This window comes from Streptomyces sp. NPDC005141, from assembly GCF_053599975.1.
This window is the reverse complement of record NZ_JBSFYW010000021.1, coordinates 76,263-133,534: the sequence shown is the minus strand read 5'-3', so window position 1 is coordinate 133,534 and position 57,272 is coordinate 76,263. Positions and strand designations below refer to the sequence as shown.

Below are 57,272 nucleotides of genomic sequence, written 5' to 3'. Positions count from 1 at the left end.
TCGGGGTACTCACGCAGCGCGGGCGGCAGGAAGGTGAGCAGGCCGGGGCCGCCGGAGCGCCACAGCGTGCCCTCCCAGTCGACTCCTCCGTCGAACAGTTCGGGATGGTTCTCCAGCTGCCAGCGGACGAGGTAGCCGCCGTTGGAGATGCCGGTGGCGATGGTGCGGGCCGGGAGCCGGTGGTAGCGCTGCCGGACGACGGAGCGGGCGGCGCGGGTGAGCTGGGTGACGCGCGTGTTCCACTCGGCGATGGCGTCGCCGGGCCGGCGGCCGTCGCGGTAGAAGGAGAGGCCGGTGTTGCCCTTGTCGGTGGCGGCGTAGGCGTATCCGCGGGAGAGCACCCAGTCGGAGATCGCGCGGTCGTTGGCGTACTGCTCGCGATTGCCCGGTGTTCCGGCGACGACCAGTCCGCCGTTCCAGTGGTCGGGAAGGCGTATGACGAACTGCGCGTCGTGGTTCCAGCCGTGATTGGTGTCGGTGGTGGACGTGTCGGGGAAGTAGCCGTCGATCTGGATCCCGGGCACTCCGCTGGGCGTGGGCAGGTCCTTGGGGGTGAGGCCCGCGTAGTCGGCCGGGTCGGTGTGGCCCGAGGCCACGGTCCCGGCGGTGGTCAGCTCGTCCAGGCAGTCGGCCTGCTGGAAGTCCGCGCCCGGCACGCGCAGCGGCAGATCATGTGCGGCGCAGTGCCCGCGGGGTGTCCCGACGCCGACGGGCGCCGCCGCGGCCGGCGCGGGGACGGTCGAACAGGCGGCGGCGAGGGACAGCGCTCCGAGAGCGACGCGCCATCTGGGCCGTCGTCCGCGGGGCGGGGCGACGGCCGTACGGGGTGAGGGCATCCGGTGCCTCCGGGTCGGCTGGTGAGTGGTGGACGCACCGGAGGCTAGGGCGGGGTGACTGCTCAGGACATGTGCTGGCCCACCATGGTGGCGGCCCCGATAGGGTCGTCGGCCACCATGGCGGGCTTGGTCATCTCGCCGGAACTCGGATCCCCCGCGCCCGGTCACCTCGCCGGATCCGGGTTCCCCGCGCCCGGTCAGGGGCAGCCGTGGTCTGCGACGGTGTAGTAGCCGGTGGGCGACTCCTTCAGGGTGTGCGTGACGAAGGTGTTGTACAGACCCATGTTCTGGCCGGAGCCCTTGGCGTAGGTGTAGCCACCGCTCGTGGTGGCCCGTCCCGCCTGTACGTGGCTGTAGTTGCTGCCCGTCCAGCAGGCGGTGGTGCCGCCGGTGGTGGTCACGGTGATCGTCCCCGAGCCGGATCCGGCCGTGCCGCCGGCGTCCCGGGCGGCGACCACGTACGTGTGCGAGGTGCCCGCCCGCAGCCCGGTGTCCGTGTACGACGTGCCGCTCGGTGTTCCGACCGGGACGCCGTCGCGCTGGACGACGTAGTCCGTGGCGCCGCTGACGGCGTTCCAGCTCAGACTGATGCTCGTGTCGGTGGCTCCGGTCGCCGCCAGTCCGGTGGGTGCGGGCAACGAGCCCGTTCCTGTCCCGGAGCCGCCGAGGCCGAAGAACTCGGCGATCCAGTGGCTGGAGCAGATCGAACCCAGGAAGTACGGGGCGCCCGTGCTGCCGCACTGCTGAGCGCCGGTGCCGGGGTCGACCGGGGTGCCGTGACCGATGCCGGGAACCCTGTCGACCTCGACGGCGACCGTGCCGTCCGCGGCCAGGTACTCGTCGTGCCGGGTGGAGTCGGGCCCGATGGTGGTGGTGCGGGTGGGGGTCTGGGACAGCCCGTGCAACGCCGTCCACTGGTCGCGCAGTTCACCGGCATTGAGCGGTGCGACCGTCGTGTCCTGGTCGCCGTACCAGATGGCCGTGCGCGGCCATGGGCCGGTGTACGACGGGTATGCGTCGCGCACCCGCTGGGCCCAGTCGCCCGGGCTGAGGTCGACCCCGGGGTTCATGCACACGTAAGGGCTTTTGTCCTTCGTGCAGTTGTAGGGCAGCCCCGCGACGACGGCGCCGGCGGAGAAGACGTCGGGATAGGCGGCGAGCATGACCGCGGTCATGGCGCCGCCCGCGGACAGGCCGGTGACGTAGACGCGCCGGGAGTCCGCTCCGTACGTGGAGACGGCGTTGCTCACCATCTGTCTGATGGAGAGGGCTTCCCCCTGATCGCGCTGGTTGTCGCTCGGCTGGAACCAGTTGAAGCACTTGTTGAGGTTGTTCGAGGAGGTGGTCTCCGCGAGCACGAGCAGGAACTTGTCCCGGTCGGCGAGCTGGGACAGCCCGGAGTTGTCCGCGTAGACCTGGGCGCTCTGGGTGCACCCGTGCAGCGCGACGACCACGGGCGGGTTCGCGGGCAGGGACGCCGGCCGGTACACGTACATGGTCAACGCGCCGGGATTGGAGCCGAAGTTGCCGACGCGGGTGAGGGCGACGGCGGCGTGGGCGGGCGCGGGACCGGTCAGCGCGGCGCCCAGGACGAGGGCCACGACAGTGAGGAAACGGGGCACGGCGCGGCCCCACCAACTCCGGTGGCGTCCTTGGGCTGAGGGGAGTGACATCGGCGGCTCCTTCGTCGAATGCCCGGTGCTCTTGCGGCCGTCGGCGCATCACTGAACGCCGGGCACACCGAAGCGTTGCGGAACCTTAGAAGCGGGCGTGCGACCCCGACATGGCACCGGACACCACATCCGGCCTCGCGTCAGTCCGCATCACACGGATTGCGCGCGTGCCGGCGGATCTGTTACGGAGCTCGCGATCGGCCGCGCGATGGCTGGCCGAACTCCCCTGCCCCGTAGGCGCTTTGCCCCGGTGTGCGACCGGGAACCATCACAACCGCGCTTGACTGCTCCGACTGTATCGAGCGGGCGCAGACATGCCAGGAACCAGACATTCCGAGATCAGGAGACCGCCACAGAGGAACCCGTCGCCCGACAGAGGTCTCTTCGCACTCGGGCTGCCGCCCCGTTGGAGCCGGGGAACCCGCCGAGGAACGAGGAGCACGCTGTGCGAGGTCGACCCGTCTTGACCGCGCTTGCCGCGTCGGCCGTCCTGGCCTTCGGCACCGGCTGCTCGACCCAGGACGCCCAGGCCGAACCCTCCCGCTCGGCGTCCCCCGGCGGAGCACGTCACGCCGTTGAGGCATATGTGGACGCTCTCAACTCTCGCAGCGCCACCGGTCTGATCGAGGTCGGCGGCGTCAAGGACGAGGGTTGGTCGCGGAAGGAGGCCGCGCGGATCCTCGCGGACCGGGGCGGGAAGGATTGGAAGATCAAGGATGTCCGGATCGACTACGACATGGGCCCAGACACCGGTTCCGCCAACTTCTGGCCGAGGGCAAGGCTGGCGGGTCCCTGCGCGACACCTTCACCGTGACACGGGAGAAGGGCGTGTGGCACCTGGCCTTCCTCACTCACCAGGCGCCCGGCACGAAGGGCAAGCAGTCCTCCTCGACCAATGAACCCAGCTCCTGACCCATGAAAGCAGCCTCCCCGCGCCGTGTTCAGGCCGCGTCCACCGGCGCGGGGAGGGCCACCTGCGCCCACACGGTCTTGCCCGGGGCGGCCGGGCGCGGAGCGACACCCCAGTCGTCGGCGAGTGCGGCTACGAGCAGGAGGCCGCGCCCGGATTCCCCGTCCGGGTACGGCACTTCCGGAGCGGGGAGCCTCTCGGCCCGCGTGTCGGTGACTTCGACCCGTAAGACACCGTCGGTCTCGGCGAGGCGGAGGTGGAAGTCCCGACCGGGGACATGGCCGTGCCGGACGGCGTTCGCCGTGAGCTCCGCCGTGATCAGGGTGACGGTCTCATTGACCGGTGACGTGTACGGGTGGCCCCACTCGTTCAGGCGGTGCGAGATGAGACGACGGGCGAGTCGTGCGCCGCGTGGGGTCGATGTGAACCGCATCGCGAACTCACGTGCGACCACTGTGCGTTGCGGCATATGCCTGTGTGGGGGAATTACCGGCTTCATGCGGAGAACGGTCGCGGCCCGTGCGTAGCTTTGAACAGGCGTGACGCGCCGACCGCTGCCGGTTGTACGTGCCGGGTGCGTGGTTGTACGCGGGGTGAGGCGTGACCGGCCTCCCGCGCGGCGCGTTGGTCGCGGGAGCGGTTGTGGTGGCGGTTGCGAGGTGTTCCGGTGGCGGTACGTACGGGAGGTGACGGGCGTGGAGGAGCGGCGGGCGGAGGGGGAGTACGAGTCCGGGGCGGGCATCCTGCACGTGTTCGGGCGGCAATTGAAGCTGTGCCGTGAGCGGGCGGGGCTCGACCGGGCCGAACTGGGGGCGCGCACCGGGTATTCGGCGTCGACGATCGCGTCCTTCGAGCAGGGCAGGCGGATCCCACCGCCCAAGTTCATCGACCGGGCCGACGAAGTGCTGGACACGGGCGGGGTGTTGGGGGCGGGGAAGGAAGAGGTGGCTCGGGCGCAGTATCCGGCGTTCTTCCGAGATGCGGCGGCATTGGAGGCACATGCGGTTGAGCTGCATGTGTACGCAACCCAGGCTGCACCAGGGTTGCTGCAGACGGAGGAGTACGCGCGGGCGGTTTTTGCCATGTGGCGGCCGCTACTGGACGAAGGGGTCATCGAACAGCGAGTGGCCGCACGGCTGGCGAGGCAGGAGATCTTCGTCAGGCGTCCGGCACCCCACTTGAGCTTCGTGATCGAGGAGGCTGTTCTTCATCGCCCCCTGGGCGGGGAGGGAGTCTGGCGTGGCCAGTTGGAGCACTTCCTCCTGGCAGGGGAGCGACGGAACGTCGAGATTCAGGTGATGCCGCTGTCTCGCGTGGAACACGCAGGACTGGCCGGCCCGTTCACCTTGATGGAGACGGTGGATGGGCGGAGGATCGCCTACACGGAAGTCCAAGGTGACAGCCGCGTCCATACAGAGCGTGGGAAGGTCCGGGAGGTTGAGGCCGCGTACGGGAGTCTCCGCGCGCAGGCCCTCACACCGGCCGAATCGCTCTCTTTGACCGAGAAGCTGTTGGGAGAAAAATGAGCGGGGCAGCGACCAAGCCGGACAGCGACGGCCCGGCTTGGTTCAAGAGCAGCTACAGCGCGGGCAACGGCGGCGAGTGCGTCGAGGTCGCAACCGGGCCGGGCACCACGCACGTACGGGACTCGAAGCACCCGGTGGGCCCCATGGTCAGCCTCGGCCGGAACGCCTGGACCGAGTTCCTCGGCTTCGCGGCCCGGCACGCCACCTGAGGCGCAGCGTGACCTACGCGAGCGCCCCGCGGCCGGCCACAATCGGTTCCGGGGCGCGAAAGCGTGAGGCACGGAAGGGTAGGGCGCGAAGCGTGATGGGACCCCCTGTGGAGAACCAGACACCGGCCGAGCAGGCCTTGAGTCGCTCGTACGTCACTCCTGACGGACTCCGTTTCGACGTCGCCGAGTTGTCGGTCCAGCACCGTCAGAGCCACGGCGTGACGTTGACGTACCGGCTGACAGTGAGCCGCCAAGGCCACCCGGATGAGCGCTGGGTGGTCGCCCTGCCCTGGGACGACAGGTCCTGGGTGGATGTACTCACCTCGCCCGCGCCTCCTCCCGACCGGCTGCGGCAACTCGTGCGTCTCGTCCGAGCCCATCTGGACGAGTGGTGGGACACGAAGGGGCACAACCGGCGGTCGGCGAAGCTGGGACAGCGGCTCGTCCGACCCGAAACCACCTCACCGGACGATTGAAACCGTTCAATCACCGGAGGGCGCGAACCAGCCAGATCCTCCTGGTGACACGGATCAGCAGCCCGAAATCGCGGAAAATCCTGCACACACATTGACCCTCACCCCGCACACCCCTACGTTCGCCGCTGTGAAGTTGATTTGAATCGATTCACAACGCCATCGATTCACAACTCCTAGGTGAGGGGCCGCAATTGATCAGCAGGAGGAACATCCTGGCGGGCGCGGCGGGCGCCGTCGCCGCGACGGCCACGGGAGCGGGAGCAGGAGCGGCCGAGGCCGCACCGGCGTCCGCGAAGGTGTCCGAGACGGCCGGGCCGCGCGCACCGCGCGGAGCTCCGCGCGTCACCACTCCGACCGTCGAGTACGTCCAGCACCCCTTGGGTCTCGACGCGCAGCACCCCCGGCTGAGCTGGCCGATGGCCTCCGACAAGCCGGGGATGCGCCAGGCCGCCTACCGGATCCGCGTCGCCACCAGCGCGTCGGGCCTGTCCCACCCGGACGTCTGGGACAGCGGAAAGGTGACGTCCGACCAGTCCGTCCTGGTCCCGTACGCGGGCCCTCGACTCGCCCCGCGGAAGCGCTACTTCTGGTCCGTGCGGGTCTGGGACACCGACGGCACGGCCTCCGGCTGGAGCGCGCCGTCCTGGTGGGAGACCGGACTCATGGACTCCGCGCGATGGTCGGCGAACTGGATCTCCGCTCCCCCGGTCCTCACGGACGCGCCCACCCTCGAAGGCAGCTCCTGGATCTGGTTCCCCGAGGGAGATCCGGCGAGCAGCGCTCCGGCGGGCACGCGCTGGTTCCGGCGTGTCCTCGATCTCCCCGCCGACGTGACGGCGGCGAGGGTGGCCATCAGCGCTGACAACGTTTTCTCGCTCTCCGTGAACGGCGCCGAGGTGGCACGCACCGACCTGGCGACCGACAACGAGGACTGGCGCCGTCCCGCCGTCGTCGACGTCCTCGCCCGGCTGCGCCCGGGACGCAATGTCCTCGCGGTCGCGGCGACCAACGCGACGGTCGGGCCTGCCGGTCTGGTCGCCGTCCTCACGCTGCGCACGGCGTCCGGCGAACAGCGGATCGTCACCGACGCCTCCTGGAAGGCGGCGGACGCGGAACCCTCGGCCGACTGGCGCGGGGACGGCTTCGACGACGGCGGCTGGCCCGCGGCGAAGCCGGCCGCCGCGTGGGGGGCGGGTCCCTGGGGAAGGGTCGTCCCGGCGTCGTTCGCCGCCAACCAGCTGCGGCACGAGTTCACGCTGCCCCGCAAGAAGGTGGCCCGCGCACGCCTGTACGCCACGGCTCTCGGCCTGTACGAGGCCCACCTCAACGGCCGCCGGGTGGGCCGCGATCAGCTCGCCCCCGGCTGGACCGACTACCGCGAACGCGTCCAGTACCAGACGTACGACGTCACCTCTCTCCTGCGGCCCGGCGCCAACGCCATCGGCGCCTATGTGGCGCCGGGCTGGTACGCGGGCAACGTCGGCATGTTCGGGCCCCACCAGTACGGTGAACGCCCGGCGCTGCTGGCGCAGTTGGAGGTCGAGTACACCGACGGGACGAGTGAACGCGTCACCTCGGGCACGGACTGGCGGGCCGCGGCCGGGCCGATCGTCGCCGCGGACCTGCTGGGCGGCGAGACGTACGACGCGCGGATGGAGACACCCGGCTGGACCTCACCGGGCTTCGACGACCGGACGTGGCTCGCGGTCCGCGCCGCGGGTGATGCCGCGCCCGCACGGATCGTCGCCCAGGTGGACGGCCCGGTTCGGGTGGCCGGCGAACGGGCGGCCGAGAAGGTGACCGAACCCGCGCCGGGTGTCCACGTGTTCGACCTGGGCCAGAACCTGGTCGGCTCGGTGCGCCTGCGCGTCTCGGGCGACGCCGGGACGACCGTGCGGATGAGACACGCCGAGGTCCTCAACCCGGACGGCACCCTCTACACCGCGAATCTGCGCTCGGCCGCGGCGACCGACACGTACACCTTGAAGGGCGGCGGCGAGGAGACGTACGAGCCGCGCTTCACCTTCCACGGATTCCGCTACGTCGAGGTCACCGGGTTCCCCGGCACTCCCTCCGCGCAGGCCGTGACCGGCCGCGTCATGCATACGTCGGCGCCCTTCACGCTGGAGTTCGAGACCGACGTCCCGATGCTCAACCAGTTGCACAGCAACATCACCTGGGGGCAGCGCGGCAACTTCCTCTCCGTCCCGACGGACACACCCGCGCGCGACGAGCGGCTGGGCTGGACCGGCGACATCAACGTCTTCGCGCCCACCGCCGCGTACACGATGGAGTCGGCCCGTTTCCTTGCCAAGTGGCTCGTGGACCTGCGCGACGGCCAGACCGCGGAGGGCGCGTTCACCGACGTGGCGCCCATGGTCGGGACGGTCGGCAACGGTGTCGCGGGCTGGGGCGACGCGGGGGTCACGGTCCCCTGGTCGCTGTACCAGGCCTACGGGGACCGGCAGGTCCTCGCCGATGCCTGGTCGTCCGTCCAGGCCTGGCTGGCGTACCTGGAGCGCCACAGTGACGGCCTGCTGCGGCCGGCGGGCGGATACGGGGATTGGCTGAACGTCTCGGACGAGACGCCCAAGGACGTCATCGCCACCGCCTACTTCGCGCACAGCGCCGATCTCGCGGCCCGGATGGCCGAGGAGCTCGGCGAGGACCCCGCGCCCTACGCCGGGCTGTTCGAGCGCGTCCGCGAGGCGTTCCGCGACGCCTATGTCGGCGCCGACGGGAAGGTGCAGGGCGACACACAGACGGCGTACGTCCTCGCCCTGTCGATGAACCTGCTGCCCGACGCCCTGCGCACGGCGGCGGCCGGCCGTCTCGTCGATCTGATCCGCGCCAAGGACTGGCATCTGTCGACGGGCTTCCTCGGCACGCCCCGGCTGCTGCCCGTCCTTACGGAGACCGGGCACACCGACGTCGCCTACCGGCTGCTCAGGCAGCGGTCCTTCCCGAGCTGGGGCTACCAGATCGACAAGGGCTCCACCACGATGTGGGAACGCTGGGACTCCGTCCGGCCCGACGGCAGCTTCCAGACCCCGGACATGAACTCGTTCAACCACTACGCCTACGGCTCGGTGGGCGAGTGGATGTACGCCAACATCGCCGGTATCTCGCCGGGCCGGCCCGGCTACCGGGAGATCGTCGTCCGCCCCCGGCCCGGCGGCGACGTCACCTCCGCCCGTGCCACGTTCACCTCGGTGTACGGCCCGATCTCCACGCGATGGCAGCAGCGTTCCGGCGCATTCGTCCTCACCTGCGCCGTGCCCGCCAACACCACGGCCGAGGTGTGGATCCCCGCGACCGGGCCGGACGAGGTGTCCCACACCCACGCGACGTATCTGCGCACCGAGGACGGCTGCGCGGTGTACCGGGTCGGCTCCGGCAGCCACCGCTTCACCGCGTAGCCGAGGAGCGGTTCCGAGGGGGTAGCGAGGAGCGCATCCCGAGGAGCGTGTCCTGGAGCGGACAGGGTGGACGCCCGCCGAGGAACGGCGGGCGTCCACCCGGTGACTGCCCGGTCGCCTCCATCCGGTGGCGTGGGGCGGCCTCCCGGCGCCTACGGCCGCGCGTCCACGGCGACCGCGAGCTCCGCATTGCCCTCCCGTGCGGTCTTGAACTGCGTCCGGTGCAACTCGGCGTAGCGTCCCTCGGCCGCCAGCAGCTCCTCGTGGGTGCCCCGCTCGACGATCCGGCCGGCCTCGACGACGAGGATCAGGTCGGCGGCCCGCACCGTCGACAGCCGGTGCGCGATCACGACGGCGGTGCGGCCCTCCAGTGCCTCGGCGAGCGCCTCCTGGACGGCCGCCTCCGAGGTGTTGTCTAGATGGGCGGTGGCCTCGTCCAGGATGACGACGCGCTGGCGGGCGAGCAGCAGGCGGGCGATGGTCATGCGCTGGCGCTCGCCGCCGGAGAGCCGGTAGCCGCGTTCGCCGACGACGGTGTCAAGGCCGTCGGGCAGGGACCGTACGAGATCGTCCAGACGCGCGCGGCGCAGTACGTCCCACAGGTCGTCCTCGGTCGCGCCCGGGCGGGCGAGGAGCAGGTTCTCACGGACCGAGTCGTGGAAGAGGTGCCCGTCCTGCGTGACCATGCCGAGGGTCGCCCGCATCGACTCGGCGCTGAGCTCGCGGACGTCGATCCCGCCGATCCGTACGGCGCCCGCGTCGGTGTCGTACAACCGCGGAAGCAGTTGCGCGATGGTCGACTTGCCGGCGCCGGAGGAGCCGACGAGCGCGACGGTCTGGCCGGGTTCGGCGCGGAAGGAGATGCCGTGCAGGACCTCGGCACCGCCCCGGGTGTCGAGGGCGGCGACCTCCTCCAGGGAGGCGAGGGAGACCTTGTCGGCGGAGGGGTAGGCGAAGCGGACGTCGTCGAATTCGACGGCGGCGGGCCCGTCCGGGACCGTGCGGGCGTCGGGCTTCTCCTCGATGAGCGGCTTCAGGTCGAGCACCTCGAAGACGCGCTCGAAGCTGACCAGGGCGCTCATCACCTCGACGCGCGCCCCGGCGAGCGAGGTGAGCGGCGCGTACAGGCGGGTGAGCAGCAGCGCCAGCGAGACGACGGCACCCGGCTCCAGCGTGCCCCGCAGGGCGTACCAGCCGCCGAGCCCGTAGACGAGGGCCAGCGCCAGGGCCGACACCAGCGTCAGCGCGGTGATGAAGGCGGACTGCGCCATCGCCGTACGCACCCCGATGTCCCGCACCTGCCGGGCGCGCGCCGCGAACTCTGCGGACTCCTCCCCGGGCCGCCCGAACAGCTTGACGAGGGTGGCGCCGGGCGCGGAGAACCGCTCGGTCATCCTGGTGCCCATGGCGGCGTTGTGGTCCGCGGCCTCCCGCTGGAGCTTGGCCATCCTGCTGCCCATCCGCCGGGCGGGGAGCACGAACACCGGCAGCAGCACCAGTGCGAGCAGGGTGATCTGCCAGGACAGGGTGAGCATCACGACCAGGGTGAGCAGCAGGGTCACGACATTGCTCACGACTCCGGACAGGGTGTTGCTGAAGGCGCGCTGGGCGCCGATGACGTCGTTGTTGAGACGACTGACGAGCGCGCCCGTACGTGTACGTGTGAAGAACGCGACCGGCATGCGCTGCACATGATCGAAGACAGCTGTCCGCAGATCGAGAATCAGGCCCTCGCCGAGCGTGGACGAGAGCCAGCGCCCCAGTATCCCGAGCGCCGCCTCGGCGAACGCGATGACGGCGATGAGCACGGCAAGACGGATGACGGTGCTTTCGTCGCCGTGGGTCACGATGGCGTCCACGACGCGCCCCGCGAGCACCGGCGTCGCGACGGCCAGCAGCGCGGTCACCACACTGAGGAGGACGAACTGCGCGATACGGCGGCGGTGCGGGCGGGCGAAGGCGGCGATGCGGCGCAGCGTCGCGCGGTCGAAGGGCCGGCGCTCCTGTTGGGCGTTCATGACACTGTGCAGCTGTGTCCAGGCTGTGGTCTCCATGCTCATAGGAGAGACAGTAGGACCTCAAGCTTTGTTGAGGTCAACGGTTCGGGGCGGCGGCATCCGCACGGGCGGCACCTCGTCGGCACCGCGCGCCCGGCGACCGTCCCTCCCGCACCTTGCCCGGCGTGTCAGCCGCCGTCTCCGCGCCCGCAACCCCACGTTGGTGCGGTGTGGAAACCCTCTCCCGATGTGACAGCCGTACGACTTCCCCGGGCCCAGCTCAGGCTCCCCCGGCGCCTCGCCCTTCGGCCTGCCGTCCGGCCGGTCCTGTGTCTCCTGCCGCTCGCCCTGGTCATGGTGGTGGCCGTGCGCCACCGGTCGGTGCTCATCGAGGGCTTCGGGCATCTGGAGTCCGCCGAGTGGCCCTGGCTGGTGGCCGCGGCCGTCACGACCTGTCTGACCTGGGTCGCCGCGGCCGTGACCCGCCAGGGCGCGGTCATGGAACGGCTGCCGGCGCGCCGGCTGCTCGCCACGCAGTTCGCCGCGGGCGCGGCCAACCATCTGCTGCCGACCGGTCTGGGCGCCGGTGCGGTCAATCTGCGGTTCATGACGGTGTGCGGGGTGCCGCTCGCCCGCTCGTCGGCCGCGCTCGCGCTGTATCTGCTCGCCGAGTCGATCGCCCGGGTGAGCCTGCTTCTCGGTCTGCTGATCGCTTTCCCGGGAGCGCTGCGGCTCGGCGGTCTGCTTCCGGACGGGGCGATCGGCCCGCTGCTGGTCGGCATCGGGGTGGTCCTGTGCGCCGCGGTGGCGGTACTGGCTCTCGTACGACGGCTGCGCGCGGTCGTCTTCTCCTTCCTGCGTACCGCGATCGGCGAGGCCCGCTCGGTGCACACCCGTCCGTCCCGGGCGCTCGCCCTGTGGGGCGGCTCGCTGGCCTTCCCGCTGCTCCAGGCGGCCGGACTGGCCTCGGTGGGACGGGCGCTGGGCCTCTCGGTGTCGCCCACGCACATGGTGATCGCCTATCTGGCGGCGACGGTGGCGGTCGCGATGGTGCCGACGCCCGGCGGACTCGGTTCGGTGGAAGCGGCGCTGATCGTGGCACTGGTCGCGGCGGGCGGCCCGGTCGCCGTGGCGACGGCGGTGGTGCTGGCTTACCGGATCATCACGGTGTGGCTGCCCCTCCTCCCGGGAGCACTGACGCTGGGCGCGCTGGTGCGCTGGAAGGTGATCTGAGCCGAGTCCACCCGCTCCGGGCCGTGCGTTTCGGGCTGTGCGTTGCAGGCTGTGCGTTGCGGGCCGTGCCTCCGGGCCCGGCGTTCCCGGCCGTGCCTCCGCCCTGTTCGTTACGGGCCGGGAATCCGGGGTCGGTGTTCCGAGTCGTCCGCTCCGGGCTGCGTTCCGGCGCGTGCTGTGATACCGAGGAGTAACCACGGCGTGCGGTAAGGCGCGTCGGCCGGAGAAGGGGACAGCGCGATGCCGGTCCGGATCGAACGTCAGGGTCACGTCACCACCGTCGTCCTCTCCCGGCCCGCGGCCCGGAACGCGGTGGACGGGCCGACCGCCGCCGAACTCGCGGACGCCTTCCGGAAGTTCGAGGCGGACGAGACGGCGCGCGTCGCCGTGCTCTGGGGCGAGGGCGGCACCTTCTGCGCGGGCGCGGACCTCAAGGCCATCGGCGCCGAGCACGGCAACCAGGTCACCGAGGACGGCGACGGCCCGATGGGCCCCACCCGGCTGCGGCTGACCAAGCCGGTGATCGCGGCTGTCGCGGGTCACGCCGTGGCCGGTGGTCTGGAGCTGGCGCTCTGGTGCGATCTGCGCGTCGCCGAGGAGGACGCCGTCTTCGGGGTGTTCTGCCGCCGCTGGGGTGTCCCGCTCATCGACGGGGGCACGGTACGGCTCCCCCGGCTCATCGGCACGAGCCGCGCGATGGACATGATCCTCACCGGCCGCCCGGTCGCCGCCGCGGAGGCCTACGAGATGGGGCTCGCCAACCGTCTCGTGCCGGTCGGCGGAGCCCGTGCCGAGGCCGAGCGGCTCGCCGCCGAGATCGCCGACTTCCCGCAGTCCTGTCTGCGCAGCGACCGCGCCTCGGTCCTCGACCAGGAGGGCCTGATCGAGAAGGAGGCCATGCGCACCGAGCTCCGGTACGGCATGGACGTACTGGACGAGGGACTGGAGGGCGCGGCCCGCTTCGCCTCCGGTGCCGGGCGGCACGGTTCGTTCGACGGGCTGTGACACCGGCGAACCCCGCGCGGCGAGGGCCGTCGGCCGGTCCGTCCGTCAAGGGCGGCTGCCCGCAGGCGTGGTGACGGAAGGGCAGGCGGATACGGCAGGATGAGCGGTCTCCCCGGACGGCGACGAACACGCGTCCGGGCGTGATCGCGCGTTCCCGGATTCGAGCAGGTGGCAAGTGACGACACAGCACATTCGGCCCGCGGGCCCACACCCCGGCCCTGGTCTCCGAGGAGGTCATCGATGAAGCGCTCCGTCACCGTGGACGACCTGATGATCGCCGGCATAGCCCTGATAGCCGGGCTGCTGGCGGCGTTCCTGCTGCGGATGCTGCTGCGCTGGCTGCGCAAGCACGCCGAGCGCACCCGCTGGAGCGGGGACGACGTGATCGTGGACGCGCTGCGCACCCTGGTGCCGTGGGCGGCGATCACGGCGGGCATGGCGTCGGCGGCCGCGGTGCTGCCGCTGACCGCGCCGGTCGGGCGCACCGTCAACCGGTCGCTGACCGTCCTGCTGATCCTCGTCACCACGATCACCGCGGCCCGGCTGATCACCGGCCTGGTCCAGTCGGTGACCCAGTCCCGTTCGGGCGTCGCCGGTTCGGCCACCATCTTCGTCAACATCACCCGGGTCGTGGTGATGGCGATCGGCTTCCTGATCGTCCTGCAGACCCTGGGGATCTCGATAGCGCCCCTGCTGACGGCCCTGGGTGTGGGTGGTCTGGCCGTCGCCCTCGCCCTCCAGGACACCCTCGCCAACCTCTTCGCGGGTGTGCACATCCTCGCGTCGAAGACGATCCAGCCGGGCGACTACATCCGTCTGAGCAGCGGCGAGGAGGGGTATGTCGTCGACATCAACTGGCGCAACACCACGGTCCGTCAGCTCTCCAACAACCTGGTCATCATCCCCAACGCCCAGCTCTCGGGCACCAACATGACCAACTTCACCCGGCCCGAGCAGCAGATGACGCTCCTGGTGCAGGTCGGCGTCGGCTACGACAGCGACCTGGACCACGTCGAGCGGGTGACCAACGAGGTCGTCGCCGAAGTGATGACCGGGATCACCGGCGCCGTCCCGGACCACGAACCCGCCGTCCGTTTCCACACGTTCGGCGACTCCCGCATCGGCCTCACCGTGATCCTCGGCGTGGGCGAGTTCAGCGACCAGTACCGGATCAAGCACGAGTTCATCAAGCGCCTGCACAAGCGCTACCGGGACGAGGGCATCCGGATTCCGTCGCCCGCCCGGACGGTCGCGCTGCAACCCGGTGGTGTTGGGCTCCTGGAGACCGCCATCCCCCATCAGCGCGAGGCCACGAAGCAGACGTGAGAACGGGCCGGGGGCCGGACGGAACTTCCGCCCGGCCCCCGCCGGTTGAGCGGGATGATCAGAGCGTGGCGGTCGAATCCGGGTAGTGGCCGGGCTCGCGGTGACGCGGCGCGACCAGGCTCGACACCACCGGGGTGACCGTCCAGTCGGGGTGGTTCGGCATGCGCGGTGTCTTCGTCCCGTACAGCCAGTCGTTCAGGAAGCCGGACTGGTCCGCCCCGGAGATCTCGGAGGCGACCGCGATGTAATTCGCGGTGGTCGCCGCGGAGTTGCGGTAGCGCTCCAGGAAGGTGCGCTCGATGCGGTTGAAGACGTCCTCGCCGACGGCCTCGCGCAGCGCGTAGAGGACGAGGACTCCGCCCAGGTAGCGCTGGTTGTCGAAGAGGTTGACGGCGTTCGGGGCGGCGACCGGCCCGGAGGACTGCCGCCACTGGTCGCCCTTGGCGTACGTGTCCTTCATCCGGGCTTCCATGGTGGTCAGCCCGAGCGAGTCGGCCCAGCCGCGCTCGTAGCGGTAGAGCAGCCCGTAGAAGTCCGCGTGGCCCTCGTTGATCCACAGATCGGCCCAGTTGGCCGGGCTGACGCTGTTGCCGAAGTAGGAGTGCACCAGCTCGTGCATCATGTGCGAGCCGATCTTCTTCTCCTCCTGGAGCAGGAAGTTCGGCTTGTAGAGCGTCAGGGTCTGCGTCTCCAGGCCCGTGAAGTCGAAGGCGTTCGCGGCGTCGGAGTTGCAGGGCAGCAGCCCGTACGTCTCGAACGGGTAGGCGCCGAGCCGCTGCTCCAGCCACTCCACGAGGCCCGGGGTGAGCGCGAGCGCCGGTTCCAGCGCGGTGGCGCGCGCCGTCGGGACGACATCCCGCAGCCCCAGCCCGTGCGGCCCCTGCCGCTCCTTGACGACGTAGTCGCCGACCGTGATCTGGACCAGCTCGGTCGCTATCGGCGAAGCCGAACGGTAGGTGTACGCCGTCCGGTCACCGCCGAGGCTCTCCGTGCGGACCAGCGTGCCGCTCGCGACACCGCGCAGGGTGTTCGGCACGGTGATACGGAAACTGAAGTCCGCCTTGTCCAGCGGGTGGTCGTTGCACGGGAAGACGGTGTGCGCCGCGTTCGGCTGGGGGCAGACGGCGAATCCGTCGGGGGTGGGGACCCAGGCGGTGTACGCGAGCGTCCTGGCCGGGTCGGCGACGTACTCGACGCGGACCGCGACGGCGCAGGACTCCGGCAGGGTCCGGGCCGGGGTGATGCGCAGTTTCTCGCCCACCTGCTCGAAGGTCGCCGTCGCATTACCGACCCGCACCGAACGCACGTCCAGGCCGAGCGCGTCGAGCGAGAAGCGGGAGAGGTTCTGGGTCGCCTTGATCATCAAGGTCGCCTTGGCCTCGACCAGACGGGTCGTGGCGTCGTACGCGAAGTCGAGGTGGTACGCCCCGACGCGGTAGCCGTCGTTGCCGAGGGCGGGGAAGACGGAGTCGCCGAGGGTCTCCGCACCCGGGGTGCCCTCAGGCCTTGCCGTCAAGGGGCGCGCCGAGGCCGTGGGTCCGGCGGCGAGCGCGGCGGCCGTGCCGATCAGCGCGGTCGCGGGAGCCGTCACTCTGGTGCGATATCTCATGGTTCGCTTTCGTTCGGGCGGCGGGGAGCCTGGAGGTCCGTCGCCGGATCAGGTGGGTGATCACATGGGCGATCACTTCCCTGTACGTGTGAGCGGGGCGTCCGGTTGCCTCCGGCCCGGATTTCCGTTTTCACTCCAGCCCGCGTTTTCACTCCGGCCCGGCTCGTCGCGGCCCGTCACGGACGGCGGTTTTCCGTCGCACTCGCCCGGCCCGGGACGGACCCCTGTCGAACCGGGGTCACTCACGAGATATCTTGATGTCGAGCAATGTTGCAGACGTGGAGCGGAGCACCCGGTGACTGACTCGACCATCATTTACACGCACACTGACGAGGCCCCGGCCCTGGCGACGTATTCGTTCCTGCCGGTGGTCCAGGCGTACGCCTCGCAGGCGGGTGTCACTGTGGAGACCCGTGACATCTCGCTGGCCGGGCGCATCATCGCCCTGTTCCCGGAGTTCCTCCGGGAGGACCAGCGCATCGAGGACGCCCTGTCCGAGCTCGGTGAGCTGGCCAAGACGCCCGAGGCGAACATCATCAAGCTGCCGAACATCTCGGCCTCGATCCCCCAGCTGAAGGCGGCGCTCGCCGAGCTGCAGGCACAGGGCTACGCGCTCCCGGACTACCCGGACGACCCGAAGTCGGACGAGGAGCGCGACATCCGCGCCCGTTACGACAAGGTCAAGGGCAGCGCCGTGAACCCGGTGCTGCGCGAGGGCAACTCCGACCGCCGCGCCCCCGCGTCGGTCAAGAACTACGCCAAGACCCACCCGCACCGCATGGGCGCCTGGTCGTCGGACTCGAAGACGAACGTCGCCACCATGGGCGTCGACGACTTCCGCTCCACCGAGAAGTCGGCCGTGGTCTCCGAGGCCGGTGCGCTGAGGATCGAGCTGGTCGGCGACGACGGCTCCACCACCGTGCTGCGCGAGTCCGTACCCGTCAAGGCCGGCGAGGTCGTGGACGCGTCCGTCATGCACGTCGCGCCGCTGCGCGAGTTCCTCACCGAGCAGATCGCCCGTGCCAAGGCCGAGGACGTGCTGTTCTCGGTGCACCTCAAGGCCACGATGATGAAGGTCTCCGACCCGATCGTCTTCGGTCACGTCGTGCGCGCCTTCTTCCCGAAGACCTTCGCGAAGTACGGCGAGACGCTCGCCGCCGCCGGTCTGTCCCCGAACGACGGTCTCGGCGGCATCTACAAGGGCCTCGAGGCCCTGCCGGAGGGTGCCGAGATCAAGGCGTCCTTCGACGCCGAGCTCGCCGAGGGCCCGGCCCTCGCGATGGTCGACTCCGACAAGGGCATCACCAACCTGCACGTGCCGTCCGACGTCATCGTCGACGCCTCGATGCCGGCCATGATCCGCACTTCCGGCCACATGTGGGGCCCGGACGGCCAGGAGGCCGACACCCTCGCCGTCCTGCCGGACAGCAGCTACTCCGGTGTCTACCAGGTCGTCCTCGACGACTGCCGCGCCAACGGAGCCTTCGACCCGTCGACCATGGGCACCGTCCCGAACGTCGGTCTGATGGCGCAGAAGGCCGAGGAGTACGGCAGCCACGACAAGACCTTCGAGATCCCGGTCACCGGCACGGTCCGCCTCGTCGACCAGGCCGGCGACGTCGTCCTGGAGCAGACCGTCTCCGCCGGCGACATCTTCCGCGCCTGCCAGACCAAGGACGCCCCGATCCGCGACTGGGTGAAGCTGGCCGTCACCCGCGCCCGCGCCACCGGCGACCCGGCCGTGTTCTGGCTGGACGAGGACCGCGCGCACGACGCCGTGCTCATCGAGAAGGTCAAGCAGTACCTTCCGGAGCACGACACCGAGGGCCTGGACATCCGCGTCCTGTCCCCGGTCGAGGCGACCAAGCTGTCCGTGGAGCGCATCCGCCGCGGCGAGAACACGATCTCGGTCACCGGCAACGTGCTGCGCGACTACCTCACCGACCTGTTCCCGATCCTGGAGCTGGGCACCAGCGCCAAGATGCTGTCGATCGTCCCGCTGATGGCGGGCGGCGGCCTCTTCGAGACGGGCGCCGGCGGCTCCGCGCCGAAGCACGTGCAGCAGCTCGTCAAGGAGAACTACCTGCGCTGGGACAGCCTCGGTGAGTTCCTCGCGCTGGCCTCCAGCTTCGAGCACCTCGCGACCACCACGGGCAACGCGCGCGCCCAGGTGCTCGCCGACACCCTCGACCGCGCGACGGCGACCTTCCTCAACGAGGACAAGTCGCCGACCCGTCGCGTCGGCGGCATCGACAACCGCGGCAGCCACTTCTTCCTCTCCCTGTACTGGGCGAACGAGCTGGCGCAGCAGACCGACGACGCGGACCTCGCCAAGGCGTTCGCCCAGCTCGCCGAGGTGCTGGCCGCGCAGGAGCAGACGATCGTCGACGAGCTGATCGCGGTCCAGGGCGACGCGGCCGACATCGGCGGCTACTACCAGCCCGACCCGGCCAAGGCCGCCTCGGTGATGCGCCCGTCGGCCACCTGGAACGAGGCGCTGGCGATCCTCGCCTGACGCACGCACCACCCCCGCGGACGCGGTTCCGCGTATGCCGCCCCGGCCGGATCCTCCGGCCGGGGCGGCCGCGTTGTGAGGAGAACCCGCCCGGTCGAGCACCGGGCGGCAGCACCCCGGTGAACGGGACCCGCCCGGACGGGTGCCGGGTGTCGCTGTTGTGACGGGTCCTCCCGGACGGATGGTGGCGGCCTCCCCACAGCCCTCGCGTTGGGCCGTTCTCGTTCCCGTCGGCGCGTCACGGTGACAGCAGCGGCCCACCTGGGGGATCACCGGTGGCGGGCCTGAACGCCCGTTCATAGCTTCGGCCCATGAGCAAACAACAGATGGCCTACCTCGCGTGCACCGCGGTGGTCCTGGCATCAGGGCTGGGCGCAGCCCCTTCGGCCGACCACAGGTCGGTACACGTCGTTCACGCCGGTCAATCCATCCAGAAAGCCGTGGACTCGGCGAAGCGGGGCGACACCGTCCTCGTCCGCCCCGGCACATATCACGAGAGCGTCCGCATCACGGTGTCGGACCTGACCCTGCGGGGCACCGACGCCCGCTCCACCGTCATCGTGCCGGGTACCGCCACCGCCGACACCTGTGCCAAGGCGGGCAACGGCATTTGTGTGACGGGGACGGACAAGCGTCCCGTCCGCGGCGTCACCGTGGCCTCACTGACCCTCAGGGGCTTCACCAAGCAGGGTCTGTGGGCGTCGCGGACCGATGGGCTGACGGTCCGCCGGGTGACCTCCGAGAAGAACGGCCAGTGGGGTCTCGCCCAGGAGCGGTCCGTCCGCGCGAGGTTCGTCCACAACATCGCCAGGAACAACGGCGACGCCGGTCTCTTCCTCTCCAACACGGTCGACACCGAGGAGGGAGCCCGTGACACCAAGGGAACGGTGGCCTCGCACAACCTGCTGAGCGGCAACCGGATCGGCATCACGGTACGGCGGCTGCGGAACCTGTCCGTCGCTGACAACGAGGCCACCGGCAACTGCGCCGCGGTCTTCGTCGTGGGTGACGAGAACAAGCCGCGTATCGGCGGAATCAGCGTGCGCCGCAACTACATCCACGCCAACAACAAGTCCTGCCCCAAGACCCCGCGGCTGCCCGCACTCCAGGGTTCGGGGATCGTCCTCACCGGCGCCGAGGACACCCACGTGACCCGGAACCGGGTCGAGGACAACGTGGGCACGTCCCCGCTGTCGGGCGGCATCGTGCTGTTCAAGAGCTTCGTGGGCGCGCTCAGCGAGAACAACGAGGTGCGCGACAACGTGGTCCTGCGCAACGGCCCGTCCGATCTGGCCAACCGCGACACCGGCAAGAACAACTCGTTCCGGGGCAACACCTGCGCGGTCTCCGAGCCCGTCGGAATGTGCTGACGTCCCGGCCCGTCCGCAAAGCCGGGTCCGCACCCCCGTGCGGCCCGGTCCAGCCTCCGTACGGACCGGTCCGCCCCCCCCGTTCGGACCGGTCCGGTCTCCCTGTGCAGCACGAATCAGAAGAGAGGCATTGCATGACGACTGTTGATCAGAGTCCCCCGCCGCCCATGCAGCTGAGGGAACTCGTCTTCGGAGCGGCCCGCGCCGCCGCCGTACGCGCCGCGGCCCGCCTGGGTGTGGCGGACGCCCTGGACGACACGCCCATGAGCGCCGAGGACCTGGCGGCGGCGGTGAAGACCCAGCCGAAGACCCTGCGCCGGCTGCTGCGCGCCCTGTCCTGCCAGGGCGTCTTCGTGGAGCGCCCCGACGGCACGTTCGCGCACACGGAGATGTCCCGGCTCCTGCGCGAGGACGACCCGCACAGCCTGCGCTACATCGCGCTGTGGTGCACCGAGCCGTGGACGTGGAATGTCTGGCCGAAGCTCGACGAGGCGGTGCGCTCCGGCCGCAACGTCTTCGAGGACGTGTACGACAAGGAGTTCTTCGAGTACCTCAACGAAGACGCCCCCGAGTCCGCGCACGTCTTCAACCGGGCCATGACGACGTCCAGTTCGCAGTCGGCCCAGGACGTCGCGAACCTGCTCGATCTGCGGGGTGTGAAGGCGGTCGCCGACATCGGAGGCGGTCAGGGACACGTCGTGGCCAGCCTGCTGGAGAAGCACTCCGGCATGCACGGCACCCTGCTCGACCTGCCGGGCGTGGTGGAGAACGCCGATCCTCGGCTGCGCAGCGGCGGGGCGCTGGCCGACCGGGTACGGATCGTGGCCGGGGACTGCCGTGAGGACATCCCGGTCCAGGCGGACGTGTACATCATCAAGAACATCCTGGAGTGGGACGACGAGAGCACCCGCCGGGCGCTCGCGAATGTCCGCAAGGCCGCGCGGCCCGGTGCCCGCGTCGTCGTCATCGAGAACCTCGTGGACGACACCCCGTCGATGCGCTTCACGACGGCCATGGACCTGCTGCTGCTCCTCAACGTCGGCGGTGCCAAGCACACCCGGCAGAGCATGGTCGACCGGCTCACGGACGCGGGCCTGGTCATCGGCGAGATCCGCCCGGTGAACGCCTATCTGCACGCCTTCGAGTGCACCGTTCCCGGCTGATCCGTCCGGTACACGGAGAAACAACCCGAGGAGAACCCGAGGCCGCCGGTTCCGCTTCTTCGCGGAGCCGGCGGCCTCGGGTTGTGTCACAGCACTCGCTCAGGAGGCGGAGTCCCGCTCCCAGCGGTAGAAGCAGTGCGCCATGGCGTCCTTGGGGCTCCGCCAGGTCTGCGGGTCGTACGCGCTGACGTACGCCGACAGTTCCTCGCTGACGCTCCGGAACTCGGGGTGTCCGACCACCTTCGCGATGGCCGGTGCCGGGTCCCGGTCGGACTCGATGAGGTGCAGATACACATCACCGAACTGGAAGAGGCTGCGCCGGTTGACCCCGATGAGGTGCGGGAGTTCACCCCGGTCGGAGGCGGCGAACACGTCGGAGATCGCGGGCGCCGAGTTGGGTGCCATGCGGGCGACGATCAGGGCGTGGTGCATCGGGTTTCCTTCCTGTGCCGGGATCAGCGGGGCATGGCGGCCGGGCTTCGGCGCTCACGGGCTGCCTGCTCGATCCGGTCGCGGATGAGCGCCATCTGTGTGACGGAGTTGCGGTTGATGTTGTCCGTCATCCACGCGTCGTCGACCGGGGCCTCGGGCTTCATCGCGAAGTCCTGCACCCAGCGCATGTGGGTGCCGGCCGGGGTCTCCTCGTACTCCCACCGGATGTTCATGTGCGCGAACGGTCCCGTCTCGACGCGGCGGGCCCGGACGGTCCGCCTCGCCCGGTCCACGGTTCTCTGCGAGACCCAGCTCCACACCTTCCCGTTGTCGTCCGGGTGCATGGTGAGGCGGAAGGTCGTCGTGTCGCCGTCCCGCGAGAGGACTTCGAGGGAGGCGTACTCGCTGAAGAGCTGTGGCCAGTTCTCGATGTCGTTCGTGATGTCCCAGACGAGGTCGAGAGGGGCGTCGATCGTGATGCTGTTGTCGGTGTGTCCGGACACTTCAGGCTCCAGCCTTGAGGTTGTCGTTGACGAGATCGAGGAACTCGCGGGGGGTCTTGCAGCGCTCCGTGTCGGGGGGCAGGGGCCGGCTGTACCGGTTCTCCAGCTCGCCGACGATGCCGAGCAGACCGAGCGAGTCGAGTCCGAGGGTGCCGAACGGCGCGTCGGACGCCTGCGCGAGCTCCTTGGGGTCGACGGTGATCCCGGCCGCCTTCTTCATGAGGGCGGCCAGTTCGTCGAAGGTCACTTCGGTGGTGATCATGTGTGTGTTCTCCTCACTTGCGCCCGGGCTCCCGGGCGGAGTCGCCGCCGCGGCGCACGACCAGCGCGGCGTTGGAACCCATGAGTCCCCTGCTGAGGATCAGAGCCGTGCGCAGCTCGGCGGGGCGGGCGTTCGACGTGACCAGGTCGAGGTCGTGGCAGATGTCGAACACGTTCGGGGTGGGCGGGATCTGGCCGTGCTCCATCGCGAGCACCGCGGCCGCGGTGTCCAGCAGGGGTGCCCCGCAGTAGGCCCGTCCGATTCCCGTCTTGGGTGCCGTGACGGGTACGCGGGTTCCGTGTGCCCCCAGGGCGTCGGCGATGGCCAGGGCTTCGGCGCGGTCCGCCGCCGGGACGCCCAGGGCGTCGGCGAAGACGACGTCGATCTCCTCCGGGGCGCACTCCGCCTCGGCGAGGGCGCCCCGGATGGCGTGCGCGAGTCCCTCCCGGGACCGCTCCCACTGCGAGGCGCCGGTGAACGTGGCCCCGTGTCCGGCCACGACGGCCCGGACGGCCGCTCCCCGCTCGCGCGCACGCCCCTCGTCCTCCACGACGAGCATGGCGCCGCCTTCCGCGGGCACGAAGCCGCAGGCTCCCTTGGTGAAGGGGCGGTAGGCGCGATCGGGGTCCTCGACGGTGCTGAGCTCGGGGTAGGCGAGCTGGCAGACCATCGAGTACGGGGCCAGGGGTGCCTCGGCGGCTCCGACGACCATCGCGCCGGTGCCGCGCCGTACGCCGCGGGCGGCGTGCGCGATGGCGTCCAGTCCGCCCGCCTCGTCGCTCGCGACCACTCCGCACGGCCCCTTGAAGCCGCCGCGGATGGAGATCTGGCCGGTGCTGGCGGCGTAGAACCAGGCGATGGACTGGTACGGGCCGACGAACCGGGAACCCTGTCCCCACAGCTTCTGCAGTTCCCGCTGGCCGAACTCGCCGCCGCCGGACCCGGCGGCGGTGACCACGCCGACGTCGTACGCCTCCTCGGGGTCGACCGCGCCGAGGCCCGCGTCGTCGAGGGCCAGGACGGTAGCCGCCATCGCGAAGTGGCTGAACCGGTCGGTCTGGACGAGGAACCGTTCCTCGATGAGGTCCGCGGCGTCGAAGGCCCGGACCTCACCCGCGACGCGCAGCGGCAGATGCTCGCAGCCCTCGCGGGTGATCCGGTCCAGAACGCCGAGGCCTTCCCTGACCGACTTCCAGTACGCGTCCGCACGCAATCCGTTGGGCGCGATGACACCGATGCCGGTGACGACCGCGCGCCGGGGGCGCTGAGTACTCATCGTGTCCTCCCACCCGGCCCGGTCAGAAGCACCGCTGACTGGAATCCGCCGAACCCGCTGCCGACGGAGAGCACATTCCTGAGCTTCCGCGGGCGTGCGGTGCGCGGCACGTAGTCCAGGTCGCACTCGGGGTCGGGGGTTTCGTAGTTCGCCGTGGGCGGCACCACCTGGTGCTTCAGGGCGAGGACGCAGGCGACGACCTCGATCGCGCCGATCGCGCCCAGCGAGTGGCCCACCATGGATTTGATGGAGCTCATGGGCGTGTTGTAGGCGTGCTCGCCCAGGGACAGCTTGACCGCGGCGGTCTCGTGCCGGTCGTTCTGCCGGGTGCCCGAGCCGTGCGCGTTGACGTAGTCGATCAGCGTCGGGTCGAGGCGGGCCTGGTCGAGCGTGCTGTCGATCGCCCGGGACATCTCGAGGCCCTCGCTGGTCAGACCTGTCATGTGATAGGCGTTGCCGTAGGTGGCGTAGCCGCCGATCTCGCAGTAGATGTGCGCGCCGCGGGCCCTGGCGTGCTCGTACTCCTCCAGGACCAGCACCGCCGCGCCCTCGCCCATGACGAAACCGTTGCGGTTGGCGTCGAAGGGCCGGGAGGCGTGCTCGGGGTCGTCGTTGTTGGGCGACGTGGCCTTGATGGCGTCGAAGCAGGCCATGGTGATCGGGGATATCGGCGAGTCGGACGCCCCGGTGATGCAGACGTCGGCCCGGCCTTCCTCAATGGTGTGGAAGGCGTATCCGACCGCGTCGAGTCCGGAGGTGCAGCCGGTGGAGACGGTCTGCACGGGCCCCTGGGCCCCGAACTGCTCGGCGACGACCGAGGCGAGTGTGCTGGGCGCGAACGCCAGGTGCAGTCGCGGTTCGGCCGCGCGGTGGTCCACGTCCCACCGCCGGCCGCCTTCGCTGACCTTGACGTAGTCCTGCTCCAGGCGGGTGGTGCCGCCGACGGCGCTGCCCAGGGAGACGGCGACGCGCCAGGGGTCCTGGCCGCCGGCGTCGAGTCCCGAGTCACGGACGGCTTCCCCGGCGGCGACCACCGCGAACTGGATGTAGCGGTCGGCGTCCCGGATCAGCTCCGGGTCGAGTCCGTGGTCGAGCGGGTCGAAGTCGCATTCGGCGGCTATGCGGGAGCGCAGTCCCGCCGGATCGAACAGCGTGATGCCGCGGGTCGCGGTTCGGCCGCCTGCGAGGAGGTCCCAGAACGCCTTCGTTCCGGTGCCGCCCGGAGCGACCACACCGATGCCGGTGACGGCCACCCGCCGGGTCACTGTATGGCCCCACTTCGCTCGGACGGCTGTCCGTGGTCCGGCGCGGACAGGTCCGGGCCGCCGATGACGACCTCGTGGCCGGGCGCGGCGGCGTCGGTCGCCTCCGTGTCGACGTGGCCGAGGCTCGGACGCGGGGCGAGCGGGCCCAGGTGGAAGACCATGCGGGCTTCCTCGTCGCCGACGTTGCGGAAGCGGTGCCGCATGTCGATCGGGATCAACAGGCCCTGGTCGGGCCGGAGCGCGAACGCCTCACCGTCCAGGTCCACTTCGAGGGCGCCGCTGACCACGTACACGAACTCCTCGGAGTACGGGTGGTAGTGCTCACCGATGCGCTCGCCGGGCTGGATGATGGCCAGGCCCATGAAGCCGCTGGTGGACCCCGCCGTGGCGGGCGTGAGCAGGGCCCGGATGTCGCCTCCGCGCCTGCGGTTGGGTTCCGTCTCGCTCAGGTCCACGATGCGTGGATGGTGCTTGATCATGCTTGATACCTCCGGGTGGGGCGAGGACGTCGGATGGGACGTCCGGGGACGCGGGCTGCGGCGGTCCGTCAGGAGTCCGCCGAGCTGCGGTCGGTGATGGGCAGCATGTCGGCGTGCGACAGGAGGCGGTTGATGTTGCGTTCCGTCCCCAGCGAGCCCTCGACACCGATCGCGGCACCGTCGAGGAGGCGCTCCAGCTCGGCGGCCTTCTTGGCGCCCTTGAGGCCGAGGGAGGCGACGGGGTCGAGGTCGAGCTCGCCCACGATGTCGACGAGCCGCACCACGATGTCGTCGCGCTGGAAGACGGTGCTGCTGTAGACCGGGCTGTTCTTGTCGCCGGCCGCGGCCTCGTCCTGGTGGGCCAGCAGCCGGGCGAGTTCCATGCCGCAGCCCGGCCGGGCCGGGTAGTACAGCGCGTGCCGCCGCACCTTCGCGGGCTCCTTGCGGCCGGAGACCACGTGGTGCACGGCCGGGAGCGCCGCCCGGGTGAAGAACACCCGTGCCGAGTCGGGGTCGCTCAGGTCCCGGTCCTGCTCCAGGTAGGGGTTGATGGCCTCCTCGACCGCGCGTACCTCGGGCTGGCGCGAGACGTGGCGCAGTGCCGCGAGGAGGTCGCCCTCCACCTCAACGGCCCGCACGACGCGGTTGCCGTGCATGAACAGCGAGGTGCGGCGCAGCCGGGTGGTGTCGTCGACCTGGGCCTGGGGCGACTGGTACCCGGCGAGGATCTCGGCGACCTTCGACTCGGATCCGGGCTTGACGGTGAAGGTGAGGGCGTGGCGTGCCACACCGTTGCCGACACGGGCCTCGACCTGCTTGGGCGCCTTGGCCGACCCCGGGGTGAGCGGTTCGGCGGGGCTCGTCTCGCGGAGGATGCTGTAGCGCATCGACCGGGTGTCCCGGACGCAGCTGTGCATCGGCCGGACTGTTTCGACGTGCTCCTCGCTGTTCACCCAGGCGAGGAAGGGCGGGGCACTCTCCCACTCGCTGGTGATGAGCCACTGCGAGGGGTTCTCGATCGACTGGCACAGCTGGTCACTGATGTGACCGGGGACCGAGGCGACCTGGTTGCGCATGAGTTCGTACGCGTCGAGGAACTGCTGCTGAGCGCCTTCGTACAGGTCGAGCAGCAGGATCACCCGAAGCTTGGAGCCGTCGAACGCCGACTGCGAGATACGTCCCGAAGGAGTCATTCCGGCACACCTCTCCTTTTTGTCGCGGAAAGTCAGGAACGACCGCGGTATCCGAAACGCCGGGGCCGCCATGAGCTGATCGTTGACGCGAGGTGGGCAGTGCGCGAGTCCCACGGGTCGGACGAGTGAACCGTGCGCCATCCGGGTGCCCCTGGCGCGCGAACCGGTCCACAAGGGGCATGGAACCTGCATCCCCTTCCCTCACTCGCGTCGCAGCCGACGCTGGAGGCAATCAATGAACCGATTCGAAGAGGCCGGCGAGATCGGTCACCACACGCCCGTCCTCATCGCCGGCGGCTCTCTGGTGGGCCTGTCCACCTCGCTGTTCCTGGGGCGGCTCGGCGTGCCGCACATCCTCGTGGAGCGCCACGCGGGCACCTCGATCCATCCGCGGGGTCGCGGGAACAACGTGCGCACCATGGAGGTCTTCCGGGCGGCCGGGGTCCAGCGGCGCATCGAGGAGGCCGCGTCGGTCCTCGCGGACAACCACGGCATCCTGCAGACGCCGACCCTGGTGGGCGATGCCGGCGAGTGGCTGTTCAAGGAGATCGACCCCGGCAACGGACTCGCCCGCTTCAGCCCGGGCGCCTGGTGCCTGTGCAGCCAGAACGACCTGGAACCGGTGCTGCTGGAGACCGCCCGGGAGCTGGGCGGCGACCTGCGGTTCTCCACCGAGCTGATGTCGTTCGAGCAGGACGCCGAGGGAGTGACCGCGAAGGTCAAGAGCCGGGAGACCGGCGAGCACAGCACGATCCGCGCGGAATACCTCGTCGCGGCGGACGGTCCGCGCAGCCCCATCCGCGACGCGCTGCGCATCGGGCAGACCGGGCCGGGCGACCTGTTCCACAACGTGAGCCTCACGTTCACCTCCCACGCCCTCGCGGACGTCGTCGGTGACCGGCGGTTCATCGTCTGCTACCTGACCGACCCGGAGGCCGACGGGGCTCTTCTTCCGGTCGACAACAAGGAGCACTGGGTCTTCCACGCTCCCTGGCATCCCGAACACGGCGAAACCCTGGAGGAGTTCACCGACGAGCGCTGTGTGGAACACATCCGGCGGGCCATCGGCGTACCCGATCTGGATGTGGAGATCACCGGCAGGGCCGCCTGGCACGCCGCCGAGCGGGTCGCCGAACGGTACGCGCGGGAACGGGTGTTCCTGGCCGGAGACTCGGCCCACGAGATGTCCCCCACCGGGGCGTTCGGGTCCAACACCGGTATCCAGGACGCGCACAACCTCGCCTGGAAACTGTCCGCCGTGCTGGACGGCTGGGCCGGTCCGGGACTGCTGGAGTCCTACGACGCCGAGCGCCGGCCGGTGGCCGAGGCGACGAGCGCCCGGGCCTCGTCGCGTTCGGTCGAGCACAGCCACCCCGGGTACACCCCGGGTCCCGAAGCCGGCGGTCAGGGCGGTCAGGGCGGCCCCGGTGGTCAGGGCCCCGGTGGTCAGGGCGGCCCCGGCGGTCAGAGCAGCGGCCCCGGCGGTCAAAGTGGCCCCGGCGGCAGGAAGGGCGGGATCCTCAATGTGGCGCTCGCCTACCGCTACCCGCGGGGCGCGGTCCTGGGTGCCGATCCGGCCGGTCCGGTCGTGCCCGAGGGGGTACGGCTGACGGGTGAGCCCGGAAGCCGGGCGCCGCACATGTGGCTGACCCGCGCCGGTGCCCGGATCTCCACCCTCGACCTGTACGAGCGGTCCATGGTGCTGCTGAGCGCGGCGGACGGCGCCGGTGGGTGGGACGCCGCGGCGAGGGACCTGGCCCGGCAGTTGTCCATCCCGCTCGAATCCCACCGGATCGGCACGGGGCCCGAGGCGGACCTCGTCCCCGCGGCTGACGCGGACTGGGCGCAGAACCACGGCGTCACCGCGGACGGTGCGGTGCTGGTACGCCCCGACGGATTCGTCGCCTGGCGGTCCGAGGGGCCGGTCAAGGATCCCCGGACGACCCTGCGGGAGGCCCTCGTCTCCCTACTGGACCTGGCCTGACCTGCCCGTTCCGGGCCGGGTGAGGACATCACCCGGCCGCCGTCCCCCGAGGAGCACGGAAAACAGCCGGAGGCCGTATCGGAATTCCGATACGGCCTCCGGCCACGACTTCATCAGTCGGGACGACAGGATTTGAACCTGCGACCCCTTGACCCCCAGTCAAGTGCGCTACCAAGCTGCGCCACGTCCCGATGCGTCTCCTCGCGGTTCCCCGCGTGATCGCGCATCCAAACCCTACCGCACGTCGGTGGAGGGGCGCGCACGCATTGTCATCGTCCCAGCGCAGAAGGGTCGCCGTCCTGGCGTGGGAGGGGCACCGTCCGGGCATGGGAGGAGACGTCGTCCGAGCGCGGCCGGGGATGCCGTCCGAGCCCGAGGTGTCGCCGTCAGTCCGGCTCGCTCAGGTCGGCCGCCGCCGCCCGGAGGGCGTCGGACAGCCGGGCGGCCGGTTCCGGCAAGGGGCGCGGAAGGCGGGCGAGGACGATGCGGCGCCGCTCCTCGGGGCCGCCGCGCACGGACAGGATCCGTACGCCGGCCGGCGCGGCGGGAGCCAGCGAGGCGGGAACCGTGGTCAGGCCGCAGCCCTCGGCCACCAGGTGCAGTTTGGCCAGCCAGTCACGGGCGGTGTGGGCGATCACAGGACGCCCGTCCAGTCCCGGCCAGACGCCCATCAGCCTCTCGTCGCCGACGGAGGAACCGGCGATCCAGCGCTGTCCCCGAAGGTCGGCGACGTCGACCGAGTCACCGGCGGCGAGCGGGTGGGTCGCGGGCACCGCGAGCCGCAGACTGCGTTCGCCGAGCGTCCGCACCGTCAGTGGGGGCGACTCGCTGTCGAAGGGCCGGAACGGCGGCGCCGAGGCGAGCAGGGCCAGGTCCAGGGTTCCGGCCCGCAGCGCGCGCACCAGCGCGGGGGTGCTGCCCTCACGGGTGCTGACGGTGATCGCCGGGTGGCTGCGGCGCAGTGCGGCGACGGCACGGGGCAGCAGGACGGCGCCCGCGCTGGCGAACCAGCCGAGGCGGACGGTCCCGGCCTCGGCGGGCAGCCCGGCGAGTTCCCGTGCGGTCGCGTCGATCTGGTCGAGCACCGTCACCGCCCGGCGCAGCACGACGTGCCCGGCCGCGGTCAACCGCACGCCGTCCCTGCGCCGCTCCAACAGCTGGGCCCGCGCGGCCCGTTCGAGCGAGGCGATCTGCCGGGACACCGCGGACTGCGTATAGCCGAGCGCTCCCGCCGCCGCGGTGAGCGTGCCGCGTTCGGCCACCTCACGGAAGACGCGCAGAGCGACCAGCGAGACGTCGGAGAAGTCCATGAGGATGACGCATACCAGATGTGAGCAGGTTTCGTTGGACGCATGCCCGAGGCGTTCCTAGCGTGGTGGGCATGACCGTCGCACGCATCGCTCTCGTCACCGGCGCCAATCAGGGGCTCGGCTTCGCGCTCGTCCAAGGGCTCGCCGCCCGGCTGGACCGCGACGACCTGGTCCTGCTCACGGGGCGCGACACCCACCGGGTCGCCGACGCCGTCGTCCGGGTCACCGGGTCCGCCGACACCACCAGCAGGGTCGAGGGCCGCGTCCTCGACGTCACCGACGCGGGGGCCGTGGCGGAGCTGGCGGCCGAACTCGGCGCGCGGCACGGCGGGGTGGACGTCGCGGTGTCCAACGCGAGTGCCATGCTGACGCCGGACCGGTCGCAGGCCGAGCAGGCCGACGCGTTCATCGATGTCGCGAACGGGGGCGCGCACGCGATGCTGCGCTCGTTCGGCCCGGTGCTGCGTCCCGGTGGGCGGCTGATCGTGGTGGCCAGTTCGCTGGGCACGCTGGGCCATCTCGACGCCCGGCTCCACCCGCTCTTCGACGGCGCCTCGTTCGACGAGGTGGCGGCCGCGGTCGCGTCCTGGCGGGCCGCCGTGCGCGCGGGCACCGAGCAGGAACTCGGCTGGCCCCAGTGGATCAACGTGCCGTCCAAGGTCGCCCAGGTCGCCGCCGTACGGGCGGTCGCGGCCGAGCGCCGGGACGCCGACCTGGCCCGCGGCACCCTGGTCGCGGCGGTCTGCCCGGGGCTCGTGGACACACCGCTGTCACGGCCGTGGTTCGCTGACTTCAGCCAGGCCCGGACCCCGGCGGCGGCCGCGGTCGATGTGCTCGATCTGGTGCTGCGGGAGAAAGTCGATCCGGCGCTGTACGGCGAACTCGTGCGGTTCGGGGAGGTGGTGCCGTGGCACGCGGGCCGGCCGCCGCGACACCAGGAACGGCTTCTCGGCGCCTAGCGGCTCCCAGCGGCGCCCAGCCACTCCCAGGGCGTGACCGCGAAGTCCCGTCCGTCCCGCGACGCCCGGCACGGCACCGATCGCGTCTGTCACGGCGCCGGCCGGTGGTGGGTGACGCCGGGCACGTCACCCACCACCGGGCCCTGGGTCAGGCGTTGGGGTCGAAGGCGATGCCGGCCGGCTTGGCCTTCACCAGGTGGGCATTGAAGTTGCCGTCCTTGAGCCCGAAGTGGGCGCTGCCGAAGTCGTACGCGCTCAGCTTGTCGCGCAGCCCGGCGGGGTAGCCGTTCCAGCCGACCAGGGTGGGGAACTGCCAGGTGTGGTGGTGGTTCTCCGGCGGCTCGTCATTCGTGTTCGCGGGCCGGAAGCAGTGCGTGCGGATGCCGTCCTTGTGGTAGACGACCTTGGGGTGCGTACCGTCCCAGCGGATCTGGTCCCGGCCGTAGATGTTGAAGTTGCCGTGGGCCGAAGTGGACACGTACTTGGCCTCGTTGTCCTGGACCCACACCACGACGTGCTCCCAGTCGTTGCGGTGCCCGCCGAGGCCGCTGCCGGCGACGGCCTGGTCCTTCTCCATGTAGAGGCCGTACATGATGGCGCACCAGCCGTTGTTGCACTTCTCGCGGGAGTACCCGTTGGTGTTGTCGAGGTCCCAGGAGTCGCGGCACTGGCCGTTCAGGGCCCCGGAGGGCTTGAGGCCGCCGTTGACGGTGCCGTCGGGGCCGATGGCGGGCGTCGGATAACAGCCGTCGGTGTCGTAGTCGAAGGCCGGCTGGAACGTCTGCTCCAGTCCGTCCGCGTTCGCGGGCAGGGCCTTCGGCGGGTCGGCGAGGGCGCTGCCCGGGAAGGCGACGACCAGCGCGACGGCGCTGCCGAGGATCACCGAGACCCTGCGGATCCGCGAGCTTCTTTTCACTGCTTCCTCCAGATCGACCGCGACGTGGGGGCGGGGCAGACCAGGCGGTCGTCTTGGCATGCCCAGATCAGCCTTCCGGGCGGGCGGGAAAAACACCAGAGGTCGCGGGTGTCCGAGCGATGAAAGATCCGCCAATAGGGAGGACAGAAGGGCCAGTTGGGAGACAACGACCCCTTTCGGGGCCCGACTCCTGTGCCCGGCGGTCCGGTTGCCGTCGGACACAGGTGCGCCGGACCGGCACGAGACCGTCGGGCACAGGTTGCGCCGGAGCTACACGCGGCCGTCGGCCAGCTTCCACTCTCGGTGCAACGTGCCCAAGGGGATGGCTCGTTGGAAGACGGGCGTCCCGAAGATGGACAGCTGCATCCGCAGGGTGCCGGTCAGGTCGACACCGCCGTAGAGGGCCCAGGCGCCTGTCGCGGCGCCGTCCGCCTTCGCCGTGGACCCGGTCGTGGTCGTGGCATCGGCCGAGCCCGCGGCCTCGCCACGCAGATACGGCGCCAGGTCGGCGGTGACACCGACGGCGCCGTAGAGGCCGACAGTGGCTTCCGCGCCGAGGGCCGCCTTCAGCCGCCCCGCCGCGCTGACGGAGGTGTGCACCGGACTGCTCGTCATGTGCGACTCGTCGACCGGCGTCCACCCTTGGGCGGCGCCGAACGTGCCACCGGCCTTGAAGTCGCCCTTCAGACGCTGTTCGACGTCGACGCTGACGGTTCCGTCGGCGGCGATCTGGAAGTAGCAGGTCAGATCGAGGTTCACCACGACGGGAATCGGGCCGACCTGGAGCACGGGGTCGGCGTGCAGTTTCGCGAACGCCACCCGCTGGGGCTGCGCGGAGGCGGCGGCGCGCCCCTTCACCGTCCACTGCGCGTCCCAGTCGCCGGAGACGCCCAGGTACGCGGCACCGGGCCCCGAGCCGGCCGCGTCACCGCCGTAGGAGAAGTCGACGTCGGGCGCGACCTGTACGTACCCGGACACGGACGCGGATGCCGACGCCGGTGCCCCGGCGGCCGTGGCCACCTTCGCGCCGACATCGATCCGCAGGCTGCCGAGCGGGACCTTCGCGCCCTCGGGGCCGACGTGGACGTCTCCGGCCTTCGCCCAGGAGACCTTCACGTCCGGCAGCAGTTTCTCGATGTCGAAGGACGCCGGGTCCACGGGGACGGAGCCCTTGGCGTCGTCGTCGCCGAGCAGCGCGTCCAGGGTCGTCGGCGCGGTCTGCACCTCGGTGCCTTCGCCGCGCTCGCCGATCACCGAGGTCACCTTGGCGAGGAGGCCGTCGGGGGCGCCGGGCGCGGGAGCGCTGGCGATGACGTCTCCCACGGCGGTGCCGCGCGGCTTCGCCGTGCCCCCGGCGGACGGGGACGGCGACTGCGTCACCCTCCCACCCGAACCACCCTTGTCGATGGGCGATATGACGGCACGTCGGGTCTTGCTGTCGTACGACGCGACCTTGAGCGCGGCCCGGTGGGCCCGGCCGTCCGACGAGCCCGGACGGGCCACGGCGGTCGAGGTGGCCTCGGGGGCGGCGGCGACGGCGAGCGGTTGCCCGGCGTCCGTGGTGGCGGAGGCGGAGGCCGCGGCGGGCCGGGCACGGTCGGCCCGGGAGGACGGCTCCGCGGGACTCGCGGAGCAGCCGGCGGCGAGGAAGAGGGCGGATGCGGCGAGCGCGGGCACGACGGCCCGCGAGGGCCGCTTGCGGATACGCAAGTTCAGTCCTGAGGGGGGTGGGGGATGGCTTGGATTACCGATGGGTAACCAGAGGTGAGCGTGTCATGAACCCGTGAAGTCCCGCGTCACGTTTCGACGCCCGCCGGGGTGATGTGCGCCACGCCCACCCGGACCGGCCCGAAGAGTCGTCAACCGTTCAACTGACCTGTACCGCAAGGCACATGATGCTCCGTCAGCGAAGACCACTTCGGGCCGACCGACGAGCCCGGGCGGCCGTCTCGTGGCTGCGACGGGACCGGCCCCCGCCGCCCTCGGTGCAGCGCCGCGCTGATCCTGCGGGGGTCACGCGGCTTTGAGTGGGGTGCCGTCGTAGGTCCATCGGTACGGGCTTGGCGTTGTGCTCGTCGTAGGCCGTGACGAATTCGTGTGGAACCAGGCGGTATCCGTGCCCGGCGGGACCGCGGTCGCCGCCGCGATCACCTTCAACCGGTCCTCCGGGGTGAACCGGGGACGCCCTAGTGGCCGCGGCCGGTCACTCGGCGCGGCCAGGCCCTCGGCGTCGAACCGATTGCGCCGGTGGCGCACGGTGTTCACGTGCTGGCCCAGACGTCGGGCGATCACCGCGTTCGGGCGCCCTCTCGCGGCCGCCGGCATCGCCTGGGCCCGTTGGACCCAACCGAAGGCGGCGGTCCGGGAGTTCGCCAACGGCTCCAACTCCTCCCGCTGCGCGGCTGCGGTACTGCACTAGGAGACCTCGCTCCGCGGCTCCCATCCCTCGTACGCCGCCGTCAGCAACCCCAGGACGCCGTTCGCTGTGACCTCGCGGGGGTTGGGATAGGACTCCGCGGCGGCCTGCGTCGCCGCCGGAGTCAAGTCGGCTTCCTTCAAGCCGAGTTCGGCCAGGGTGCGGGGAGCTCCGAGGCCTCCCGCGAGCTCGCGCAGCGCACGGGGGACGTCGTCGGCGCCCAGGGCCCGGGACAGGACGGCGATCGCCCGCGGCGCTGCGGCCGCGTTGTAGGCGAGGACGTACGGGAGCACCACGGTGTGCGTCTCGGCGTGCGGCAGGCCGAAGGTGCCGCCGAGGACATGGCACAGCTTGTGGTGCAGGCCCATGGTCGTCGCCCCGAGGCAGGCGCCGCAGAGCCAGGCGCCGTAGAGGGCCCGGCCGCGCGCCTCCGGATCGCCGGGAGCCGCGGCCACCTCGGGCAGCGCGCCGGCCATCGCCCGTACGCCCTCCTCCGCCATCAGGGAGACCAGCGGGGAGGCGTCGGGGGCGTACAGCGATTCGACAGCGTGCGCCAGCGCGTTGACGCCGCTGGTCACCGACAGCGGGACCGGGAGGCCGAGGGTGAGCTCGGGGTCGTAGACGACACAGCGCGGCTGTACGGAGGAGTCGCGGCCGGTGCGCTTGACCCCGCGCTCGGTCAGACCCCACACGGACGTCATCTCGGAGCCGGAGTAGGTGGACGGCACGGCGATCAGCGGCAGGCCGGTGCGCAACGCGATCGCTTTGCCGAGGCCGATCGCGGAGCCGCCGCCCACGGCGACGCAGCCGTCGGCGCCCGCCGCGCGCGCCACCTCGACCGCCCGGTCGGCGACCTCCACGGGTACGTGCATACGAGCGCCGGAGTGCAGGCCGACGCAGCTGTCGCCGAGCGCGTCCGCCACCGACCGCGCGGCCTCCGCGCCCCGGCTCCCGCACACCACGAGGACCCGGTGCAGCCCGAGCCGCGCGGCCTCCCCCGGTGTCGCGGTGACCGAGGCGCCGGGCCGGAAGACGATCCGGGCGGGCCGGGTCTCGTAGGAGAAGTCGAGCGGAGCGCTCGGTGGGGTGGTCATGCCGGCTCCAGTACGAGTTCGAAGCGGGCGTGCCGGAAGGGGTTCGTGACGCCGAACTCCCGTGCCAGAGACGGATCGTCGGTCTCGGCGAAGTCCTGGACGAGGCTCTTCCTGACGGCGAAGACGGCGTCGGAGCCGAGATACGGGCTGCCCGCCACGAAGATGTGCGTGGTGACGGGGGCGTGCCCCTCGGCCGAGGCGATGAAGTGGATGTGGGCGGGGCGGTAGGGGTGGCGGCCGGTCGCCCGGAGCAGGGCGCCGACCGGGCCGTCGGTGGGGATCGGGTACGGGCTCGGGACACAGGTACGGAACCGGAACCGGCCCTCGGCGTCCGCCGTGAAGAGCCCGCGTCCGTTGCCGGGCGGCTGGGCGTCCGGCCGCTGGACGTCGTAGAAGCCCTCGCCGTCCGCCTGCCACACGTCGAGGACCGCGCCGGGCAGCGGTGTGCCGTCCCGGGACAGCACCCGGCCGCTGACGACGCACGGCTCGCCGGTGCCCACCAGGTCGATGGTCGCGCCGAGTTCCCGCGCGGGCGACGCCGTCATGTGGAACGGGCCGAGGACCGTCGGCTCCGTCGCGCCCGGGTCACGGTGACCGTTCAGGGCCTCCACCAGCATGGAGACGCCGAGCACGTCCGACAGGAGGATGAACTCCTGCCGGGTGTCCGTGCACATCCGGCCGGTCGCCGTCAGGAAGTCGACGGCGCGCTCCCACTCCCCCGTCGTCGGCCGCGTCTCGCGGGCGAAGGCGTGGAGGTGGCGGGTGAGCGCGCCGAGCAGCTCGCGCAGTCTCGGGTCGGTCGTGCCCGCGAAGCTGTCGACGACCGCTTCGGTGATGTCCGTGCTGCATTCCGTGGCCATGCCGCTCCCGTGGTCCCGCCGGTCGTCCTGCCGGGCGTGTATCAGGCTACGAGGGTGCCAGGGCTCACAGTTCGAGGCTGACGAACCCGTCCGCCGCGTCGGGCTCCGGGGCCGTCACCGTGTAGGCGAACCGGTTCCTGAGCCCGGCGACGTCCCACATCGCCGCCCGGTCACGGTAGTTGAAGACGATGTCCTTCCCGTCGCCGCCGTGTTCCAGGATGCGGGCGACGGCGATCTCGTTGGGGTGGTCGTGCCGTGCGCCGCTGGTGGAGATCAGATAGCGGTCGCAGTCGATCAGGTTGAGCAGATCGTTCGAGAGGTTGTGGTCGCTGCCGTGGTGGGCGACCTTGAGGACGTCCAGGTGGAGCCGTCCGCCCGCCGCCTCGGCCGGCGCCCGCAGCGAGGCGACCAGCCGGCGGTCGTCCGCGTCGCCGGTGAGCACGATGCGCCGGTCCTCGAACTCGAAGAGCAGGCCGATGCTGGTGAGGTTCGTCTTCGAGGTGTCCGGCTTGAAAGGTGCCGCGGCGAGCTGCTCGACGTTCGGGGCGCCGAAGTGCTCGAAGCCCTCCACCGGCGCGAGTTCGTCGGGGTCCCGGCCCGGGACCAGCCCGTTCTTCGCGCATTCCGCGCTCCATACGGGGGCCAGCCGCTCCAGTTGCCCCCGATCGGGTGAGAGCACCGTCATCGTGGAACCGTCGTCGAACCAGGCGAGCTCCCGTCCGACCTCGACGCCGCGCCCGCCGAACGCGTCGTTCCAGGGGATCTTCTGGGCCAGCAGGGCGCTGGTGAGCTTCTCCCCGTCGACCGCGCCGAACCCCTCGGCGTCGAGAAGGTGGTCGAAGCCGTTGAACCACACGTCCCCGAACTCCACCGGCCGGTCGGGGTCGTCCAGCAGGGCGAGCACGCCGAGGATGTGGTCCTGGTCGACATGGGTGACCACGAGGAGGTCGACCAGTCCGTCGAGTCCGGCGAGCGTGGGCTTGATGAGCGGATAGGTTCCCGAGCGGCCGCCGTCGACCAGGATGCGGCGTACGAAGGTGTCGTCGCCGTACTCCAGGAGCAGGCAGTCGCCGTCCTCACCGGGCATCATCGTGAATCTGATCATCTCGGCCTCCCAGGCGAACGGGTCCTTGTCGCCCCCACCGGCGGGGCCCTCACTGCGATCTCCCGTGCAGCGACACCACGACGAACGGCTCACGGGTGTCGACGCGCCAGGAAAGACGGCGGGCCTGATCGAGCCGCGCCGCGCACTCCGGGTCGTCGGGGAACTCGGAGAGTCCGTGGATGAGACGGCTCAGGCCGAGGGTGAAGACGGGCACCCCCCGGTCGAAGGCCTCCACGAGCGCGTCCCGCGCCGCCTGGCGTTCCGTCTCGGTGTGCGCCCGGCGCAGATGGCGCATGGCCCACAGCAGGGATCCGTCGCTCATCCAGTCGAACTCGTGGCGCAGCCGGGACAGCCACGGGTCCCAGCGGTGCGGCCGGTCGGTCAGTTCGCTGCCGATCAGGACGTAGGCCCCGGCCATGGCCGCGAGCGGGTTCGTCAACTCGTCGTAGAGCATGGCCTCCGCGTCGTGGACGAGGGTCGCGGCGGCGTCGAAGGCTCCGCGCACCATGTAGCCGAGGGCGGGTCCCACACGGCTGTCGCGCACGGTCACCGAGACGGCGCTGCCGGTCGGGCTCTGGCGCTCGTTGACGAGGACCTCGATCTGGGCGGTTCCCCAGGGCGCGGGCAGGGTGACGACGTACTCGCTGCCGGCCAGCGAGACGACGAGGAACTGCCGCGGTCCGATGGTGGCCCCTTTGATGGTGGGTTCGCCCCGCTCGTCGACCGGACCGTCCGGGCCGAAGCGGTAGAGCCGCGCCGCCGCGTCGCCCAGATCGAGGCTGGGCACGGAGTGGGGCGCGGAGTGGGCGATCTCGAACACGACCGGTCGCCGGGAGGGTTTCTCGGCCACGCCGAGCATCGTGGCGAACTGCCGGCTCGACGGCTTCGGGTCGCCGACCCAGGCCGCGTGGCCGGGTTCGACGACCGACTCCCACTCCCAGACGCCGGAGCGCGACCCCTGGGAGCGGGGCACCGGAATCGCCTCGCCGTCGTGGTAGTCGCCGTACGACTCGATGTTGCCCATGAGGTACTGCCAGGAGTGCGACGCGTAGGGCGAGCGCTCGGTGCACAGCGTCACACAGGTGTCGATGCCCTCACGGGCTTCGGCGTCCTTGGTGAGGACGACGCCGGAGGGCAGCGTGGCGGTCACGAGGTAGCGGCCCGGTACGACTTCGTAGCGCGCCGGCCGCGCCGAAGCACCGCAGGGGAAGAGGACGCCCCGGTGGGCGACTCCGGCGCCGTCGGCCGGATAGATGTTGCCGACCACCTTGGCCCCGTCGGAGACGTCGTTCTCGTCGAGGCTGAGCACGACCCGGACACGCAACACGGCGTTCATGGCTTCACCAGCTGCACCCGGCGGAAGACCGGCCGTACGGTGATGGACTTGGTCCGCACGTCCTGGTCGCCGAGCCGTGCCTCGAAGTCGTATTCGCCGAAGCGGAGTTCGATGGCCCACTCGCTCTCCGGGTCCGCCTCTCCGACGGCTCCGGCCGGGCGCCGCAGCCGCTCGCGGCCGCCCTCGCGGCAGACGAACTCGGCCTCCGCGTTCTCATGGGCGCGCTCACATCCCACGTACACCGGGACGACGGGCGGGCCGGGCAGCTCGTGCAGGACGAACACGGGCAGTTCGCCGACGGAGGGGACCTGGACGCCGGCGACGGCTCCGGCGAACTGCGGCTGGTGCATGAAGTGGTCGATCGCTTCGAGGAGATGGGAGGTGTTGACCCGCCAGTCGCCCTCGGGGTCGTCGCTCGCCGCCCCGCCGAGACTCCTGAGCAGCGCCTCGGTGAACAGGCTCACCTGTCCGGGGCGCGCGTGCGACCGGTCCCCGGCGAGGGTGGCGTAGTACGGGATGTGGAACCGTCTGGGGAGATCGAGCGGTCGCGACCCGGCACCGAGTGGCGAGCGTCCGGCGAACCGGGTGCCCGAACTCTCGATCAGCACATCGGAGTTGGACCGGCAGGCGTCGACGAAGAACACCTGCTGGCCGGCCTTGCACCGCTTGAGTCCGTTCATCAGTGCCGCGAAGTCCAGTGCGCCGTTGAGGGGGTTGTGCCGGTCGGCGAAGATGTCGGCGGCCAGGAGCGCCATGTCGTCGCCCTGTGAGACGCCGTGTCCGCAGAAGTAGAAGACGAGCCGGTTGTCGACGTGACTGTCGCCGCGGTCGAACCACCCGGTGACCGCGGCGAGGATGTTGTCGATGGTGGCGGCGTCGACGTCGTGCGCGGTGCGTGTGCGGGGGTCGGTGAAGGGGGCCGGTTGTTCCTCGCTCAACAACAGGGCGACGCTGCCGAGCTGTCGCGCCGGGTCGTTGTACTCGGCCAGCAGCCAGTGCGCGAGGGCGCGTGCGGAGAGCGGGGGCGAGCTGAGCTGACGCATTCCGTCCGAGTCCGCCACCGGCGCCTCACCACCGGCGAGATGCGGATACTTGCCGACACCGATCACCAGTGCGTGGGTGCGTGGAAGACCGGTGTCCTCTTCGAGGTGGATCACGGAACCGGCCATGGCCCCTCCGGAACCCGACTGAGCCGGAGACTGCCGCGGAGCCGAGAACCGCCCGCCGGCAGCATTTCCTCTATTATATTTCTGGACGCTCTTTATGTCCTGATATGCCCCGCTCTATCCCTGTCCCGTATTTCGGCCCGTCCCCCGGCCCTTCCCTCCTGGCCCATCGAGGTCTCGACCGATCGGTGAACGTGAGGCCCGGCATGCCCAAGAACCTCGTCATCTGCCTCGACGGCACCGGCAACCAGGTGAAGGCGAAGGGGAACACCAACGTCGTCCGGCTCTACGAGATGCTGGACCTCTCCGATCCCGTCCGCCAGATCGCCTACTACGACCCGGGCGTCGGCACCTTCTCCGCGGCCGGCGCGTGGACCCCCGTGGGCCGCCGCCTGTCGAAGCTCCTCGGCCTCGCCTTCGGTTCCGGCATGAAGGCCAACCTGGCCGAGGCCTACACGTATCTGATGGCTCATTACCAGCCGGGCGACCACATCCACGTCTTCGGATTCAGCCGGGGCGCGTACACGGCCCGTGCGCTCGTGGGCATGCTCAAAGCGGTCGGGCTGATGCGTCCCGGAATGGAGAACCTCGTCCCGTACGCGGTGTCGGTGTACGCCAGGAACAAGGACTGGACCCGGCAGGACTGGGACCAACTCCACCATTTCGCGGGCGCCTTCAGCAACGCGGTCGAGGGCCGCGTCGGCATCTCCGTCGCCTATCTCGGGATCTGGGACTCCGTGAAGGCGGCCGGCGTGCTGCGCTGGAACCTGCGGTGGCCCTATACCCGGCAGGTCCCGAACGTCGCGCACATCCGCCACGCCGTGTCCGTCGACGAGAAGCGCAGGCCCTATCGCGAGTACCTCGTGAAACCGGGCGACGGCAAGCGCCCGGCGCCCGGACTGGTCGAGCAGGTGTGGTTCGCCGGGGTCCACTCGGATGTCGGCGGCACCTTCGACGACGATCCCCGGACTGCGACAGTCGCCCTCAAGTGGATCGTGGACGGCGCCCTCGACGCGGGTGTCCTCCTGAAGAAGGGGGCGTACGCCCGCGAGGTGACCCTGGTCCCCGATGACGCCATGGGCCGGATCCACCGGATGGGCCGGATCTGGGCCCTGCTCACCTACCGGCGCCGGAAGCTGCCCGCGGATGCCCAGGTTCACGCCAGCGTCCGCACACGCGACGCGCGCTACCGGGACCGGATTCCGTCGACGGCTCTCTGGGCCGACACCGCCTGGCTGACCCCGAGGGATACGCAATGACCCTTGCCGTGGGGCATCGTTGACCTGGAGCATCACGCCCGCAGCGGACGCACGGAAAGTATGATCAAGCAATGTCTGACTTGACCGAAACCACGCCCGGCTGGCTGTCCCGTGATGAACTGGAATCGGCCCGCTCCCGCCTGCCGATCCTGTATGTCGAGGCCGTACCGGTGCGCGTCGACGACAACGGCGAAGTCACCCACATCGGGCTGCTGCTCCGTATCGGTCCGGACGGGACGGTCAGCCGCACCCTCGTCTCCGGCCGGGTACTGCACCACGAGCGGGTCCGCGACGCCCTGCTGCGCCACCTGGAGAAGGACCTCGGCCCGGTGGCACTCCCCCGGATCCCGGCCTCCCTGCAGCCCTTCACCGTCGCCGAGTACTTCCCGACGCTGGGGGTCACGCCGTTCCACGACCCCCGCCAGCACGCCGTGTCCCTCGCCTACATCGTCCCCGTGACCGGCGACTGCCGCCCCCGGCAGGACGCCCTCGACCTGGTCTGGTTCAGCCCGGAAGAGGCCGCCTCACCGGTGGTCGCGGACGACATGCCCGGCGGCCAGGGCGTGCTGCTGAGGCAGGCGCTGGCGCATGTCGGACGTCTTTCCTGACCGGACCGGACCGGACCGGACCGGACCGGAACAGCGAGAAGGCCGTTCCCGCGACAGCGGAAACGGCCTACGACCTGCGTGTATGCAAGTCGGGACGACAGGATTTGAACCTGCGACCCCTTGACCCCCAGTCAAGTGCGCTACCAAGCTGCGCCACGTCCCGGTGCGTTCACCCGCGGTGACCCGCGTGATCGTGCGAACAGAACTTTACCCCACGCCGGGGGGCTGCTCCGCAGGGGGACGGGGCGCGGGACAATCGGCGTATGAGCGGGACATCTGAGACGCGGCAGTACGACGGACGTGACCGGGACACCGAGGGGCGGGCACGGAACGCCCGGCCCCGCGACGGACTGGGGCGCCCCCTGCCGTACGGCGCGGACGGCGTGGAGCGCCAGCCGGAGGGTGTCGTGCGCGGTCCCGAGGCGACGGTCGCCGAGGCACAGGCGCTGCTGGACGCGGGCAGGCCGTTCCACGCGCACGAGGTCTTCGAGGACGCCTGGAAGTCCGGTCCGCAGGACGAGCGCGGGCTCTGGCGCGGGCTGGCCCAGCTCGCCGTGGGGCTCACCCACGCGGCCCGGGGAAACACGACGGGCGGCGCACGGCTGCTGCGACGCGGCGCCGGGGCGGTCGAGGAGTGGACGTCGGGGGCGGGTCGGCCGCGTCCGTACGACCTGGACCTCGCGGAACTCGTTCTCTGGGCACGGGAGTTGGCGGCCGTCGTGGAGGGCGACGGCGGGCCGGTCGACGCGGCGGGGTCGTCACCACGGCTGCGCGGACGGGACGCCTGAGAAGCGCATGACCCCGGCGCCCGACCAGGTACGAGGCCGGTGCCCGACCAGGCACGCCGCCCCACCGGATCAGGTACGACGTCGACGCCCGACCACGCGGCCCGTCGGCGCCCCGGCCGAGCGCCGCCCGCTCGCGAACGGGCTCCGCCGGGTGCGGTGCGTCCACTGTCAGTGGCGTGCGGCAGACTCTGGGTGTGCGAAAGATTCATGTCATCGGCATTGGTGCGGGCGACCCCGATCAGCTCACGCTGCAGGCGGTCAAGGCGCTCAGGAGCACGGACGTGTTCTTCATCCTGGACAAGGGCGAGGTGAAATCGGACCTCGTCCAGCTGCGCCGTGACATCCTCGACGCGCACGTACCCGAGGGGGCGTACCGCCTGGTCGAGGCCCGCGACCCGGACCGGGACCGGACGGCAGGGGGCTCGGCCTACTCGCCGGCCGTCGGGGACTGGCGCAGCGCCCGGGCCGCCATCTACGAGCGGCTCATCGCCGAGGAGCTGGGCGAGGACGAGAGCGGCGCGTTCCTTGTCTGGGGCGATCCCGCTCTGTACGACAGCACGCTCGGCATCCTGGAGGAGATCCTGGACCGGGGCACGGTGGAGTTCTCGTACGACGTGGTGCCCGGCATCAGCAGCGTCTCGGCGCTCGTCGCCCGGCACCGCACGGGGCTCAACCGGGTCGCCCGGCCCGTGCAGATCACCACCGGGCGGCGCCTCGCGGAGGGCTTCCCCGACGGGGTGGACGACGTGGTCGTGATGCTCGACGCCCACCAGACGTTCCGGCAGTACGCGGACGAGGACATCGACATCTACTGGGGCGCCTACATCGGCACACCCGACGAGATCCTCGCCTCCGGTCCGCTGGCCGAGGCGGCCCCCCGTATCGAGCGGTTGCGCGCCGAGGCCCGGGAGCGCAAGGGCTGGATCATGGACACCTACCTGCTGCGCCGGAATCCGCGGGCGTAGTCCGCCGGCTGTGACGCCCCGGACCGGGTCCGGGGCCAGGAGACTTTCGGCCGGTACACCGGGCGGGTCGCCCCGCATGCACGGGGAGCCCACCGGTGTGAGGGTGGCGATTGTGACGATCACGGAGGATACGGCGCCACCCGCGGCCGGGGCGCCCGGAGCCCTGGTGCTGGACAAACGGCGCCGCAATATCGTCTTCGCGACGATCGTGCTGGGCATCCTGCTCGCGGCGCTCGACCAGACGATCGTGGGCACCGCGCTGCCGACGATCGTGTCGGATCTGGGTGGCGCGGAGCACATGTCGTGGGTGGTGACCGCGTATCTGCTGGCCGAAACCGTGTCCACGGTACTGGTCGGCAAGTTCGGCGACCTGTTCGGCCGCAAGGTGGTCTTCCAGGTGTCGGCGATCATCTTCATCACGGGTTCGTTCCTCTGCGGTCTCGCCACGAACATGTCGCTGCTGATCACCTGGCGAGCGATGCAGGGCATCGGCGCGGGCGGTCTGATGGTGACCGCCACGGCGCTCATCGCGGATGTCATCCCGCTGCGCGAGCGGGGCAAGTACCAGGGCGCGATCGGCGCCGTGTTCGGGGTGGCCACGGTCATCGGGCCGCTGCTCGGCGGACTGTTCACGGACCATCTCACCTGGCGGTGGGCGTTCTACATCAACGTGCCATCGCGATCGTCGTGGTGATCGCCGCGGCCCGCACCATCCCCGCTGTGAAGTCGGTGACCCGGCCGGTCATCGACTACCTGGGCATCGCGCTCGTCGCGGTCGGCGCCAGCGCCCTGGTCCTCGGGACGAGTTGGGGCGGCAACGAGTACGCCTGGGCATCGCCGACCATCATCGGCCTTTTCGTGGGCGGTGTGATCGCGCTCGGCCTGTTCTGCTGGGTGGAGACGCGCGCGGCCGAACCGATGCTGCCGATGCGGCTGTTCACCAACCCGGTCTTCACGGTGTGCTCGATCCTCAGCTTCATCGTGGGCTTCGCCCTGCTCGGCGCGATGACGTATCTGCCGACGTATCTGCAGTACGTCGACGGGGATTCGGCCACGATCTCCGGTGTGCGCACCCTGCCGCTGGTGACGGGGCTGCTCATCGCGTCGATCTTCAGCGGCAACGTGGTCAGCAAGACCGGGCAGTACCGGATCTTCCCCATCGTCGGCTCCCTGGTGACGGCGGTCGGGCTGTACCTGATGTCACGGATGGGGCCGGACTCCGGGGCTTGGCTGGAGTCCTTGTACATGTTCGTGCTCGGCACCGGGATCGGGCTGTGCATGCAGGTGCTGACGATCGTCGTGCAGAACACGGTCGAGTACACCGACCTCGGCACGGCGACGTCCGGTGTCACCTTCTTCCGTACGCTGGGCAGTTCGTTCGGTACGGCGGTCTTCGGCACGATCTACACCAACGCGCTGAAGCCGAACCTGGCCGAGGGAGTCAGAGCCGCCACGGAGACCGGAGCGGCCCGGCCGGCCGTCATCGCCAAGGCGGCGCAGAGTCCGGAAGGGCTGCACAGACTGCCACCGGAAGCGGCCCGGCCCATCATCGACGCGTACGCCGACACCATCCACACGGTGTTCCTGTGGACGGTTCCGGTCGCGGTCCTCGGCTTCGTCGTGGCGCTCTTCCTCAAGCAGGTGGAGCTGCGCGACAGCGCGCGGATGGGGTCGACGGACATGGGCGAGGGCTTCGCATCGCCGTCCACCGCGGACTCCCAGCGGCTGCTGGAGGCCTCGGTCGGGAAGATCATCGGTACCACCGAGCTGGACACCGCGCGCCGGATCATCACCGAATCCGACACGCGGCTGGATGTGGCGGGCGCCTGGGCCGTGATGCAGGTGGAGCTGTTCGGCCGCATGGTCGGCCACGCCAACCTCGCGCTGATCGCAGCCCGGCGCCATCTGCCGCCCGAGGTACTCGTCCCCGTGTTCAACCGCATGGTCGAGGAGGGCTATCTGAGCCGTCACGGCTCGTTGTTCTCGCACACCGAGGCGGGCGAGCGCGAGGCACGGGTGATCAGCGAGGCCTGGGGCCAATGGCTCGCCGGGCGCGTGGAGCTGGATCTCGGCCGCCCGTCCGGCGAGGAACTGCGCGCCGCCGTCGACACCATCGCCAAGCGTCTTCTCGTCGAGGACCTGAGCCAGGGTCTGCCCAGCCGGACCCCGGAACCGGCCTCAGCCACGACGAGTTGACCGGCCGGAGCCCGACCCACCGCGAACAGCGGTACGCCAAGCGCCATCGCGACCGAGAGCCGGGACGAGATACCCGAACTGTGTCAGGCGGCCGTGCGCCGGGCCCGGAGGCCCGTCATCCATGGCCGAGGTCGAGCAGGGCCAGCGCCGACGCGACGTCCGGTACCGCGCTCACGTCCTTCGGGAGGGGCGGTCGGCGTACGACGACCACGGGGAGGCCGAGGTCGCGGGCAGCCGTCAGTTTCGCCGCCGTCGCGGCTCCACCGCTGTCCTTGGTCACCAGGACGTCGATGCGATGCCCTCGGAGAAGGCGCGTCTCGTCGTCCGGAGTGAAGGGACCGCGCGCGAGCAGCACTTCGGTGTCCGCGGGCAACGGCGGCTCGGGGGCCTCCACCGAACGTACGAGAAAGTGCAGGCCGACGAGATCCGCGAAGGCCGCGAGACCGAGGCGGCCCGTGGTGAGAAAGACACGGCGGCCCAGCCCGGGCAGCAGCGCGGCGGCTTCGGCGAGGGAGTCCACCGGGTGCCAGCGATCGCCGGGGCCGGGGCTCCAGCCGGGGCGGCGCAGCACCACGGCGGGAATCCCGGTGGCCGCCGCGGCCCGTGCCGCGTTCGCGGTGATGCCGGACGCGAAGGGGTGCGTCGCGTCGACCACGGCGTCGACCCGGTGCTCGCGCAGCCAGCGCACGAGTCCGTCCGTCCCGCCGAACCCGCCGATCCGTACGTCCCCTTCGAGCGCTCCCGGCCGGGACACCCGGCCCGCCAGCGAGGTCGTCACCCGCACGCCGGGGCGCGTCGCCAGCTCGGCGGCGAGTTCGCGGGCCTCGGTGGTGCCGCCGAGGAGGAGGACGTGCGGGGACATGGAGCGAGCGTACGGGGTACGGGAACGGCTGTGCGCATGCCCCGGTCGCCGTGGGTCGGTATCGTCCTGGCATGGATGCGGTGCGTGCGGTCCTGATCGACATCGACGGTGTTCTCACCGTCTCGTGGGAGCCGATTCCCGGCGCGGTCGAGGCGTTGGGGCGGATCCGCGACGCGGGCCTCGGTATCGCTCTGGTCACCAACACGACGTCCCGCACCCGCGCTTCCATCGCCGCCACGCTGGCCGGAGCGGGCTTCCCGGTGGACGCCGCCGACATCCTCACCGCGCCCGCCGTCACCGCCGCGTATCTCGCCGAGCACCATCCGGGCGCCCGGTGCGCTCTGCTGAACAGCGGCGACATCCGTGAGGATCTCGAAGGCGTGCACCTCGTCGAGGAGAACGCGGACGACGGGGAGGGGCACACGTCCGGCCGGGCCACCGGACAGGGCGCTGACGCCAGCACCAGCACCAGCACCAGCGTCCCGGATGTCGTCGTGGTGGGGGGCGCCGGTCCCGAGTTCGGGTACGCGGCGGTGAACCGGGCCTTCGGCCATCTCCAGCGGGGTGCCCGGCTGATCGCCATGCACCGCAATCTGTACTGGCGGACCGACCGGGGGCTCCAGCTCGACGGCGGCGCGTTCCTGCTGGGGCTCGAACGGGCGGCACGCACCGAGGCGGAGATCACCGGGAAGCCGTCGCCCGCGTTCTTCGAGACGGCGCTGGCGCGTCTCGGGGTCGGTCCCGGCGAGGCGCTGATGATCGGCGACGACATCGAGTCGGACGTCCTCGCGGCGCAGCGCACCGGCATCACCGGCGTCCTGGTCAGGACCGGGAAGTACCTGCCGGAGAGCCATCGGGCGGCCGACGGCACGCCCGATCACGTCCTGGACTCCTTCGCGGACCTCCCGCGCCTGCTGGCCTCCGCCGCTCCCCGGTAGCACCGGGGGCGTCCCGGAGGCCCGGACTCAGGGCAGCAGCAGCTGCACTCCGCCCACCACCGTCGCCGCGATCACCAGTCGCTCGAAGAGCAGCTGGTTGATGCGGTTCACCGCCCATTTCCCGATCAGCGCCCCCGGCACGACGAAGGCCGCCAGGGCCGCGTCCAGGAGCAGCGAGTGGCCGTCGATCAGGCCGAGGCCCGCGCTGAAGGGCAATTTGGAGACGTTGACGATGAGGAAGAAGAAGGCGGAGGTGCCGAGGAAGCCGAGCTTCCGGAAGCCCGCGGAGAGGAGATACATCGACATCACGGGGCCGCCCGCGTTGGCGACCATCGTGGTGAAGCCGCCGAGTACACCGTAGGAACGGGCCTTGACGCGTCCGGTGCGGGTCACGACCGAGTCGGGTTCCTCGTCCTGGACGGCTGCCCGGCGACGCCACAGGGTGACTCCGGCCATCAGCAGCAGGATCGCGCCGATCGAGGTCCGTACGACCGCGTCGTCGGCCCAGACCAGGAACACCGTGCCGAGGACGACACCGGCGGCGACCGCCGGGAACAGGCGCCACAGCGTGGGCCAGTGGGCGTGGCGCCGGTAGGTGAGGACGGCGAGCACGTCGCCGACGATCAGGAGGGGCAGCAGGACACCGGTCGAGGCGCGGGCGGGCAGTACGGCGGCGAAGATCGCCAGACTGACCGTGTTGGCTCCGCTGACGGCGGTCTTGGAGAAGCCGACGAGCAGAGCCGCGGCGGCGAGAGCGGCGAACTCGCCGGTGGATATGTGCCAGAGCGTCATCGTGTTCATGCGGGGGCCGATGCTATGCCCACGCAACTCGCCCGGGTAAGGAGGGTCTCGCCAGGGGGCCCCCGGGTGACGCCATGTACGGGCCAGGCCCCGGGTGACGCCATGTACGGACCGGCCCTGGGTCGCACCGTGCACCGGGCCGGCCCCCGGGTCACCCGGTGTACCGCGTGCGCAGCTCCCTCTTGAGGACCTTCAAGCTCGGGCCGAGCGGTATGGCGTCGGTGAACTCCACACGGCGCGGGTACTTGTGACGGCCCAGGTGTTCCTTGGACCAGTCGGTGATGTCGGCCGCCTCCGCCGAGGCGTCCCCGGCGCGCACGACGACCGCGCACGTGACGTCAGTGCCGCTGGCGGGTCGGGGCGGCCGGGGCGTCAGTGCCGCTCGACCAGGACGGCGCTGCCCTGCCCGACGCCGACGCACATCGTGGCCAGGCCACGCGCCGCGCCCGTGCGGCGCATACGGTGCAGCAGGGTGGTGAGGATGCGGGCGCCCGAGCAGCCGAGCGGGTGGCCGAGGGCGATGGCGCCGCCGGTCGGGTTGACGAGGTCCGGGTCGATGCCGAGGCGGTCCACGCAGGCGAGGGCCTGGGCGGCGAACGCCTCGTTGAACTCGGCCTCCTGGATGTCGCCGATGCTCCAGCCGACGCGTCCGAGCGCCTTCTGGGTCGCGGGCACGGGGCCGATGCCCATGACGTCGGGATCGACGCCGGCCGAGGCGCCGGCGACATACCGTCCGAGCGATTCCAGCCCGAGTTCGTTCAGGGCCTCCTCGCTGACCAGCAGCACACCGGCGGCGCCGTCGTTCATCGGAGAGGCGTTGCCCGCGGTGACCGTGCCGCCGGCGCGGAACACCGGCTTGAGGCGGGCCAGCTTGTCGAGCGAGGTGTCCTCGCGTACACATTCGTCGCTGTCGACGACCACACCGTCGGGGCGCTCGAAGGGAAGCAGCTCGGCGTCGAAGTACCCGTTCTTGCGGGCGTCGGCCGCACGCTGGTGGCTGCGCAGCGCGAACGCGTCCTGACGCTCGCGCGAGACGCCGTACCGCTCGGCGACCTCCTCCGCGGTCTCCCCCATCGACAGGACGCCGTGCAGTTCCTTCATCGCGGGGTTGACCAGCCGCCAGCCGAGCCGGGTATCGACGGTCTCGATGCGGTGCGGCAGCGCCTCGTCCGGGCGGGGCAGGACGAAGGGGGCCCGGCTCATCGACTCGGAGCCGCCGGCGAGCACGATCTCGGCCTCACCGGAGGCGATGGCGCGGGCCGCCGTCGTGACGGCCTCGAGGCCGGAGGCACAGAGCCGGTTGACGGTGGCGCCCGGCACGGTGTCGGGCAGACCGGCGAGCAGCGCGGCCATCCGGGCGACATTGCGGTTGTCCTCACCGGCCTGGTTGGCGGCGCCCCAGTAGACGTCGTCGACGCGGGCGGGGTCGAGCGTGGGCACCTCGGCGACGAGACCGCGGATGACGCTCGCGGCGAGGTCGTCGGGCCGCACGGAGGACAGGGCCCCGCGCAGCTTGCCGATGGGCGTGCGGCGGGCGGCCGCGAAGTGGACGGGACGCACGACAGGACTCCTGACGGAACACCGAAATTAATTAGCACTGCTAGTTTTGGACTATAGCCGCCGCACCGGGCCCTTGGGAAGATCCCCCGGCGGCCGGTATCCACCCATCCGTCCCCGGACACCCGCACCCTCCCCCTCACCCGGCCCACGTCCACGCCCACCCCGCCCGCACCCGCACCCGCACCCGCATGGAGTGGGGCACCCCGGGCAGACGTGAGGACGGGGCGGCTCGGAGGGACCCTCGGCGCCGCTCCTCGTCTCGAAGCAGACCCACGGGAACACCGAAGGGGCACGCCATGACCGACGCCGTCGAGCTCGACGCGCTGTGGGACGAGTTCCACCGCGTGGTGAACATGACCTCCCAGGAACTCGCGGCCTGGCTGCGGGTCGGCGACGCCGGGGAGCGGAGCGAGCCGCCGCCCGCCGAGACGGGCCCGTCCACCGGCCGCCATGTGCTCGAGATCCTCCAGAAGCGCCGTACGGATCTCACCGACGACGACATCCGGATCATGTACGAGGTGGTGGACATCGTCTCCGCCGAGGAGGACGGCGAGGACGAGGACGGCGGACCCGGGGCCGGAGACGTACGGCTGCGCCACCGCCTCATGGCGCTGGGTCACGATCCGCTGAAGCCGGACCGGTGAGAACCGCTCCACGGGCGCGCCGACCGCCGGGTGGCCGAGGATCGACTGTCCTAGGCCCCGCACCCCACGCGGCTGGCAGACTGCTCACGCACCCCGCCGGACACGGGTTGACGGGGTGAACAAGCCCAGCGAAGCAGGGAGTTGCCGCATGACGGGGACGGAGTCCACCGCGGACCGGATCGACACCAGCAAGCCACATCCGGCACGGGTGTACGACTGGTACCTGGGCGGCAAGGACAACTACCCCGTCGACGAGCGGCTCGGACAGCAGATCACGGCGCTCGATCCCGGCGCCCGACGGGCCGCGCGCAGCAACCGCTGGTTCATGCAGCGGGCCACCCGCCATCTGGTCCGCACGGCGGGAATCCGCCAGTTCCTCGACATCGGCACCGGCATTCCCACCGAACCCAACCTCCACCAGATCGCGCAGACCACCGCTCCTGCCGCACGGGTGGTGTACGTCGACAACGACCCGATCGTCCTCGCCCACGCCGAGGCGCTGCTGCGCGGTACCCCGGAGGGCGTGACGCGGTACGTCCAGGCGGACGCGCACGAGCCGGCGAAGATCCTCGACGAGGCCGCGCGGGTGCTCGACCTCGACCGCCCCGTGGCCCTGTCGCTGATCGCGCTGATGCACTTCATCTCCGACGACAGTGGCGCGTACGAGCTGGTGGAGACCCTGGTCGACGCACTGGCGCCGGGCAGTTGCCTCGCGCTGTCCGCGATGACCGCCGATTTCGAGCCGGAGAACGTGCGGCGGGGCATCGAGCACTACGCGCGCGGCGGAGTCACCCTGGTGGGCCGTTCGCACGCCGAAGTGAGCCTCTTCTTCAGGGGACTTGACCTGGTCGAGCCGGGCGTCGTCTCCGTGAAGGACTGGCGCCCCGAACTCGCGGAGGGCGAGACCCCGATCGGCGACGAGCCGGTTTCCCTGTACGGCGGGGTCGGCCTCAAGCGCTAGAGATTCCGGGGCTCGGGCTCGGGCCGGGGCTACGTCGTGTTCCGCACCGGTGCTCGACCGCGGGTGAGGCCGGTCGGGCATCATGACTCCGACGGGCGGCAGTGAGGGGAACACGTATGGACCGGGGCGCGCACCTTCCGGAGGAGCCGTCGGTACCGCAATTCCGTCTCGACGCCCTGCTGGAGGACCTGCAGGAGCAGGTGCAGCGGGTGCGCGGCACCCAGAACCGGGTGCACACCCTTCTCGAAGCGGTCCTCGCGATCGGCAGCGACCTCGACCTGGACGTGGTCCTGCGGCAGATAGTGGAGTCCGCGGTGCAGCTCGTCGACTGCCGCTACGGGGCGCTCGGTGTCCTCGGCGACGAGGGCGGCATCAAGCAGTTCATCACGGTGGGGATCGACGAGGAGACCATCGCCCGCATCGGGTACTACCCCCGGGGAGAGGGCATCCTCGGCCTGCTCATCCGGGAGCCGCACGCACTGCGGCTCCCCGTCCTGAGCGACCACCCCGACTCCGTCGGCTTCCCTCCCGGGCACCCGCCGATGACCACGTTTCTCGGCACCCCCGTACAGGTCCGCGACAAGATCTTCGGCAATCTGTACCTCACGGAGAAGCACGGCGGGGCCGCGTTCGACGCCGAGGACGAGGCGGTACTGCGCACGCTGGGCGCGGCGGCCGGTGTGGCCATCGACAACGCCCGGCTGTACGACGACGCCCGGCGCCGCGAGCGCTGGCTGGCCGCGAGCAGCGAACTGACCCGCACCCTGCTGTCCGGCGTCGATCCGGCCCAGGTCCTGCATGCGTTCACCGCGACGGTCCGGGCACTGTCCGACGCGGATCTGGTGACCCTGGCGCTGCCGGTCACCGGCACCACGGACCTGGTCATCGAGTCCGCCGAGGGACGCGACGCCGACCAGGTGCGGGGGCTGGCCCTGCCGGACGGAACGAGTCTGGCGGCCAAGGTGTTCGCCTCCGGCGAGAGAATCGTCAGTACGTCGCTCAGCCAGGACCCGCGCACCGGGACGGGCAGCGCGTCGGTCCTCGACCTCGGCCCGGCGTTCGTGATTCCGCTGGGCACCCAGGAGCGGGTGCGCGGCGTTCTCCAGGTCGCGAACCGTCAGGGCGGCACCGCGTTCCCGGACGCCACCATCGACATGATCGCCGGGTTCGCCGGTCACGCCGCGCTCGCCCTGGAGATCGCCGAACACCGGCGCGACGCGGAGCAGTTGCTCGTCCTCAACGACCGCGACCGCATCGCGCGCGACCTGCACGACCTGGCCATCCAGCGGCTCTTCGCCGGCGGGCTCAGCCTGCAGTCGGTGCTCAACCGGCTCACCGACCGGCCCGACGTGGCCGCACGCGTCCAGCGGGTCGTGGACGATCTCGACGACACGATCAAGGTCGTACGCTCCACGATCTACGCCCTGCGCGAGAGCGACCGGTCGAGCGCCACCGGCTTGCGCGCCCGGCTCGTCACCGAGGTGGGCCGTGCGGCCGAGACGCTCGGCTTCGCCCCCGCCCTGCGCATGAGCGGCCTGCTGGACACCGACGTGTCCGACGAGCAGCGCGAACACCTGCTCGCGGTGGTGCGGGAGGCCCTGTCGAACGCCGCCCGGCACTCCCACGCCACCGCCGTGGAGGTCACGGCCGAGGCCACCACAACCACGCTGCGGCTGCGGGTGGCGGACAACGGCCGGGGCATCGCCCCCGGCGTCACCCGCCGCAGTGGTCTCGGCAATCTCCGCACCCGCGCCGAGAACCTCGGCGGCACGTGCGCCCTGGCGTCCAACGAGCCGAGCGGCACCGTCCTGGAGTGGACGGTGCCGCTGCTCCACGACGACCCGGCCTGACCGTCGGGCTCTCCCGGCGAGGTCACCGGGCCGGCCCGGGCCCCGAGGTCACCGTGCCCGGCCCCGGAGCCCGCGTCGAGTGCCGGTCGGCCGGTGCGGGGCTGTCGTCGATGAAGCCGCCCGACTGGTGCCGCCACAGCTTGGCGTAGGCGCCGTCCGACGCGAGCAGCTCTTGGTGCGTGCCCTGTTCGACGATCCGCCCTCGGTCGAGGACGACGAGCCGGTCCATGGTGGCGACCGTGCTCAGCCGGTGCGCCACCACGAGCGCCGTGCGCTTCTCCATGAGCCGCCACAGCGCCTCCTGGACGAGGATCTCGCTCTCCGAGTCCAGGGCGCTGGTCGCCTCGTCGAGCAGCAGGATCGGCGCGTCGCGCAGGATCGCGCGGGCCAGGGCGACCCGCTGGCGCTGGCCGCCGGACAGCTTGATGCCGCGCTCTCCGACCATGGTGTCGAATCCGTCGGGCAGCGCGTCGGCGAACTCCGTGACGTGCGCCGCCTCGGCCGCGCGGCGGATCTCGGCGTCGCCGGCGTCCGGCCGGGCGAAGGCGATGTTGTCCCGCAGCGTGCGGTGGAACATCGCCGGGTCCTGGGGCACGTAGGCGATCAGGCTGCGCAGGTCGGCCTGGCGCAGCTTGCTGATGTCCTGGCCGCCGATGAGGATGCGCCCGTCGTCGATGTCCGTCATCCGCAGGAGCAGCCGGGTGAGCGTGGTCTTGCCCCCGCCGGACCGTCCGACCAGACCGATCTTCGCCCCGCTGGGTACGGCCAGTTCGAGCCCCGTGAAGAGCGGCTTCGCGCCCCCGTGCGTGAAGGTCACCCGCTCGAAGCGGACGTCGGCGGCGCGGGACAGCAGGGGCTCCGGAGCGACCGGGTCGAGCACGGTCGGCGGGGTCAGCAGCAGTTCGGTGAACTGGGCGGCCTCCGTCATCGAGCTCTCCAGACGGCGGTAGATCTGGTTGAACTCGAACATGATCCGCGTCGCGTTGGCGTAGTAGGTGAAGGCGACCACGACCGCCTCCACGCCGTGCCCGCCCCCGCCGAGGGCGACCGCGAGCAGCAGGCCGAGCGCGTTGGTGAGCACGGACATCGGCGCGACCAGGGTGTCGATGCGCAGATTGCCGTAGTCCCACGACCGCAGGGTGAGCCTCCGCGAGACCGCGACGCGGGACCGGTGTTCGGCCGCCTCGCGTTCCTCGGCGGCGAAGGCCCGGACCGTGTCCATGTTCATCAGGCTGTCGGCGACGTGGCCCGAGACCCGGGCGATCGCCTCCTCGCGCTGCTCGACGAGTGCCTGGCGACGGCGGATGAGGGGCACCACGCACAGTCCCGTCACGGCGATCATCACCAGGAGCCCGACGACGAGCAGCGGTTCGTAGCGCCACAGCACCACCGATCCGAACACCAGCGGCACCAGGCTGCCGACGACCTGGAACGTCATCGTGTCGACGAATTCCTCGAAGCGGGAGGCGAAACTCAGCACCCGCTTGGTCAGCGATCCGGCGAAGTTGTCATGGAAGAACGAGGCGTCCTTGGCGAACAGTTCGTCCATGCCGATCACGTACAACTGCTCGATGCCCAGGGCGTCCAGACGGTTCAGGCAGTGCAGACCGAGGCGCCAGAACGCCTCCGCCAGCAGCAGCACGCCGCCGAAGCCGAGGACGTAGGGCAGCGCCGCGCCGATGGAGATACCGCTGCCGTCGCCCGCGATGCGGCCGACGAGCTTCGCGACGATGAGCGGCGCGATGTAGCCGATGCCGATGTTGCCCAGCGCCGGCATCAGCATGGCGGGCACCGTCAGCCGCCGGAGCCGTCCCAACTCCCTTCCGTAGTAACGGAGTGCGAGGAGCACGGAGCCCCTGCCCGGTAGAGCCTTGCGCGATTCAGGCGATGCCATCCCAACCCTGTGTCGTCGTACGGCAGCCCGCCACGCGGCCGTTCACGAAGACGGCGATGTCCGCATATGGGCAGGCCAGGACTTGCAGTGTCCCGTGACGGTGTCCCCGCGGTCCAAGCGTTTTTCTCGGCCATCGGGCCGTCCCGGACACCCTGTGCGAGCTCGGTCGGAGAGGGCCGGACGACGGTGGCCGGGTACGACAGAGGCCGCTTCCTCATCGCTGAGAAAACGGCCTCTGAACCACGACTCAAAAAGTCGGGACGACAGGATTTGAACCTGCGACCCCTTGACCCCCAGTCAAGTGCGCTACCAAGCTGCGCCACGTCCCGGTGCCCGTCTGACCTGGGGTTTCCCCTGGCTGGACGTGCACGGAAACAATACCGCACTCGTGACGGTGGTCGCGCACCCGTTTTCCGCCGACCGGGCGGTCTGCGCCGCGCGGAAGCGGACGGGCGGCACGCGTCCGGTGCCGCCCGGAGGCCGATCGAGGTCACGTGATCCCCGTACGGCGATCTCGGCGAAGCACGGCCGTGCCTAGCCCGACCTGCCCCGACCCGTCCGGACCGGGGTGACCGGTTCCCGCTGCCCCAGGGCCACTGGGCCGTCGGCGCGCACCAGATTGCGGACCGCGGGCACCGACAGCAGGGCCGTGGACACGACGAGGGTCATGACACCGGCTATGAGAAGGACGTTGTCGGCGCCGAGGGCCGCGGCGGCGGGTCCCGCGAGTGCCTGACCGACGGGCATCATCGCCAGGGACCCGGCTACGTCGTAGGCGTGGATGCGGTTGAGGACGTCGGGCGCGACCTGCGTCTGCACGCTGGTCGCCCACATCACGCCCCACAGCGACGTGCCCGCTCCGGCGATCACCGCTCCCGCCGACATGGCGGCCACGCCCAGCCCCGCTCCGACGGACGCGGGGAAGCACGCGAAGGCGAAGAGGGCGAAGGAACCGGCGCGCAGCATGCGGCGCGGACGCAGTCGCAGCGCGACGAGCCCGCCGATGACGGTGCCGGCGCCGAGAGCGGAGTTGATCAGGCCGTAGGCGCGCGGGCCGTGCTCCCGCACCACCTCGGTCGCCACCAGCGGGACGGTCGGGCCCCAGACGGAGATCATGTAGACGCACCAGATGACGATGACGGCCCACAGCCAGGTGCGGGATCTGAACTCCCGCCATCCTTCGACGAGATCGGCCTTGAAGCTGCCGCTGTGCGCCCGGCTTCCGGGAGGGGCCGGGGGCAGCCGGAGCAGCAGCAGGCACAGGGCGCTGAGCGCGAAGGTGCCGGCGTGGGCCACGAAGACCCCGCCGGCGGAGGCGAACGCGACCAGCAGACCCGCCAGGGCGGGGCCGGCGAGCTGGGCGGAGGACTCGGCGATCCGGATGGCGCCGTTGGCCCCCTGCACGTCGGCGGCCAGGCGCGGCACGGTGCTGGCGACGCCGGGCTGGAAGACCGCGCCCGCCACGCCGTTGGCCGCGCCGATCACGCAGATCTGCCAGAGGACCACGTGGTCGGCGAAGAACAGGGCGGCGGCGAGCGCCTGGGCCACCAGCCGCACGAGGTCGGCGCCGATCATCAGCTTGCGGGTGCTGAACCGGTCGGCGATCACTCCGCCGAAGATCACCAGTCCGGCGAAGGGGGCGGCCGACGCGGCCATGGCGATGCCGACGGCGCCCACCCCGTACCCGTACTGCAGCAGTCCCGCGGCGAGGGCCACCGGCAGCATGGTGTCGCCGAGCCGGGCCATGGCGCGCGCCACGAAGAACAGGGCGAAATCGCGCGACCAGACGGGCCGCGGCGGCAGGTCGGCAACGATGTCAGGCCGGACGGGGCCCGAGCCCGGCACCGAGGATGCCTCACTCCACGGTTCAGCCGATGCGCGCCGGGCCACGCCGACACCGGTCGAACCGCACCCCACCGAACCGCGGTCCGCGGAGCCGTACCCCACCGCGCCACCGTCGCCCGAGGCGCCCCCGGCCACTCCGACACCCACCGAACCGCACCCCACCGAACCGCGGTCCGCAGAGCCGTACCCCACCGCGCCACCGTCGCCCGAGGCGCCCCCGGCCACTCCGACACCCACCGAACCGCACCCCACCGAACCGCGGTCCGCAGAGCCGGTAC

47 protein-coding genes, 3 tRNA genes and 2 pseudogenes (1 of these 52 only partly in view) are annotated in these 57,272 nt (G+C 71.1%); 22 read left to right on the top strand and 30 right to left on the bottom strand.

Going from position 1 to position 57,272, the window contains the following annotated elements; all coding sequences use genetic code 11:
- Both ACWD68_RS19050 and ACWD68_RS19045 read right to left on the bottom strand, forming a co-directional pair.
- Positions 1-836: the 5' portion of a 3-hydroxybutyrate oligomer hydrolase family protein gene (locus tag ACWD68_RS19050; protein WP_451807576.1), read on the bottom strand. It extends 643 nt beyond the left edge of the window; the window shows 836 of its 1,479 coding nt (coding positions 1-836); its start codon is at positions 834-836; the stop codon falls past the left edge of the window.
- 197 nt (positions 837-1,033) lie between these two features.
- Complete coding sequence (locus ACWD68_RS19045) at positions 1,034-2,509, bottom strand: extracellular catalytic domain type 1 short-chain-length polyhydroxyalkanoate depolymerase (RefSeq protein WP_451807575.1); 1,476 nt, start codon at positions 2,507-2,509, stop codon at positions 1,034-1,036.
- A gap of 463 nt (positions 2,510-2,972) precedes the next feature.
- Between ACWD68_RS19045 and ACWD68_RS19040 the strand changes: the two genes are divergently transcribed.
- Positions 2,973-3,323 carry a hypothetical protein gene (locus ACWD68_RS19040; RefSeq protein ID WP_451807574.1) on the top strand — a complete coding sequence of 117 codons (351 nt, stop codon included), beginning with the start codon at positions 2,973-2,975 and terminating at the stop codon, positions 3,321-3,323.
- A gap of 127 nt (positions 3,324-3,450) precedes the next feature.
- Here ACWD68_RS19040 and ACWD68_RS19035 read toward each other — a convergent pair whose 3' ends face one another.
- Complete coding sequence (locus ACWD68_RS19035) at positions 3,451-3,852, bottom strand: ATP-binding protein (RefSeq protein WP_451807573.1); 402 nt, start codon at positions 3,850-3,852, stop codon at positions 3,451-3,453.
- Positions 3,853-4,114: 262 nt separating this feature from the next.
- On the opposite strand from ACWD68_RS19035, the gene ACWD68_RS19030 reads away from it, so the two are divergent.
- The 4 genes from ACWD68_RS19030 to ACWD68_RS19015 all read left to right on the top strand — a co-directional run bounded on the left by ACWD68_RS19030 (position 4,115) and on the right by ACWD68_RS19015 (position 9,049).
- Positions 4,115-4,945 carry a helix-turn-helix domain-containing protein gene (locus ACWD68_RS19030; RefSeq protein WP_451807572.1) on the top strand — a complete coding sequence of 277 codons (831 nt, stop codon included), beginning with the start codon at positions 4,115-4,117 and terminating at the stop codon, positions 4,943-4,945.
- The gene (locus ACWD68_RS19025; RefSeq protein WP_451807571.1) at positions 4,942-5,154 is read left to right on the top strand and encodes a DUF397 domain-containing protein; all 213 of its coding nucleotides are present in this window, start codon (positions 4,942-4,944) and stop codon (positions 5,152-5,154) included. Before ACWD68_RS19030 ends, ACWD68_RS19025 begins: the two co-directional genes overlap by 4 nt.
- A 92-nt stretch (positions 5,155-5,246) precedes the next feature.
- Positions 5,247-5,630 carry a hypothetical protein gene (locus tag ACWD68_RS19020; protein ID WP_451807570.1) on the top strand — a complete coding sequence of 128 codons (384 nt, stop codon included), beginning with the start codon at positions 5,247-5,249 and terminating at the stop codon, positions 5,628-5,630.
- A gap of 191 nt (positions 5,631-5,821) precedes the next feature.
- A complete protein-coding gene (locus ACWD68_RS19015; protein ID WP_451807569.1) occupies positions 5,822-9,049 on the top strand; it encodes an alpha-L-rhamnosidase in 3,228 nt (1,075 codons plus the stop codon).
- A 152-nt stretch (positions 9,050-9,201) separates the two neighbouring features.
- On the opposite strand, the gene ACWD68_RS19010 is transcribed toward ACWD68_RS19015, so the two are convergent.
- Positions 9,202-11,103 carry an ABC transporter ATP-binding protein gene (locus ACWD68_RS19010; RefSeq protein WP_451807587.1) on the bottom strand — a complete coding sequence of 634 codons (1,902 nt, stop codon included), beginning with the start codon at positions 11,101-11,103 and terminating at the stop codon, positions 9,202-9,204.
- Positions 11,104-11,295: 192 nt separating this feature from the next.
- Here ACWD68_RS19010 and ACWD68_RS19005 point away from each other — a divergent pair, with 192 nt between their 5' ends.
- From ACWD68_RS19005 to ACWD68_RS18995, 3 genes are all read left to right on the top strand, one after another.
- Entirely contained in the window at positions 11,296-12,279 is a 984-nt protein-coding gene (locus tag ACWD68_RS19005; RefSeq protein WP_451807568.1) for a lysylphosphatidylglycerol synthase transmembrane domain-containing protein, read from the top strand.
- 240 nt (positions 12,280-12,519) lie between these two features.
- A complete protein-coding gene (locus ACWD68_RS19000; RefSeq protein WP_451807567.1) occupies positions 12,520-13,284 on the top strand; it encodes a crotonase/enoyl-CoA hydratase family protein in 765 nt (254 codons plus the stop codon).
- Between the two features lie 240 nt (positions 13,285-13,524).
- Positions 13,525-14,610 (top strand): mechanosensitive ion channel family protein, encoded by a 1,086-nt coding sequence (locus ACWD68_RS18995; RefSeq protein WP_451807566.1) that lies wholly within the window; start codon positions 13,525-13,527, stop codon positions 14,608-14,610.
- A gap of 58 nt (positions 14,611-14,668) precedes the next feature.
- On the opposite strand, the gene ACWD68_RS18990 is transcribed toward ACWD68_RS18995, so the two are convergent.
- The gene (locus ACWD68_RS18990) at positions 14,669-16,219 is read right to left on the bottom strand and encodes a M1 family metallopeptidase (RefSeq protein ID WP_451807565.1); all 1,551 of its coding nucleotides are present in this window, start codon (positions 16,217-16,219) and stop codon (positions 14,669-14,671) included.
- A gap of 295 nt (positions 16,220-16,514) precedes the next feature.
- Between ACWD68_RS18990 and ACWD68_RS18985 the strand changes: the two genes are divergently transcribed.
- From ACWD68_RS18985 to ACWD68_RS18975, 3 genes are all read left to right on the top strand, one after another.
- Positions 16,515-18,734, top strand: coding sequence for an NADP-dependent isocitrate dehydrogenase (locus ACWD68_RS18985; protein WP_451807564.1), 2,220 nt, complete (start codon positions 16,515-16,517; stop codon positions 18,732-18,734).
- Positions 18,735-19,045: 311 nt separating this feature from the next.
- On the top strand, positions 19,046-20,104 hold the full coding sequence (locus ACWD68_RS18980; protein ID WP_451807563.1) for a right-handed parallel beta-helix repeat-containing protein: 1,059 nt from the start codon (positions 19,046-19,048) through the stop codon (positions 20,102-20,104).
- A gap of 134 nt (positions 20,105-20,238) precedes the next feature.
- On the top strand, positions 20,239-21,267 hold the full coding sequence (locus tag ACWD68_RS18975) for a methyltransferase (protein WP_451807562.1): 1,029 nt from the start codon (positions 20,239-20,241) through the stop codon (positions 21,265-21,267).
- A gap of 99 nt (positions 21,268-21,366) precedes the next feature.
- On the opposite strand, the gene ACWD68_RS18970 is transcribed toward ACWD68_RS18975, so the two are convergent.
- From ACWD68_RS18970 to ACWD68_RS18940, 7 genes are all read right to left on the bottom strand, one after another.
- On the bottom strand, positions 21,367-21,699 hold the full coding sequence (locus ACWD68_RS18970; protein WP_451807561.1) for a TcmI family type II polyketide cyclase: 333 nt from the start codon (positions 21,697-21,699) through the stop codon (positions 21,367-21,369).
- 23 nt (positions 21,700-21,722) lie between these two features.
- Complete coding sequence (locus ACWD68_RS18965; RefSeq protein ID WP_385694816.1) at positions 21,723-22,202, bottom strand: SRPBCC family protein; 480 nt, start codon at positions 22,200-22,202, stop codon at positions 21,723-21,725.
- 1 nt (position 22,203) lies between these two features.
- Positions 22,204-22,464 (bottom strand): phosphopantetheine-binding protein, encoded by a 261-nt coding sequence (locus tag ACWD68_RS18960; RefSeq protein ID WP_451807560.1) that lies wholly within the window; start codon positions 22,462-22,464, stop codon positions 22,204-22,206.
- Positions 22,465-22,477: 13 nt separating this feature from the next.
- On the bottom strand, positions 22,478-23,740 hold the full coding sequence (locus tag ACWD68_RS18955) for a ketosynthase chain-length factor (protein WP_451807559.1): 1,263 nt from the start codon (positions 23,738-23,740) through the stop codon (positions 22,478-22,480).
- Positions 23,737-25,005: a beta-ketoacyl-[acyl-carrier-protein] synthase family protein gene (locus ACWD68_RS18950; protein WP_451807558.1), complete on the bottom strand. Its 1,269-nt coding sequence runs from the start codon at positions 25,003-25,005 to the stop codon at positions 23,737-23,739. Before ACWD68_RS18950 ends, ACWD68_RS18955 begins: the two co-directional genes overlap by 4 nt.
- Complete coding sequence (locus tag ACWD68_RS18945; RefSeq protein WP_266764154.1) at positions 25,002-25,484, bottom strand: cupin domain-containing protein; 483 nt, start codon at positions 25,482-25,484, stop codon at positions 25,002-25,004. Before ACWD68_RS18945 ends, ACWD68_RS18950 begins: the two co-directional genes overlap by 4 nt.
- A gap of 68 nt (positions 25,485-25,552) precedes the next feature.
- A complete protein-coding gene (locus ACWD68_RS18940; RefSeq protein ID WP_451807557.1) occupies positions 25,553-26,677 on the bottom strand; it encodes a SchA/CurD-like domain-containing protein in 1,125 nt (374 codons plus the stop codon).
- A gap of 235 nt (positions 26,678-26,912) precedes the next feature.
- Here ACWD68_RS18940 and ACWD68_RS18935 point away from each other — a divergent pair, with 235 nt between their 5' ends.
- On the top strand, positions 26,913-28,661 hold the full coding sequence (locus ACWD68_RS18935; RefSeq protein ID WP_451807556.1) for an FAD-dependent oxidoreductase: 1,749 nt from the start codon (positions 26,913-26,915) through the stop codon (positions 28,659-28,661).
- 117 nt (positions 28,662-28,778) lie between these two features.
- On the opposite strand, the gene ACWD68_RS18930 is transcribed toward ACWD68_RS18935, so the two are convergent.
- Both ACWD68_RS18930 and ACWD68_RS18925 read right to left on the bottom strand, forming a co-directional pair.
- Positions 28,779-28,852: transfer RNA gene (locus ACWD68_RS18930), tRNA-Pro, on the bottom strand.
- Positions 28,853-29,047: 195 nt separating this feature from the next.
- A complete protein-coding gene (locus ACWD68_RS18925; protein WP_451807555.1) occupies positions 29,048-29,971 on the bottom strand; it encodes a LysR family transcriptional regulator in 924 nt (307 codons plus the stop codon).
- Between the two features lie 71 nt (positions 29,972-30,042).
- Here ACWD68_RS18925 and ACWD68_RS18920 point away from each other — a divergent pair, with 71 nt between their 5' ends.
- The gene (locus ACWD68_RS18920) at positions 30,043-30,930 is read left to right on the top strand and encodes an SDR family NAD(P)-dependent oxidoreductase (RefSeq protein ID WP_451807554.1); all 888 of its coding nucleotides are present in this window, start codon (positions 30,043-30,045) and stop codon (positions 30,928-30,930) included.
- A 148-nt stretch (positions 30,931-31,078) separates the two neighbouring features.
- On the opposite strand, the gene ACWD68_RS18915 is transcribed toward ACWD68_RS18920, so the two are convergent.
- The 8 genes from ACWD68_RS18915 to ACWD68_RS18880 all read right to left on the bottom strand — a co-directional run bounded on the left by ACWD68_RS18915 (position 31,079) and on the right by ACWD68_RS18880 (position 39,826).
- Positions 31,079-31,846 carry an NPP1 family protein gene (locus ACWD68_RS18915; RefSeq protein ID WP_451807553.1) on the bottom strand — a complete coding sequence of 256 codons (768 nt, stop codon included), beginning with the start codon at positions 31,844-31,846 and terminating at the stop codon, positions 31,079-31,081.
- Between the two features lie 270 nt (positions 31,847-32,116).
- Positions 32,117-33,550: a hypothetical protein gene (locus ACWD68_RS18910; protein ID WP_451807586.1), complete on the bottom strand. Its 1,434-nt coding sequence runs from the start codon at positions 33,548-33,550 to the stop codon at positions 32,117-32,119.
- 309 nt (positions 33,551-33,859) lie between these two features.
- On the bottom strand, positions 33,860-34,222 hold the full coding sequence (locus ACWD68_RS18905) for a helix-turn-helix domain-containing protein (protein ID WP_451807552.1): 363 nt from the start codon (positions 34,220-34,222) through the stop codon (positions 33,860-33,862).
- Between the two features lie 39 nt (positions 34,223-34,261).
- The gene (locus tag ACWD68_RS18900) at positions 34,262-35,356 is read right to left on the bottom strand and encodes a maleylacetate reductase (protein WP_451807551.1); all 1,095 of its coding nucleotides are present in this window, start codon (positions 35,354-35,356) and stop codon (positions 34,262-34,264) included.
- Entirely contained in the window at positions 35,353-36,216 is an 864-nt protein-coding gene (locus tag ACWD68_RS18895; RefSeq protein WP_451807550.1) for an intradiol ring-cleavage dioxygenase, read from the bottom strand. Before ACWD68_RS18895 ends, ACWD68_RS18900 begins: the two co-directional genes overlap by 4 nt.
- 64 nt (positions 36,217-36,280) lie before the next feature.
- Complete coding sequence (locus tag ACWD68_RS18890) at positions 36,281-37,321, bottom strand: ComEC/Rec2 family competence protein (RefSeq protein WP_451807549.1); 1,041 nt, start codon at positions 37,319-37,321, stop codon at positions 36,281-36,283.
- Positions 37,322-37,370: 49 nt separating this feature from the next.
- On the bottom strand, positions 37,371-38,657 hold the full coding sequence (locus tag ACWD68_RS18885) for a hypothetical protein (protein ID WP_451807548.1): 1,287 nt from the start codon (positions 38,655-38,657) through the stop codon (positions 37,371-37,373).
- Positions 38,654-39,826: a caspase family protein gene (locus ACWD68_RS18880; RefSeq protein ID WP_451807547.1), complete on the bottom strand. Its 1,173-nt coding sequence runs from the start codon at positions 39,824-39,826 to the stop codon at positions 38,654-38,656. Before ACWD68_RS18880 ends, ACWD68_RS18885 begins: the two co-directional genes overlap by 4 nt.
- Positions 39,827-40,029: 203 nt before the next feature.
- On the opposite strand from ACWD68_RS18880, the gene ACWD68_RS18875 reads away from it, so the two are divergent.
- Both ACWD68_RS18875 and ACWD68_RS18870 read left to right on the top strand, forming a co-directional pair.
- Positions 40,030-41,082 carry a DUF2235 domain-containing protein gene (locus tag ACWD68_RS18875; RefSeq protein ID WP_451807546.1) on the top strand — a complete coding sequence of 351 codons (1,053 nt, stop codon included), beginning with the start codon at positions 40,030-40,032 and terminating at the stop codon, positions 41,080-41,082.
- 71 nt (positions 41,083-41,153) lie between these two features.
- On the top strand, positions 41,154-41,690 hold the full coding sequence (locus tag ACWD68_RS18870; protein ID WP_451807545.1) for an NUDIX hydrolase family protein: 537 nt from the start codon (positions 41,154-41,156) through the stop codon (positions 41,688-41,690).
- Positions 41,691-41,779: 89 nt separating this feature from the next.
- Here ACWD68_RS18870 and ACWD68_RS18865 read toward each other — a convergent pair.
- A tRNA-Pro gene (locus ACWD68_RS18865) sits at positions 41,780-41,853 on the bottom strand.
- A 100-nt stretch (positions 41,854-41,953) separates the two neighbouring features.
- Between ACWD68_RS18865 and ACWD68_RS18860 the strand changes: the two genes are divergently transcribed.
- From ACWD68_RS18860 to ACWD68_RS18850, 3 genes and pseudogenes are all read left to right on the top strand, one after another.
- Entirely contained in the window at positions 41,954-42,478 is a 525-nt protein-coding gene (locus ACWD68_RS18860) for a DUF309 domain-containing protein (RefSeq protein ID WP_451807544.1), read from the top strand.
- Between the two features lie 194 nt (positions 42,479-42,672).
- The gene (gene cobF / locus ACWD68_RS18855) at positions 42,673-43,443 is read left to right on the top strand and encodes a precorrin-6A synthase (deacetylating) (protein WP_451807543.1); all 771 of its coding nucleotides are present in this window, start codon (positions 42,673-42,675) and stop codon (positions 43,441-43,443) included.
- Positions 43,444-43,519: 76 nt separating this feature from the next.
- A pseudogene (locus ACWD68_RS18850) lies at positions 43,520-45,639 on the top strand (MDR family MFS transporter).
- A gap of 115 nt (positions 45,640-45,754) precedes the next feature.
- Here ACWD68_RS18850 and ACWD68_RS18845 read toward each other — a convergent pair.
- Positions 45,755-46,501, bottom strand: a complete 747-nt coding sequence (locus ACWD68_RS18845; RefSeq protein WP_451807542.1) for a cobalt-precorrin-6A reductase — start codon at positions 46,499-46,501, stop codon at positions 45,755-45,757.
- A gap of 71 nt (positions 46,502-46,572) precedes the next feature.
- On the opposite strand from ACWD68_RS18845, the gene ACWD68_RS18840 reads away from it, so the two are divergent.
- Entirely contained in the window at positions 46,573-47,439 is an 867-nt protein-coding gene (locus ACWD68_RS18840) for an HAD-IIA family hydrolase (RefSeq protein ID WP_451807541.1), read from the top strand.
- Between the two features lie 27 nt (positions 47,440-47,466).
- Here the strand turns inward: ACWD68_RS18840 and ACWD68_RS18835 are convergent, their stop codons facing one another.
- From ACWD68_RS18835 to ACWD68_RS18825, 3 genes and pseudogenes are all read right to left on the bottom strand, one after another.
- Complete coding sequence (locus ACWD68_RS18835) at positions 47,467-48,240, bottom strand: sulfite exporter TauE/SafE family protein (protein ID WP_451807540.1); 774 nt, start codon at positions 48,238-48,240, stop codon at positions 47,467-47,469.
- A gap of 151 nt (positions 48,241-48,391) precedes the next feature.
- Positions 48,392-48,601 (bottom strand): annotated as a pseudogene (locus ACWD68_RS18830) (AMP-binding enzyme); the annotation flags it as partial.
- 11 nt (positions 48,602-48,612) lie between these two features.
- Positions 48,613-49,800: a thiolase family protein gene (locus ACWD68_RS18825; RefSeq protein ID WP_451807539.1), complete on the bottom strand. Its 1,188-nt coding sequence runs from the start codon at positions 49,798-49,800 to the stop codon at positions 48,613-48,615.
- Positions 49,801-50,096: 296 nt separating this feature from the next.
- On the opposite strand from ACWD68_RS18825, the gene ACWD68_RS18820 reads away from it, so the two are divergent.
- The 3 genes from ACWD68_RS18820 to ACWD68_RS18810 all read left to right on the top strand — a co-directional run bounded on the left by ACWD68_RS18820 (position 50,097) and on the right by ACWD68_RS18810 (position 53,255).
- The gene (locus tag ACWD68_RS18820) at positions 50,097-50,444 is read left to right on the top strand and encodes a DUF3140 domain-containing protein (protein WP_451807538.1); all 348 of its coding nucleotides are present in this window, start codon (positions 50,097-50,099) and stop codon (positions 50,442-50,444) included.
- Between the two features lie 148 nt (positions 50,445-50,592).
- Entirely contained in the window at positions 50,593-51,405 is an 813-nt protein-coding gene (locus ACWD68_RS18815) for an SAM-dependent methyltransferase (protein ID WP_451807537.1), read from the top strand.
- Between the two features lie 116 nt (positions 51,406-51,521).
- Positions 51,522-53,255: a GAF domain-containing protein gene (locus tag ACWD68_RS18810; RefSeq protein ID WP_451807536.1), complete on the top strand. Its 1,734-nt coding sequence runs from the start codon at positions 51,522-51,524 to the stop codon at positions 53,253-53,255.
- A 22-nt stretch (positions 53,256-53,277) separates the two neighbouring features.
- On the opposite strand, the gene ACWD68_RS18805 is transcribed toward ACWD68_RS18810, so the two are convergent.
- The 3 genes from ACWD68_RS18805 to ACWD68_RS18795 form a co-directional block, all read right to left on the bottom strand.
- A complete protein-coding gene (locus tag ACWD68_RS18805) occupies positions 53,278-55,149 on the bottom strand; it encodes an ABC transporter ATP-binding protein (RefSeq protein ID WP_451807535.1) in 1,872 nt (623 codons plus the stop codon).
- Between the two features lie 255 nt (positions 55,150-55,404).
- Positions 55,405-55,478 (bottom strand) — tRNA-Pro (locus ACWD68_RS18800).
- Between the two features lie 205 nt (positions 55,479-55,683).
- Positions 55,684-56,895: an MFS transporter gene (locus ACWD68_RS18795; RefSeq protein WP_451807585.1), complete on the bottom strand. Its 1,212-nt coding sequence runs from the start codon at positions 56,893-56,895 to the stop codon at positions 55,684-55,686.
- Between the last annotated feature and the right edge of the window lie 377 nt (positions 56,896-57,272).

Coding starts and splice junctions, on each gene's coding strand:
- ACWD68_RS19045 (WP_451807575.1), bottom strand. CDS start 2,509: ATGTCACTCCCCTCAGCCCAAGGACGCCACCGGAGTTGGTGGGGCCGC.
- ACWD68_RS19035 (WP_451807573.1), bottom strand. CDS start 3,852: ATGCGGTTCACATCGACCCCACGCGGCGCACGACTCGCCCGTCGTCTC.
- ACWD68_RS19025 (WP_451807571.1), top strand. CDS start 4,942: ATGAGCGGGGCAGCGACCAAGCCGGACAGCGACGGCCCGGCTTGGTTC.
- ACWD68_RS19010 (WP_451807587.1), bottom strand. CDS start 11,103: ATGGAGACCACAGCCTGGACACAGCTGCACAGTGTCATGAACGCCCAA.
- ACWD68_RS19000 (WP_451807567.1), top strand. CDS start 12,520: ATGCCGGTCCGGATCGAACGTCAGGGTCACGTCACCACCGTCGTCCTC.
- ACWD68_RS18995 (WP_451807566.1), top strand. CDS start 13,525: ATGAAGCGCTCCGTCACCGTGGACGACCTGATGATCGCCGGCATAGCC.
- ACWD68_RS18990 (WP_451807565.1), bottom strand. CDS start 16,219: ATGAGATATCGCACCAGAGTGACGGCTCCCGCGACCGCGCTGATCGGC.
- ACWD68_RS18980 (WP_451807563.1), top strand. CDS start 19,046: ATGAGCAAACAACAGATGGCCTACCTCGCGTGCACCGCGGTGGTCCTG.
- ACWD68_RS18975 (WP_451807562.1), top strand. CDS start 20,239: ATGACGACTGTTGATCAGAGTCCCCCGCCGCCCATGCAGCTGAGGGAA.
- ACWD68_RS18970 (WP_451807561.1), bottom strand. CDS start 21,699: ATGCACCACGCCCTGATCGTCGCCCGCATGGCACCCAACTCGGCGCCC.
- ACWD68_RS18960 (WP_451807560.1), bottom strand. CDS start 22,464: ATGATCACCACCGAAGTGACCTTCGACGAACTGGCCGCCCTCATGAAG.
- ACWD68_RS18955 (WP_451807559.1), bottom strand. CDS start 23,740: ATGAGTACTCAGCGCCCCCGGCGCGCGGTCGTCACCGGCATCGGTGTC.
- ACWD68_RS18945 (WP_266764154.1), bottom strand. CDS start 25,484: ATGATCAAGCACCATCCACGCATCGTGGACCTGAGCGAGACGGAACCC.
- ACWD68_RS18940 (WP_451807557.1), bottom strand. CDS start 26,677: ATGACTCCTTCGGGACGTATCTCGCAGTCGGCGTTCGACGGCTCCAAG.
- ACWD68_RS18935 (WP_451807556.1), top strand. CDS start 26,913: ATGAACCGATTCGAAGAGGCCGGCGAGATCGGTCACCACACGCCCGTC.
- ACWD68_RS18925 (WP_451807555.1), bottom strand. CDS start 29,971: ATGGACTTCTCCGACGTCTCGCTGGTCGCTCTGCGCGTCTTCCGTGAG.
- ACWD68_RS18920 (WP_451807554.1), top strand. CDS start 30,043: ATGACCGTCGCACGCATCGCTCTCGTCACCGGCGCCAATCAGGGGCTC.
- ACWD68_RS18900 (WP_451807551.1), bottom strand. CDS start 35,356: ATGACCACCCCACCGAGCGCTCCGCTCGACTTCTCCTACGAGACCCGG.
- ACWD68_RS18895 (WP_451807550.1), bottom strand. CDS start 36,216: ATGGCCACGGAATGCAGCACGGACATCACCGAAGCGGTCGTCGACAGC.
- ACWD68_RS18890 (WP_451807549.1), bottom strand. CDS start 37,321: ATGATCAGATTCACGATGATGCCCGGTGAGGACGGCGACTGCCTGCTC.
- ACWD68_RS18885 (WP_451807548.1), bottom strand. CDS start 38,657: ATGAACGCCGTGTTGCGTGTCCGGGTCGTGCTCAGCCTCGACGAGAAC.
- ACWD68_RS18880 (WP_451807547.1), bottom strand. CDS start 39,826: ATGGCCGGTTCCGTGATCCACCTCGAAGAGGACACCGGTCTTCCACGC.
- ACWD68_RS18875 (WP_451807546.1), top strand. CDS start 40,030: ATGCCCAAGAACCTCGTCATCTGCCTCGACGGCACCGGCAACCAGGTG.
- ACWD68_RS18870 (WP_451807545.1), top strand. CDS start 41,154: ATGTCTGACTTGACCGAAACCACGCCCGGCTGGCTGTCCCGTGATGAA.
- ACWD68_RS18860 (WP_451807544.1), top strand. CDS start 41,954: ATGAGCGGGACATCTGAGACGCGGCAGTACGACGGACGTGACCGGGAC.
- ACWD68_RS18845 (WP_451807542.1), bottom strand. CDS start 46,501: ATGTCCCCGCACGTCCTCCTCCTCGGCGGCACCACCGAGGCCCGCGAA.
- ACWD68_RS18840 (WP_451807541.1), top strand. CDS start 46,573: ATGGATGCGGTGCGTGCGGTCCTGATCGACATCGACGGTGTTCTCACC.
- ACWD68_RS18835 (WP_451807540.1), bottom strand. CDS start 48,240: ATGAACACGATGACGCTCTGGCACATATCCACCGGCGAGTTCGCCGCT.
- ACWD68_RS18820 (WP_451807538.1), top strand. CDS start 50,097: ATGACCGACGCCGTCGAGCTCGACGCGCTGTGGGACGAGTTCCACCGC.
- ACWD68_RS18815 (WP_451807537.1), top strand. CDS start 50,593: ATGACGGGGACGGAGTCCACCGCGGACCGGATCGACACCAGCAAGCCA.
- ACWD68_RS18810 (WP_451807536.1), top strand. CDS start 51,522: ATGGACCGGGGCGCGCACCTTCCGGAGGAGCCGTCGGTACCGCAATTC.
- ACWD68_RS18805 (WP_451807535.1), bottom strand. CDS start 55,149: ATGGCATCGCCTGAATCGCGCAAGGCTCTACCGGGCAGGGGCTCCGTG.
- ACWD68_RS18795 (WP_451807585.1), bottom strand. CDS start 56,895: ATGGCCCGGCTCGGCGACACCATGCTGCCGGTGGCCCTCGCCGCGGGA.